Annotated in this window: 45 protein-coding genes and 1 pseudogene; 18 read left to right on the forward strand and 28 right to left on the reverse strand. The window is 65.2% G+C overall.

Going from position 1 to position 57,671, the window contains the following annotated elements:
- Positions 1–121: 121 nt before the first annotated feature.
- Genes QMG52_RS15135 through QMG52_RS15145 form a run of 3 tightly spaced genes read left to right on the forward strand, consistent with a single transcriptional unit; the run spans position 122 to position 2,719 of the window.
- Positions 122–745, forward strand: coding sequence for an ABC transporter ATP-binding protein (locus QMG52_RS15135; protein ID WP_283561236.1), 624 nt, complete (start codon positions 122–124; stop codon positions 743–745).
- 10 nt (positions 746–755) lie between these two features.
- The gene (locus QMG52_RS15140) at positions 756–1,661 is read left to right on the forward strand and encodes an ABC transporter permease (protein ID WP_283561237.1); all 906 of its coding nucleotides are present in this window, start codon (positions 756–758) and stop codon (positions 1,659–1,661) included.
- Positions 1,661–2,719 (forward strand): ABC transporter substrate-binding protein, encoded by a 1,059-nt coding sequence (locus tag QMG52_RS15145; protein ID WP_283561238.1) that lies wholly within the window; start codon positions 1,661–1,663, stop codon positions 2,717–2,719. Before QMG52_RS15140 ends, QMG52_RS15145 begins: the two co-directional genes overlap by 1 nt.
- A gap of 154 nt (positions 2,720–2,873) precedes the next feature.
- Here QMG52_RS15145 and QMG52_RS15150 read toward each other — a convergent pair whose 3' ends face one another.
- The 12 genes from QMG52_RS15150 to QMG52_RS15205 form a co-directional block, all read right to left on the reverse strand.
- Entirely contained in the window at positions 2,874–4,487 is a 1,614-nt protein-coding gene (locus tag QMG52_RS15150; RefSeq protein ID WP_283561283.1) for an ABC transporter ATP-binding protein, read from the reverse strand.
- Positions 4,487–5,269, reverse strand: coding sequence for an energy-coupling factor transporter transmembrane component T (locus QMG52_RS15155; RefSeq protein ID WP_283561239.1), 783 nt, complete (start codon positions 5,267–5,269; stop codon positions 4,487–4,489). Before QMG52_RS15155 ends, QMG52_RS15150 begins: the two co-directional genes overlap by 1 nt.
- Positions 5,270–5,274: 5 nt before the next feature.
- A complete protein-coding gene (locus QMG52_RS15160; RefSeq protein ID WP_283561240.1) occupies positions 5,275–6,084 on the reverse strand; it encodes an ECF transporter S component in 810 nt (269 codons plus the stop codon).
- A gap of 144 nt (positions 6,085–6,228) precedes the next feature.
- Positions 6,229–7,275: a nucleoside hydrolase gene (locus QMG52_RS15165; RefSeq protein ID WP_283561241.1), complete on the reverse strand. Its 1,047-nt coding sequence runs from the start codon at positions 7,273–7,275 to the stop codon at positions 6,229–6,231.
- Positions 7,275–8,252: an aldo/keto reductase gene (locus tag QMG52_RS15170; protein WP_283561242.1), complete on the reverse strand. Its 978-nt coding sequence runs from the start codon at positions 8,250–8,252 to the stop codon at positions 7,275–7,277. The genes QMG52_RS15165 and QMG52_RS15170 overlap by 1 nt, the downstream gene beginning before the upstream one ends.
- Before the next feature lie 144 nt (positions 8,253–8,396).
- Positions 8,397–8,954, reverse strand: coding sequence for a hypothetical protein (locus QMG52_RS15175; RefSeq protein WP_283561243.1), 558 nt, complete (start codon positions 8,952–8,954; stop codon positions 8,397–8,399).
- Positions 8,951–9,496, reverse strand: coding sequence for a DUF402 domain-containing protein (locus QMG52_RS15180; RefSeq protein WP_283561244.1), 546 nt, complete (start codon positions 9,494–9,496; stop codon positions 8,951–8,953). Before QMG52_RS15180 ends, QMG52_RS15175 begins: the two co-directional genes overlap by 4 nt.
- Entirely contained in the window at positions 9,493–11,466 is a 1,974-nt protein-coding gene (gene dxs / locus QMG52_RS15185) for a 1-deoxy-D-xylulose-5-phosphate synthase (protein WP_283561245.1), read from the reverse strand. Before dxs ends, QMG52_RS15180 begins: the two co-directional genes overlap by 4 nt.
- 175 nt (positions 11,467–11,641) lie before the next feature.
- On the reverse strand, positions 11,642–14,500 hold the full coding sequence (locus QMG52_RS15190) for an aconitate hydratase (protein WP_283561246.1): 2,859 nt from the start codon (positions 14,498–14,500) through the stop codon (positions 11,642–11,644).
- A 68-nt stretch (positions 14,501–14,568) separates the two neighbouring features.
- Positions 14,569–17,211 (reverse strand): HAD-IC family P-type ATPase, encoded by a 2,643-nt coding sequence (locus QMG52_RS15195; RefSeq protein ID WP_349361733.1) that lies wholly within the window; start codon positions 17,209–17,211, stop codon positions 14,569–14,571.
- Entirely contained in the window at positions 17,208–19,016 is a 1,809-nt protein-coding gene (locus tag QMG52_RS15200; RefSeq protein ID WP_283561247.1) for a class I SAM-dependent RNA methyltransferase, read from the reverse strand. The genes QMG52_RS15195 and QMG52_RS15200 overlap by 4 nt, the downstream gene beginning before the upstream one ends.
- A gap of 17 nt (positions 19,017–19,033) precedes the next feature.
- Positions 19,034–21,031, reverse strand: coding sequence for an APC family permease (locus QMG52_RS15205; protein WP_502920545.1), 1,998 nt, complete (start codon positions 21,029–21,031; stop codon positions 19,034–19,036).
- Between the two features lie 209 nt (positions 21,032–21,240).
- Between QMG52_RS15205 and QMG52_RS15210 the strand changes: the two genes are divergently transcribed.
- Positions 21,241–21,915 carry a potassium channel family protein gene (locus QMG52_RS15210; RefSeq protein ID WP_283561249.1) on the forward strand — a complete coding sequence of 225 codons (675 nt, stop codon included), beginning with the start codon at positions 21,241–21,243 and terminating at the stop codon, positions 21,913–21,915.
- Positions 21,912–22,586 (forward strand): potassium channel family protein, encoded by a 675-nt coding sequence (locus tag QMG52_RS15215; RefSeq protein ID WP_283561250.1) that lies wholly within the window; start codon positions 21,912–21,914, stop codon positions 22,584–22,586. Before QMG52_RS15210 ends, QMG52_RS15215 begins: the two co-directional genes overlap by 4 nt.
- Here the strand turns inward: QMG52_RS15215 and QMG52_RS15220 are convergent.
- The 4 genes from QMG52_RS15220 to dut form a co-directional block, all read right to left on the reverse strand.
- Complete coding sequence (locus QMG52_RS15220; RefSeq protein WP_283561251.1) at positions 22,546–23,238, reverse strand: DUF3159 domain-containing protein; 693 nt, start codon at positions 23,236–23,238, stop codon at positions 22,546–22,548. The genes QMG52_RS15215 and QMG52_RS15220 overlap by 41 nt on opposite strands.
- Positions 23,239–23,445: 207 nt before the next feature.
- Positions 23,446–23,820: a single stranded DNA-binding domain-containing protein gene (locus QMG52_RS15225; RefSeq protein WP_283561252.1), complete on the reverse strand. Its 375-nt coding sequence runs from the start codon at positions 23,818–23,820 to the stop codon at positions 23,446–23,448.
- 5 nt (positions 23,821–23,825) lie between these two features.
- Positions 23,826–24,593, reverse strand: coding sequence for a DUF3710 domain-containing protein (locus QMG52_RS15230; RefSeq protein WP_283561253.1), 768 nt, complete (start codon positions 24,591–24,593; stop codon positions 23,826–23,828).
- Positions 24,594–24,699: 106 nt separating this feature from the next.
- Positions 24,700–25,215, reverse strand: coding sequence for a dUTP diphosphatase (gene dut, locus QMG52_RS15235; RefSeq protein WP_502920546.1), 516 nt, complete (start codon positions 25,213–25,215; stop codon positions 24,700–24,702).
- 101 nt (positions 25,216–25,316) lie between these two features.
- On the opposite strand from dut, the gene QMG52_RS15240 reads away from it, so the two are divergent.
- Positions 25,317–25,793 (forward strand): DUF3093 domain-containing protein, encoded by a 477-nt coding sequence (locus tag QMG52_RS15240; protein WP_283561254.1) that lies wholly within the window; start codon positions 25,317–25,319, stop codon positions 25,791–25,793.
- A gap of 122 nt (positions 25,794–25,915) precedes the next feature.
- Here the strand turns inward: QMG52_RS15240 and QMG52_RS15245 are convergent, their stop codons facing one another.
- Complete coding sequence (locus QMG52_RS15245) at positions 25,916–26,215, reverse strand: DUF4193 domain-containing protein (protein WP_283561255.1); 300 nt, start codon at positions 26,213–26,215, stop codon at positions 25,916–25,918.
- A gap of 357 nt (positions 26,216–26,572) precedes the next feature.
- Between QMG52_RS15245 and sepH the strand changes: the two genes are divergently transcribed.
- Entirely contained in the window at positions 26,573–27,961 is a 1,389-nt protein-coding gene (sepH, locus tag QMG52_RS15250) for a septation protein SepH (protein ID WP_283561256.1), read from the forward strand.
- 293 nt (positions 27,962–28,254) lie between these two features.
- Here sepH and QMG52_RS15255 read toward each other — a convergent pair whose 3' ends face one another.
- The 5 genes and pseudogenes from QMG52_RS15255 to QMG52_RS15275 form a co-directional block, all read right to left on the reverse strand.
- Positions 28,255–29,376: an IS110 family RNA-guided transposase gene (locus QMG52_RS15255; RefSeq protein WP_283561257.1), complete on the reverse strand. Its 1,122-nt coding sequence runs from the start codon at positions 29,374–29,376 to the stop codon at positions 28,255–28,257.
- 380 nt (positions 29,377–29,756) lie between these two features.
- Positions 29,757–30,169 (reverse strand): annotated as a pseudogene (locus QMG52_RS15260) (thymidine kinase); the annotation flags it as partial.
- Positions 30,162–31,406: an alkaline phosphatase family protein gene (locus tag QMG52_RS15265; RefSeq protein ID WP_283561258.1), complete on the reverse strand. Its 1,245-nt coding sequence runs from the start codon at positions 31,404–31,406 to the stop codon at positions 30,162–30,164. The pseudogene QMG52_RS15260 and the gene QMG52_RS15265, both read right to left, overlap by 8 nt.
- Before the next feature lie 3 nt (positions 31,407–31,409).
- Positions 31,410–32,099 carry a DUF5998 family protein gene (locus tag QMG52_RS15270; RefSeq protein WP_283561259.1) on the reverse strand — a complete coding sequence of 230 codons (690 nt, stop codon included), beginning with the start codon at positions 32,097–32,099 and terminating at the stop codon, positions 31,410–31,412.
- A 40-nt stretch (positions 32,100–32,139) separates the two neighbouring features.
- Positions 32,140–34,815, reverse strand: coding sequence for a bifunctional acetate--CoA ligase family protein/GNAT family N-acetyltransferase (locus QMG52_RS15275; protein ID WP_283561260.1), 2,676 nt, complete (start codon positions 34,813–34,815; stop codon positions 32,140–32,142).
- 98 nt (positions 34,816–34,913) lie between these two features.
- On the opposite strand from QMG52_RS15275, the gene QMG52_RS15280 reads away from it, so the two are divergent.
- Together QMG52_RS15280 and QMG52_RS15285 are read left to right on the forward strand one after the other, a co-directional pair.
- Positions 34,914–37,448 carry a DNA gyrase/topoisomerase IV subunit A gene (locus tag QMG52_RS15280; protein ID WP_283561261.1) on the forward strand — a complete coding sequence of 845 codons (2,535 nt, stop codon included), beginning with the start codon at positions 34,914–34,916 and terminating at the stop codon, positions 37,446–37,448.
- Between the two features lie 51 nt (positions 37,449–37,499).
- Positions 37,500–38,018 (forward strand): DinB family protein, encoded by a 519-nt coding sequence (locus QMG52_RS15285; protein ID WP_283561262.1) that lies wholly within the window; start codon positions 37,500–37,502, stop codon positions 38,016–38,018.
- Positions 38,019–38,736: 718 nt separating this feature from the next.
- On the opposite strand, the gene cydC is transcribed toward QMG52_RS15285, so the two are convergent.
- From cydC to QMG52_RS15300, 3 genes are all read right to left on the reverse strand, one after another.
- Positions 38,737–42,618: a thiol reductant ABC exporter subunit CydC gene (gene cydC, locus QMG52_RS15290; RefSeq protein ID WP_283561263.1), complete on the reverse strand. Its 3,882-nt coding sequence runs from the start codon at positions 42,616–42,618 to the stop codon at positions 38,737–38,739.
- Position 42,619: 1 nt separating this feature from the next.
- On the reverse strand, positions 42,620–43,651 hold the full coding sequence (cydB, locus tag QMG52_RS15295) for a cytochrome d ubiquinol oxidase subunit II (RefSeq protein ID WP_283561264.1): 1,032 nt from the start codon (positions 43,649–43,651) through the stop codon (positions 42,620–42,622).
- 123 nt (positions 43,652–43,774) lie between these two features.
- Positions 43,775–45,421: a cytochrome ubiquinol oxidase subunit I gene (locus QMG52_RS15300; protein WP_283561265.1), complete on the reverse strand. Its 1,647-nt coding sequence runs from the start codon at positions 45,419–45,421 to the stop codon at positions 43,775–43,777.
- Positions 45,422–45,557: 136 nt separating this feature from the next.
- Here QMG52_RS15300 and QMG52_RS15305 point away from each other — a divergent pair, with 136 nt between their 5' ends.
- The 3 genes from QMG52_RS15305 to QMG52_RS15315 are packed head-to-tail and all read left to right on the forward strand — an operon-like array spanning position 45,558 to position 47,633.
- Positions 45,558–45,938 (forward strand): BlaI/MecI/CopY family transcriptional regulator, encoded by a 381-nt coding sequence (locus QMG52_RS15305; protein WP_283561266.1) that lies wholly within the window; start codon positions 45,558–45,560, stop codon positions 45,936–45,938.
- A gap of 35 nt (positions 45,939–45,973) precedes the next feature.
- A complete protein-coding gene (locus tag QMG52_RS15310) occupies positions 45,974–46,924 on the forward strand; it encodes a M56 family metallopeptidase (protein WP_283561267.1) in 951 nt (316 codons plus the stop codon).
- A 1-nt stretch (position 46,925) separates the two neighbouring features.
- Entirely contained in the window at positions 46,926–47,633 is a 708-nt protein-coding gene (locus QMG52_RS15315) for a tyrosine-type recombinase/integrase (RefSeq protein ID WP_283561268.1), read from the forward strand.
- Between the two features lie 1,047 nt (positions 47,634–48,680).
- Here QMG52_RS15315 and QMG52_RS15320 read toward each other — a convergent pair.
- Together QMG52_RS15320 and QMG52_RS15325 are read right to left on the reverse strand one after the other, a co-directional pair.
- On the reverse strand, positions 48,681–49,409 hold the full coding sequence (locus tag QMG52_RS15320) for a phosphatase PAP2 family protein (RefSeq protein WP_283561269.1): 729 nt from the start codon (positions 49,407–49,409) through the stop codon (positions 48,681–48,683).
- Positions 49,410–49,419: 10 nt separating this feature from the next.
- Positions 49,420–49,968, reverse strand: coding sequence for a Chromate resistance protein ChrB (locus QMG52_RS15325; RefSeq protein ID WP_283561270.1), 549 nt, complete (start codon positions 49,966–49,968; stop codon positions 49,420–49,422).
- A gap of 139 nt (positions 49,969–50,107) precedes the next feature.
- Here QMG52_RS15325 and QMG52_RS15330 point away from each other — a divergent pair, with 139 nt between their 5' ends.
- The 5 genes from QMG52_RS15330 (at position 50,108) to QMG52_RS15350 (ending at position 54,596) form a co-directional block, all read left to right on the forward strand.
- Entirely contained in the window at positions 50,108–50,746 is a 639-nt protein-coding gene (locus QMG52_RS15330) for a DedA family protein (protein WP_283561271.1), read from the forward strand.
- Entirely contained in the window at positions 50,743–51,969 is a 1,227-nt protein-coding gene (locus tag QMG52_RS15335) for an MFS transporter (protein ID WP_283561272.1), read from the forward strand. Before QMG52_RS15330 ends, QMG52_RS15335 begins: the two co-directional genes overlap by 4 nt.
- The gene (locus tag QMG52_RS15340) at positions 51,966–52,460 is read left to right on the forward strand and encodes a hypothetical protein (protein ID WP_283561273.1); all 495 of its coding nucleotides are present in this window, start codon (positions 51,966–51,968) and stop codon (positions 52,458–52,460) included. Before QMG52_RS15335 ends, QMG52_RS15340 begins: the two co-directional genes overlap by 4 nt.
- A gap of 127 nt (positions 52,461–52,587) precedes the next feature.
- Complete coding sequence (locus QMG52_RS15345; protein WP_283561274.1) at positions 52,588–53,697, forward strand: LssY C-terminal domain-containing protein; 1,110 nt, start codon at positions 52,588–52,590, stop codon at positions 53,695–53,697.
- 224 nt (positions 53,698–53,921) lie between these two features.
- The gene (locus tag QMG52_RS15350; protein ID WP_283561275.1) at positions 53,922–54,596 is read left to right on the forward strand and encodes a recombinase family protein; all 675 of its coding nucleotides are present in this window, start codon (positions 53,922–53,924) and stop codon (positions 54,594–54,596) included.
- 234 nt (positions 54,597–54,830) lie between these two features.
- Here the strand turns inward: QMG52_RS15350 and QMG52_RS15355 are convergent, their stop codons facing one another.
- On the reverse strand, positions 54,831–56,942 hold the full coding sequence (locus QMG52_RS15355) for a DNA gyrase/topoisomerase IV subunit B (RefSeq protein ID WP_283561276.1): 2,112 nt from the start codon (positions 56,940–56,942) through the stop codon (positions 54,831–54,833).
- A 338-nt stretch (positions 56,943–57,280) separates the two neighbouring features.
- Here QMG52_RS15355 and QMG52_RS15360 point away from each other — a divergent pair, with 338 nt between their 5' ends.
- A complete protein-coding gene (locus tag QMG52_RS15360; protein ID WP_283561277.1) occupies positions 57,281–57,505 on the forward strand; it encodes a DUF7455 domain-containing protein in 225 nt (74 codons plus the stop codon).
- Positions 57,506–57,671: the final 166 nt, after the last annotated feature.

The raw sequence follows: 57,671 nt of genomic DNA on the forward strand, positions 1-57,671 counted from the left end.
CGCGGCCGCACCGAATATGCCGCCCATTTCCCAAGAGGACCACAGCCCCACCTCCAGCGGTACCCCCTAGCCGAAACGAGCAGTACCACCTACCCGGACTAGCCGTACCATCACGCCGTATTTGCCATCCGACGGCGAAACGTACGTCCGCGGCGAGCTGGTCACTGGCATTCCCAAGCGGGTGGGTTATATGTTCCAGTCCGACGCGACGCTGCCATGGCAGACCGTGCTGGATAACGTAGCCTCCGGCCCCCGGTATCAGGGCATGTCGCGCAGCGAGGCCAGGGACAAGGCCCGGGTCTGGGTGGACCGGGTGGGGCTGGCCAAGTTCGAAAAGTATTACCCGCACCAGCTCTCCGGCGGCATGCGCAAACGCGTCTCGCTGGCCCAGACGCTGGTGAATGAGCCGGAAATCATGCTGATGGATGAACCGTTCAGCGCCCTGGATGTGCAGACCCGGCAGCTGATGCAGACCGAGTTGCTCCGGCTCTGGTCAGGCACGGGCGCCGCCATAGTCTTCGTCACCCACGACCTCGAAGAGGCCATTGCACTGGCTGACCGAGTGGTGGTGATGACGGCCAGCCCGGCCACCATCAAGGCGGAATTCACCGTCACTCTCCCCAGGCCGCGCGATGTGGAAGAGGTGCGGCTGACTCCCGAGTTCCTCGCCATTTACCGGCAGGTCTGGAATTCCCTGCGCGAAGAAGTGGATCAGGCCCGCGCTGCTGCGAGCCTGGCCGGATAGGACCATGACCATGACAGCTCCATCATCTGCCCCCTCCAATAAGGCTCAAAAGCCGCTGGCCGCCTACCAACTCTCCCGGGAACGCGAGGCACAGCTTCTGGCCGGTGCGCGGAAATCCGTGCGCGTCACCACCGGCAAAATCTGGGCCCTCCGGGTGCTGATCATTGCCCTCTGGCTGGGCAGCTGGGAGGCCACAGCCACCTATCTGATCGACCCGTTCTTCTACTCCAAGCCGTCCCTGATCTGGGACCGCCTGGTGCAGTGGTTCAGTACCGGAACGCAATTCGGCTCGGTCTGGGAAAACCTGGGATACACCGTCCTCGAGGCGTTGCTCGGATTCATCATCGGCACCGTGGCCGGAATTGTCCTCGGCGTCCTGCTGGGCCGCAGCCGCTTCCTGGCCGAGGTGTTCTCGCCGTTCATCAAGGCCGCCAATGCCGTGCCGCGCATCGTGCTGGCCGCGCTGTTCATTCTGTGGTTCGGTTTCGACATCAGCTCCAAGGTCGCCACCGTCGTCGTGCTGGTGTTCTTCGCCGTGTTCTTCAATGCCTTCACCGGGGCACGGGAAGTGGACGGCAACGTGGTCAACAACGCCCGGATCCTGGGTGCCAGCAAGGCCAAGATCCTGACCTCGATCGTGCTGCCTAGCGCCACCACCTGGATCCTCTCCTCCCTGCACACCGCCTTCGGCTTCGCGCTAATCGGCGCCATCGTCGGTGAATACGCCGGAGCCAAGAAGGGCATGGGCATGTTGATCGCCAACGCCCAGGGTACTTTCGATGCCGCAGGAATCTACGCCGGCATGATCATCGTCACCATCGTGGCTCTGCTGGCGGAAATGCTCATCACCACCGCAGAAAACAAACTCCTCAAATGGCGGCCCTCCGAGGCCAAAACGCAAGCACAAGGAATCTGATGAAAAACCCGAAAATGCAACGACGCACCCTGCAGGCCGCAACACTTCTAGTCACCGCCGCCATGGCCGTCGGGATGAGCGGTTGCCGCAGCAGCAGCACGGCCAACGCCGATGCCGCCGCGAAACCGGAAGTCACCATTATTGTGGGTGGCCTGGAAAAGGTCATATATATGCCCGCCAAGCTGGCCGAAGGTCTGGGATTGTTCGAGAAGGAAGGCGTCAAGGTCAATCTGCTCGGCGAGCAGTCCGGCGCCAGTGCGGAGAACTCGCTGCTGACCGGCGCGTCTCAGGCCGTCGTCGGCTTCTACGACCACACCGTGGACCTGCAGGCGAAGGGCCAGTGCATCACCTCGGTGGCGCAGCTGGCCAATATCCCCGGCGAGGCGGAAGTGGTCTCCACCGCGAAGGCCGATTCGATCACCAGTGCCAAGGACTTCGAGGGCAAGAACCTGGGCATCACCTCGCTGGGCTCGTCCACGGATTTCCTCACCCAGGCCCTCGCCGGGCAGGCGGGCGTGCAGAAATATACGCCGGCAAAGGTCGGAGCCGGGCAGACCTTCATCGCTTCGATGAACAATGGCGGCATTGACGCCGGGATGACCACCGACCCCACCATCGCGCAGCTGGTGCAAAGCGGCCAGGGCAAGGTCCTGATCGATATGCGGACCGAGGAAGGCACCCGCCAGGCCCTTGGCGGCCTCTACCCCGCAGCCTCGGTGTACATGTCCTGCGATTATGTGCAGAAGAACCCGAAGACCGTCCAGAAGGTTGTCAACGCGTTCGTCGGTGCGCTGGACTTCATCACGACGCATACTGCGGCGGAAATCGCGGCCAAAATGCCTTCCGATTATGCCAACTCCGGTGCGGGCCTGTATGAGAAGTCCATCAATGACACCAAGACCATGTTCAACAAGGACGGCAAGATGGACGCGGACGGCGCCAAGAACGTGGTGAAGATCCTCGACCAGTACTCCACGAACGTCTTGGGCAAGGGCTCCACGATCGATCTGTCCAAGACCTACACCACGGAGTTTGTGGACCAGGTTCCGGCCAAGTAGGCAGGCTTTAACAACCTGCGGCTTCACAACCTAGGACGACGGCGGTTCCCCGGTCGGCTGGATCGGGGAACCGCCGTTCGGGGTTCTTCCCGGTGCTGCCCGCAGCTTGTGCGGGACGGGATCACGTTGGCGGTGAAAGCAGCAAGCCGTTGGGCTACGGTTCCCGCCGGCGCAGCCAGGCTGCGGGGGCCTGCACGCCGAAGGCTTCACCGCCGGCGAAGTGGCGCTCCAAGACCCGGGCAAAGGGCCCGTCCGCAACGATCCGCCCGCCGCTGAGCAGCACCAGCCGATTACAGTGCCGGTAGGCGAAGTCCAGGTCGTGGGTGACGAGGGCCACCGCCGCTCCGCGCGCCGATTCTTGGGAAATCGCCTCCGCCAGCCGGTCCAGACCGTCCCGGTCCGTCGCCACCGTCGGCTCGTCCATCACCAGCACAGCCGGACGCCGTGCCAGCACGGTGGCCAGTGCCACCAGCCTCTGCGCCGAGGCCGGCAGCTCGTAGGGGTGCGCCCCGGCCAGTTCGGCCAAGCCGCAGCGCCGCAATGCCTCCTTGATTGCGGCCTCCCGTGCGGCCGGATCGAGTTCCGGCAGTCCGTAGCCGACTTCGCGGGCTACGGTCCGTTCAAAGAGCTGGTCCTGCGGGTCTTGGAACAGATAGGAAACATCCGCGGAAACATTGCCGACAGACTGCCCTGCAATGTCACGGTCCAGGATCCGAACGGTGCCTGACTCGGGCCGGGCCAAGCCGTTGAGGTGGCGCAGCAGGGTGGTTTTGCCGGCGCCGTTCGCCCCCGCGATCGCAACCCGCTCGCCGGCACCAAGGGCCAGATCTACGCCGTCGAGCACGGTCTGTGTCGGCGTCTTGGCGCGCTTCCGGGAGGGAAGGAAAGGCCGACGGCGTTCCGTACCATAGCGGTAAACGACGCCACCCAGCGCGGCCGCGGGGGTCCGGGCGGACGACGTGGGGCATGGCGGCTGAAGTATATTTTCCGCACGATCCGGCGCATCCAGCGGATCGGGGATTACCGGAAGGCGAGCGGCCCAGGCGGACTTCAGCACCGCAGGCCGTGGTCCGGACGCTACCATTTTTCCGCCGTCGAGCAGCAGCATCCGTCCGGCCAGACGCCCGGCACCGCCCAGCTCCGGTGAGAGCAGCACCACGCCAGCCCCACGGTCCAACAGCGATCCGATCACGTTTTCCACGGCGCGCCGGGCGTCCGCGTCCAGGCCGGCCATCGGCTCATCCAGGACCAGCGTCGCGGGGTTCAGCGCAGCCGCAGATGCAATGATCATCCGCCGCTGCTCGCCGCCGGAGAGCTCGGACGGTTTGCGCTCAAGCAGTTCCGTCAGCCCCAGCGCGCTGGCCGTTGTCCGGACCCGCTGTTTCATCAGGCCGTGCTCCATCCCGGCGTTCTCCAGCGCGAAGGCGATCTCCTCCGCGACGGTGGCCGCAACGGTGGACAGCTGGGCGGACGGTATCTGGCCCACATAGGCAATATGCCGGTTCCAGACTGCCGGGTTGATCCGCGGGTTCACTGAGCTTGCGCCGGAAAACACCAGGCTCTCCCCCGCCACCTCAAAGCGGGCCGTCAGCGCCCCGTTATGCCGCCCCGGCAGCACACCGGCCAGGATCCGCGCCAGCGTGGACTTCCCGGAGCCGGACCCACCGGCCACGAGCACACATTCGCTGGCGCCCACGTCCAGCTCGATACCCTGCAGGGTGGGCCGATCCTCGCCCGGGTAATAAAAAGTCTCCAGACTGAGCCGCATCACCGGACACCGCCGGGCGTGAACCAGCCCGGCCCGAACCAAAGCATTAGGAACACCGCCAGGGCTGCCACGGCGAGCCAGCGGATGATTCTCTGCGCTGGAGAATCAGGCACCTCCCGGTAACTGGTACGCGGGCCGCGGCCGCCGAAGCCCCGCGCTTCCAGGGAATCCGCCCTGCTGCCGGCCTCATGCAGCAGGGCCATCACCAGGGGCACCGCCTGCTGCTGGACCGCGCGCAGCCGGCCGCCGGCTCCCTGGCCGGTGACCAGCCCCCGCGACTGCTGCGCCTGGGCAATCCGGCGGGCGCGCCCGCTGACGGCCGGGGCAATGGTGAGGGTGGAACATAGGACAAATCCAAGCTGCGGCGGGAACCGGTACTTGGTGAGCAAGGCCATCAGATCCGCCGGCCGCACACTGAAGGAAAATGCCAGGCACACCACTACGAAAACGGCCGTGCGCAGCCCCATGCCGGCGGCGAATTGAAGTCCCTCCGCCGTCACGCGGACCGGGCCGGCCGTCCAGAGAATGGTCCGGCCCTCGTGGAAGAACAGGCCGTGCGTGAGCAGCAGGGACAACCAGAACGGAACCATGATCACGGCCGCCGCGGGCAGCACCTTGCGCCCCAGCCCGTTAAGGGCCAGCAGTGTAGCCAGCAGCAACAGAACCGCTGCTGAAACCGCCCAGCTGTTGATCGCCGTCGTCGTGACCGCTATGACGACGGCGGCGCTCAGCAGGGTGAGCGGGTTCAGTCCGCCGGGGCCTGCCGGAGAGTCGGGAAGCAAAGACGCTAGGAGGTCTTGGCGCCGGCCAGCACCCGGTGGCGCCGGATGAACGGGAACTGCAAAGTGGTGCGGCGTGGCAGGGCGTAAACCAGCAGCGCCACGACGCTGAAGACGATCGCCTTGTCCATCGGATCCGACAGCAGCGCCTGCTTGGTGATGGCGCTCAGAAGCGAGTCCCCCATCGCCCGGAACGCGCTCACAACGGCCCCCGTCGCAATGCCGGAGGTCCCCCCATACACGAACGCCGCGATCGGCGCCGAGAACACGCCGGCAAAGATTCCGGTGACGAAGCCGGCAACCGGGGCAAGGTAGAACCGCCGGAACAGGCCGTAGCGTGCCGCAAGTCCGGCCAGGAATCCGATCAGCGCGGCACCGGCCGCGAACGGCAGGACGGTGGGGTTGAACAGGGACCAGACGATGCCGCTGAGCGCACCCGTTGCCGCGCCGGCCGCTGGACCGGCGAGCACCGCGATCAGCACTGTGCCGACGGAATCGAGGTAAAACGGCACCAGCGTGCTCCCGATGAACTGACCAAGGACGATGTTCAGCACCAGGGCAACAGGGATCAGCACCAGCGTCGAGGTGGGAACGGTGGGGAGAACGCCGGCAATCAGCAGCACGGCGCCAAGCAGGAAGCCGGACAGCGCCAGCAATGTGGAGCCGCTGGAGAGGCCGTTAGTAAGGTCCGTCGGCTGGGCCAGCACTAAGTAGACGTAGGTTGCGGCGATGGAGGCACCGCCCAGGATTTCCAGCAGGCGGCGGTTACGGCCGGCCGCCTGTCCAGAGGCGGGCAGGGTCAATGAGGAGGAGGACATCAGGAATCCTTGAGAGTACGGAAACGGTCCGCCTATGTCACCTTGGCGCAGTTAACCATTCTAGCCGCTCGGGCTCGCCCCCGACCCCACCATCCCGGCCGTCCGTCCCCGCTGACGGCCAGGCGGTCCGACAGGTTGTCATGGTCAGTGATTGGTCTCCGTGGCCGGCCCGTAGAGGTCCCGGGCCAGACCGCCGAGCGACCTGATCAGCTCCCCAAAACACTGCTCCGGGTCATTGTCCACCACAATCCGGGCGTTGGGCGCCTTACCCCAGAGCCCGCGGAAGTCCGCGACCGTGGTGCCCACCAGCAGCGGCGAGGAGGTTTCGACGTCGACCGTCGCCAGCCGTGTCCGATACGGGGTGCGGTCAGCGGCCACCGCAGCGGCAAACGCGTCGTGCACGTGCGCAATATACCCCTGGTCGTAGAGCCGGTGGAACTCCATATAGAACCGGATGGCGTCCGAGAGGCAGGCCACCAGCGGGTTGTCCGAGCTGCTGCGCTGCCCTTCCGGCTGCCCCGGCAACACCAGCTCCGGGTGTGCTCCAGCAACCTCCGCCAGCCGTGCCAGGTGCTCTGGCCGCATTTCGATCCGTTCCGTGGTTTCCAGCGCACAGACAATCGGCAGCCTGTCCTCCGGCAGCCCCGTGTAGGCCTCGAAGACCTCCCGGGCGGCGTGCGGATCCACCGAAACATTCCATTCGGCGGTGGGCGTGGTGTTGCCCTGGTAATAGAAGCAGCCGCCCATGATCACCAGCCCCTTGAGCAGACGCGGGAGCTCCGGTTCACGCCGCAGCGCCAACGCGAAGTTGGTCAGCGGGCCGGTGATCAGGCCGGTGATCTCCCCCGGATGCGCCCTGACCTGATCCACCCACACGTCGACGGCGTGGCGCTGCGAAATTTGCTGCGCCGGCTGCGGCAGGGCCGCGTATCCGATGCCCTGCGGGCCGTGGGTCTCCTCCGTGGTGACCAGCGGGATCTCCAGCGGCACCTCGGCACCGATCGCTACCTCGATTCCGGCCCGGCCGCAGAGTTCCAGCAGCGAGAGGTTGTTCAGGGCCACCTGGCGGGCACCGACATTGCCGGCCGTACAGGTGACCGCCTGCACCTGCACTTCTGGTCGGGACAGCAGGTACACCAGCGCCATGGCGTCGTCGATGCCGGTATCCATGTCGGCCAAAATCCGATTCATTAGAACAGAGCCACCTTGGGCACCTGCGGGAAAATTACGTCCAGCTCGGCCAGCTCCTGGGCCGACGGCGTCCAGCAGACCGCCGCCGCATTGGCCCGGACCTGCTCGATCTTCGTTGCTCCGGCAATAACGCTGCTGACGGATGGCTGCGCCGCAAGCCAGGAAAACGCCACCTGCACCTCGGTCAGTTCCCGCGCCGCGGCGAACGTGCCGAACTTCCCCAGCTGGTCCCAGTCGGCCTGCGCCAGCAGGTTGGTCCGGGAATGGGTCAGCCTGCTGCCCTCCGGCGCGTTGCCCTTGCTGTACTTGCCGGTGAGCAGCCCGTTGGCGAGCGGGAAGTAGGGCAGCAGGCCGAGCCCGTAGGCCTCCGCCGCGGGAGTGACCTCGAGCTCCGCGCGCCGGTCCAGCAGGTTGTAGTGGTTCTGCGCGGAGATGAACGGCGTGCAGCCGCGGACCCGTGCCGTGAACTCTGCCTCCGCGATCTGCCAGCCGGCGCGGTTGGAATGGCCGATGTAGCGGACCTTCCCGGCGGTGACCAGCTGGTCCAGGGCGGCGAGCGTTTCATCGATGGGAGTGAGCGGATCCGGCGTGTGGAACTGGTAGAGGTCGATCCAGTCGGTCCCGAGCCGGCGCAGCGACGCTTCGGCGGCCTTGACGATGTAGCGGCGCGATCCCCTGCGGCCCCAATCGGCCCCGTTTGCCCCCTCCGTGTCCATTCCGAACTTGGTGGCAACAATGACGTCCCCGCGCCTGCCGGCGAGGGCCTTGCCGAGCATTTCCTCGCTCAGGCCCGGTGTCATGCCGTACGTATCGGCGACGTCAAAGAGCGTGATGCCTTCGTCAATAGCGGCGCCGATCACCGCGTTGGTCCCTTCCTGCCTCTGGGTCGCAGTCCCGGTGCGGCCCAGGTTATTGCAGCCGAGGCCGACGACGGAAACGGTGAGTCCGGAGGTGCCAAGTTGTCGATATTGAGTCATTCGTCCAGCCTACCTGCGCAGAGTCCGGGGCAGACTCCCGGGCAGAGTCTGCGTGCCGGCGCCATGTGCCGGTGAAGTGGACGGATGCCTTGGAATTTTCTAAGGCATCCGTCCAGACAACCGGCAATCCTCCCGAGGCACCGGCTACAGGGTGAAGGTGGCACCCTTCTTCAGCCCGTGTTTGCCCCTGATCTCGTCGAGGTGACCGTAGGGGGCCACTCCGATGCTCAGCTTGGTGACATCCAGATCGGACTCGCGCGCGCAAATTTTGATGCCCGCGACGGCTTTGGCAGCATCCGGAGCCACCGTGAAGATATTGAGCTTCCCTGCCCCGAACTCGCTGCGGTCGACGACGCCGATGCCCCGCCAGGCGAAGAATGACGTAATGCTGCTGGTGGCCTTGCGCTCGAGATACCGGTCCCGTTCCGTCCCCTCCACGGACTTCAAGGCGAACTGGGCGATGACCCAGTACTGCTCCTCCAGCGGAATGACCCGGAACCCGTCCTCGATCGCATGGGTCTCGAAGGCTGCCAGCAGCGCCGCACCGGCGTCGGACGTCTCCGCGGGCGATTCCTTGGTCACGCTTTGATGCCCGACGGCTCCTGCGTTGACCACGAAGACCCCGTCCTCGGCGTCGCGCCATGCTTCACGGAATTCCAGCACGCCGCCGTCGGTCTTTTTGTACATTCTGATAATGCTCATGCCCGCCCGTTCTCAAACCATTTGGTGTCCGTGCCGTCAAACGGCCCCTGCCGCGCCGTCACGGCCGCAAGGATGCGGTCGCATTCGGACCGTATTCCGGTAATAACCTCCGCCGGGTAGCCCATGGCCACCTGGTGTTCGGCAAATTCATCCTCGTCATCGACAAACGCTCCGTGTGCCCGCCTCCGGATGACGTCGAGGTCCATATCGATCAGATGGAACTCAAACACGTGCGGCCGGATCAGGTTCCAGCCGGGGTCCACGGCAAGATCGACATACAGCTCGGTGCCGTCCGGATGCCGTTCATCAAAGAACGTGGCCACGTAACTGCCGCTGCGCGGAATGAGCAGGACCGCGTCGGACGCGGTATAGAGCGCGGCCCCGGGCCGGGAAATGAATTCGTTGCTGCCCTGGAAAATCCACCAGCCATACTGGTCCTCACCCAAATACCGGCCGGGCACCACCCAGTGCGGCTTCGCATTCCATTTCCGGTTCCGCGCCACCACCAGATCCCCGGGTTCGATGCCTTCCGGCCGACTCACAGCTGTGGAAGCTGCCCGGTGTGCGGGGCCTCCTGGCCGGGCATCGGACGGGCAAACGGAACCTTGGTACCCAGCACTTGGGCGACGACGTCCTGTGCCACGCGCTGAGCGGTCAGCCCGACGCGCTTCAGCACCTGCGACCGGCTGCCGTGATCGAGGAATTCGACCGGCAGGCCCACCTCGTTCAGTGCGGTGTCAACGCCAGCCGCGCGCAGTTCCTGGCGGATGCGCGAGCCAATGCCGCCAGCCCGGACGCCGTCTTCAATCACGATGACGATGCGGTGCTGTGCCGCCAACGAGACGACGGAGGGCGGTACCGGCAGCACCCAGCGGGGATCGATAACCGTGGAGCTGATTCCCTGCGCGCCGAGCCGGTTGCAGACGTTCAAAGCCATTTCACTCATCGCCCCGACGCTGACGATCAGCACGTCGTTGTCCGTCGATCCGGCCGGGCGCCGCGCCAGTACGTCCACACCGTCGTCGAGCCTTTCGATGGCCTCGCTCTCGGCGCCGACATTACCCTTGGAATACCGGATGACTGTCGGGGCATCGGAAACGGCCACGGCTTCGCGCAGTTCTTCCCGCAGCCGGGAGGCATCGCGGGGGGCGGCGAGGTGCAGTCCCGGGACGATCTGCAGCATGGACAGGTCCCACATGCCATGGTGGCTGGCGCCGTCCGGGCCGGTCACTCCGGCGCGGTCCAGCACAACGGTGACGCCGGCTTTGTGCAGCGCAACGTCCATCAGCAGCTGGTCAAAGGCGCGGTTCAGGAACGTGGCGTACATCGCGACGATGGGGTGCAGGCCACCGAACGCCATGCCCGCGGCGCTGGTGAGGGCATGCTGTTCGGCGATGCCGACGTCGAAAACCCGGTCCGGATGCCGCTCGGCGAACTTGTGCAGGCCGACGGGGATCAGCATGGCGCCGGTGATGCCAACAATGTCCGGGCGTTCATCGGCGATGTCGGCGATTTCGTCCGCGAAAACGCCTGTCCAGGACCTGCCGCTGGTCCCGCCGACGGGCTCGCCCGTTTCGGGATCAATGACTCCGACGGCATGGAACTGATCCGCTTCGTGTGCCCGGGCGGGGGCGAAGCCGTGGCCCTTTTCAGTAATCGCGTGGACAATGACGGGACCGCCGAAGTTCTTCGCCGCGGTCAGCGCCGCTTCCATGGCTTTTTCATCATGTCCGTTGACGGGCCCGATGTATTTGAGCCCCAGGTTATCGAACAGCCCCTGCGGCGCCCACCAGTCCTTGATGCCGGTTTTCGCCGCGTGCAGGCTCTTGTACACGAACTGTCCGGCCAGGTTTCCGCTTTGCAGCTTCTGCTTGGCCCAGGACATGGTGTCCTCGTACTTGGGATGTGTGCGGACATGGTCGATGGCCGGGCGCATGGAGGCCAAATAGTCGGCGAGGCCGCCGACGGTGGGTGCGTAGGAGCGGCCGTTGTCATTAACGACGACGACGACGCGGCGTCGTTTGTCCGCGGCAATGTTGTTCAGGGCTTCCCAGGTCATTCCGCCGGTCAGCGCGCCGTCGCCAACGACGGCGACGACGTAGCGCTCTCCTTCTCCGGTGAGCTGGCGGGCACGGGAGATGCCGTCCGCCCAGGAGAGCGAGGACGACGCGTGGGAGCTTTCCACGATGTCGTGGACCGATTCCGCTCGGGACGGGTACCCGGAGAGCCCGCCTTGCTGTCGGAGCGTGGAGAAGTCCTGCCGGCCGGTGACCAGCTTATGCACATAGGACTGGTGCCCGGTGTCAAAAACGATGCTGTCCCGAGGAGAATCGAATACCCGGTGGATGGCGAGCGTCAGTTCGACGACGCCGAGATTGGGCCCGAGGTGGCCGCCGGTTGCGGACACATTAGTGATCAGGAAGCTGCGGATCTCCTCCGCCAACTGATCCATTTGCGCGCCGTTGAGTTTGCTCAGGTCAGCCGGGTGCCGGATCGTCTCTAAAAGTCCCATAGGTCCTCTCCTAGGATCGACCATTTGTCGACTCATTCTAGCGCCTGTATGCGGCCGGTCATGCCCCGGCGCACGGCGCGGGCCCCGGCCCGGACGGCAATCCGTCCGGACCGGGGCCCGCGCTCGACCGGCATATTCAGCCCGACAAGCTTCATCGGCGCCGCATAGGGCAGGATCAGTTCGTGGCTGAGATCTGACGCAGCACGTACTGCAGGATGCCGCCGTTACGGTAGTAATCGGCTTCGCCTGGCGTGTCGATGCGCAGCACGGCGTCAAAGGACGTATCCGTGCCGTCTTCTGCCGTGGCCGTGACCTTGAGCGTCTTCGGTGTGCTGCCTTCGTTCAGGGCGGTGACCCCTGAAACGGAGAATACCTCGGTGCCGGTCAATCCCAGCGACTGGGCATTTTGGCCGGCCGGATACTGCAGCGGCAGGACCCCCATGCCGATTAGATTGGAGCGGTGGATGCGCTCGTAGCTCTCGGCGACGACCGCCCTGACCCCCAGCAGCGCGGTGCCCTTGGCGGCCCAGTCGCGTGAGGAACCGGAGCCGTATTCCTTGCCGGCCAGGACCACCAGCGGGATCCCGGCAGCCTGGTAGTTGACCGAGGCATCGTACACGCGGGCCTGCGGCGCATCGGCTTGGCTGAAGTCGCGGGTGAAACCGCCCTCGACGCCGGCGCCGTTGTTTTCGGCCGCGAGCAGTTGGTTCCTGATCCGGATGTTGGCGAACGTTCCGCGGATCATGACCTCGTGGTTTCCGCGGCGGGAACCATAGGAGTTGAAGTCCTTCCGCTCCACCCCATGGGCCAGCAGATACTGGCCCGCCGGCGTGTCCGACTTGAAGGAACCGGCCGGGGAGATGTGGTCCGTGGTGACGGAATCCCCCAACATCAGCAGGACGCGTGCACCGGCAATGTCCTCGACCGGGTCCGGCTGGGCCTTCATGCCCTCGAAGTAGGGGGGCTTGCGGACATAGGTGGAGTCCTCCGCCCAGGCGAAGGTGTCACCCTTGGGCGTGTCGAGGGACTGCCAGCGCTCGTCGCCCTCGAAGATCGTGGCGTAGGACTTCGTGAACATGTCCTTGTCGATCGACGCGTCCATGACCTGCTGGACCTCCGTCGGGTTCGGCCAGATGTCCTTCAGAAAGACGTCGTTGCCGTTCTCATCCTGGCCCAACGGGTCCTCGTCGAAGTCGAAGTCCATCGACCCGGCCAGGGCATAGGCTATCACCAGCGGCGGCGACGCCAGGTAGTTCATCTTCACGTCCGGATTGATGCGGCCTTCGAAGTTGCGGTTACCGGAGAGGACGGCCGTGACGGCCAGGTCGTGCTCGGCGATCGCGGCGGAGATTTCTTCCTCCAGCGGGCCGGAGTTACCGATGCAGGTGGCGCAGCCGTAGCCGACGGTGTAGAAGCCCAGCTTTTCCAGGTACGGGATCAGGCCGGACTTTTCGTAGTAGTCGGTGACGACCTTGGACCCTGGGGCCACGGAGGTCTTCACCCACGGCTTCGAAGCCAGGCCCTTGTTGACGGCGTTGCGGGCCAGCACTGCGGCGGCCAGCATGACCGATGGGTTGGAGGTGTTGGTGCAGGAGGTGATGGAGGCGATGCTCACGGCCCCGTGGTCGAGCTCGAATTCGCGGCCATCGGCCATCCGCACCTGGACCGGTTCACTGACGCGTCCGGCTGCGCCATGGGCCGCCGAGTACTTCGGCGGCTCGCGGTCCGTGTCGGTGACCTTGGTGTCCGGCTGCGTGAACGACGGCGGATCCGAGGCCGGGAAGCTCTCCTCCAGCGACTCGTCGACCGTCCCCGCGTCGGCCTCGTGGGCGACGTAGTTCAGGATGTCGTTGCGGAACTCGTCCTTGGCGTTGGTCAGTTCGATGCGGTCCTGCGGGCGCTTTGGTCCGGCAATGGAGGAAACCACCGTGGACAGGTCCAATTCGAGGTATTCGGAGAACTTAATGTCGATGGACGGATCGTGCCACAGACCTTGTTCCTTAGCATAGGCCTCGACCAGCGCCAGCTGATCGTCGCTGCGACCGGTCAGGCGCAGGTAGTCCATGGTGACCTGATCAATCGGGAACATTGCCGCAGTGGAGCCGAATTCCGGGCTCATATTGCCAATCGTGGCACGGTTGGCCAGCGGCACCGCGGCAACGCCTTCGCCGTAGAATTCGACAAACTTTCCGACCACGCCGTGGTTACGGAGCATCTCGGTGATGGTCAGCACCACATCGGTCGCGGTGGCACCGGCGGGGATCAAACCGGTCAGTTTCAACCCGACGACGCGGGGAATCAGCATGGAGACGGACTGGCCGAGCATGGCGGCCTCCGCCTCGATGCCGCCGACGCCCCAACCGAGCACGCCCAGGCCGTTGACCATGGTGGTGTGCGAGTCCGTGCCGACGCAGGTGTCCGGGTAGGCGCGCAACGTCTTTACGCCGTCGACCTCCACCGTGCGGGTCATGACGGTGCGGGCCAGGTACTCGATGTTGACCTGGTGGACGATGCCCATGCCCGGGGGGACAACCTTGAAGTCATCAAAAGCCGTCTGGCCCCAGCGCAGGAACTGGTAACGCTCACCGTTGCGCTGGTACTCGATGTCCATATTGCGTTCGACGGCGTCAGCGCTACCAAACACATCGATCTGCACCGAGTGGTCAATCACCATTTCAGCCGGAGCGAGCGGGTTGACCCGGGTGGGATCCCCACCGAGTTCCTTGACGGCCTCGCGCATGGTGGCCAGGTCAACGATGCAGGGAACCCCGGTGAAGTCCTGCATGATGACGCGGGCCGGCGTGAACTGAATCTCCGTATCGGGCTGCGCGTCCGGGTTCCAGCCGGCGAGGGCGCGCACGTGGTCCGCGGTGATATTGGCACCGTCCTCGGTGCGCAGCAAATTCTCCAGCAATATTTTAAGGCTGTACGGAAGGCGTTGTGCCCCTTCTACCGAATTCAACCGGAAAATCTCGTATTCGGTCCCGGCTACGTCTAGTACGCCTTTGGAACCAAAACTGTCCACATTCGTCATCGTTGGACTCCTCTCGCCACAGCTTTTATCTTTGCCACGCGGCGCCTGACCCGCTAGTTAGGAGGTCCTTACTCGCGCTCGGACACGGCTCCCCGTTTTTTCAGGAACCGGTACAAGAATTCGATCGCCGTGCAGCCCAGTACTACTACTCCTATCGTAGCCGCCAGCAGCCGGCCGCCCGGAATCTGCAGGGCGAAGAAGGCCCGCCCGAAGGGAACTGCAAGGATCAGGGCCAGCACCAGGATCAGGGCCACCAGCAGCAGCGCCCGCCACTTATCGAACGGCCGGGCCAGTGCCGAGAGCACCCACAGGGCCACCAGCAGGACCGTGACCGTTGTCGCCGTCTGGCCGGCCTGGACCTGGGCCCCGGGATCAAGCGCCGGGTCCGCGAAGGCGCGTGAGTAGCCGTACACCGACAGGATGCACGCACTGATGATCACTCCCGCGGGGACGGAAAACATCAGGCAGCGCCGCAGGAACCCTGGTTGGTAGCGGCGCTTATTGGGCAGCAGCGCCAGGAAGAACGCCGGGATGCCGATCGTGAGCGAACTGACGATGGAAAGCTGACGGGGCAGGAAGGGGTACTGCCACAGCAGCAGTCCGATCACCAGCGAAATGATCACCGCGTAGGCGGTCTTGGTGAGGAACAGATTAGCGACCCGTTCGACGTTCGCAATCACCCGCCGGCCTTCGGCCACCACCGACGGCATCCGGGAAAACTGGCCATCCAGCAGCACCAACCGGGACACTGCCTTCGTCGCGGCGGCACCGGAACCCATGGCGATGCCGATGTCGGCGCTCTTGAGCGCCAGGGCGTCATTGACGCCGTCGCCGGTCATCGCGACCACATACCCCCGCCCCTGCAGGGCCAGCACAATGGATTTTTTCTGTTCCGGGGACACCCGTCCCAGCACGTGCTCGCGCTCCAGCACCTCCCCCATGGCCGCCACATCATCGGGAAGCCCGCGGGCGTCGTACCCGTGCTGCGCATCCGAAAAGCCCACGGCACGGGCCACCGCCGCAACGGTGCGGGGATTGTCGCCGGAGATAATGCGCAACGCAACGCCCTGTTCGCGGAAGTAGGACAGCGTTTGAGCAGCGTCGGAGCGGATCTTCTCCCGAAAGGTGAGCAGCGCCACCGGGGTGAGGGTACCCGGCAACACGCCCGCGGAGACCTGTTCGACGGCGAAAGGTGACGGGGTGTGCGCCAGCAGCAGAGCGCGCAGACCCTGGGCGGATAGCTGCGCCGCGTGCTCCAGCGTCTGCGCGTGGCCAGGAGCCTGCGCGTCCAACAGCATCTCCGGTGCGCCGAAGAACCAGCCGGCGCCCGAACCGACCGGCCTCCCGTCGTCGGGAGCGCTGACACCGCCGGGAGAACCATCGAATCCCACGGCACTGTACTTGCGGACGCTGTTGAACGGGACCACCCGGGCGGGCGATCCGGCGGGCGTGCGGACAAATTCGGGCCGCAGCGCGGCGGCGGTGGCATTGGCGTTGTCATCCGAGCCGAAATAGCCGAGGGCCTCTTCCCAGCCCGGCGGCGGGGCATCGCCGAGCAAATGCCGGCCCTCGAGGACAATCAGGCCCTCCGTCAGCGTTCCGGTTTTGTCCAGGCAAACCATGTCCACCCGGGCCAGACCCTCAACCGCGGGCAGTTCCTGCACCAGCACTTGCCGCCGGGCCAGCGTCACCGCCGCCAGCGCGAAGGAAATACTCGTCAGCAGCACCAGCCCTTCCGGAATCATGGCCACAATGCTGGCCACCGCACCGACCACCGCACCTTTCCATCCTCCGGAGGCCAGCGCCGGGCCCCAGCCGCCGCGGGCCTGGATCTGGCCGTTGATCACCAGCAGTACAATCGGAATCAACGCCCAGCTGATGTACACAATAATGCGGTTGATCGCGTTGCGGATTTCCGAGTTGACCAGCGAAAAACGCTTCGCCTCCGCCGTCAGCTTGCTGGCATAAGACTCCGCTCCGGCCCGGATCACCCGCGCCGTCCCGGACCCGGCCACGACGGACGAGCCGGAGAGGACCTCGTCCCCGGCGTTCTTGACGACTGCATCCGATTCCCCGCTGAGCAGGGATTCATCGACGTCAAGACCCTCCGCAGTGAGCACGAGCGCATCGGCCGGGACCTGATCCCCTGCCCGCAGCACCAGCACGTCGTCGTGCAGCACGGCACCCACGCTAAGCTCCAGCACCGTATCGGCCCGCAGCACATGGGCCTTGGGCGCGTGCAGGACCGCCAGCCGGTCCAGCGTGCGTTTGGCCCGGAATTCCTGGACCACACCGATGGCTGTGTTGGCGACGACGATGAAACCGAAGAGCGCGTCGCGCGGGTCCCCCACCAGTAGGACGATCACCAGGCACGCACCCAGCACACCGTTAAAGAGGGTGAAAAGGTTCGCCCGCAGAATCTGCCAGATGCTCCTGCTGCCCTCGTGCGGCACGGCATTGGTCAGCCCGGCGGCGGTCCGCTCCTGGATCTGAGCGGCATCCAGCCCGTGCTCCGCCAGCGCGGCCTCGTTCAGCGGCCGCAGTGCTCCGCGGGCCAGCGCCAGGGCGGCCAGATGTGCAGCGGCGCGCGCCGACGGGCCCGCCGTGAGAGGGGTGGATTTCGTCGCCCCCGTTTTCCTCCACGGCCTGGTCTTACCCGACGCCCCCGGCTTCACCGACTGACCCGGCTTCGCCGCGGGCGCTGGCGTCAAGAACCGGCTCCCGGCGTGAGCAGGGCAACTGTCTCCAGATGATGCGTGTGCGGGTACAGGTCGAAGGCCCGCAGCTTCGACAGGTTCCAGCCGGCCGCCCGGAAGTAGCCGACGTCCCGGGCGAATGACGCCGGGTCACAAGAAACGTAGACGACGGCGCGGGGAGCCAAAGCGATCAGCTGGCGCACCACCGTTTTACCGGCTCCGGCCCGCGGCGGATCCAGTACGACGGCGTCAAACCGGCTGTTGGGCTGACCACGCCTCGCCTGCAGCACCCGCTCCACCCGGCCGCGCTGGATCTCCACGTGGGCCGCCGCATGCAGGTTTTTGCGGGCGTCCTTGCTGGTGCCCACTGATCCTTCCACGGACAGTACCGAGCCGGAAGGGCCTACTGCGTCGGCCAGTGAGGCGGTAAACAGCCCCGCGCCGGCGTACAGATCGGCCACGGCGGCGCCGGGGAATAGATACCCCGTCTTACCTCGCCCGTCCGGCCTGCCTGACGCGTCCGCACCGTCCGTTCCGCCGCGGCCCCCCGCGCTGCCGGCCCCGTCTGCCTCGCCCGTGAGGAAGTCCATCGCCGCCCCGGTAAGCACCTCCGGCGCACGTCTGTGGATCTGCCAGAAGCCGCCGCCGCTGACGCGGAATTCATGCCCGGCAGCAGATTCCGAGACCCAGCCTCGGCCGTTGACGGGTGTGAGCGCTCCGCTCTCCGGTTCCCAGCCCGCGACGGAGACGGCCGAGCCGGTGGCCGCTGCAGGTCCAGCCACGGAGTCCGGCGCATCCGCAGCTCGCGCTGCTGCTCCCGCTCCTGTTCCCTGTGTTCCCTGTGTTCCCTGTGTTCCCTGTGTTCCCGCTGTGCCCGGCGATCCCGCCGCATGGTGCTGAAGCTGCGCTGCGATGCGCTTCAGGGCCAGTCCCCTGGCCTTGGCGGAGAGCTGCGGATCAGTGGCCAACAGCACCAGCGGCGCCGAGCCATTGGCCGGTGCCGATACCTCGATGCGGACAATGCCTGACAGATCGATTTCCCACAGGCGCAGGGCATTGATGTCCACAGAGGCCAGCGGCATTTCACGGATCGGCAGGACAGCCTCCGAGCGGTGGGCGTGCATGCCGAGCCGGCCGGGAGCCACGGGGACGGCAGAGCCAGCGACCGCAGGGCCCGACACGGCAGAGCCAGCGACCGCAGGGCCCGACACGGCAGAGCCGCTGTCAGTGGTCCCTGTCACAGCAAAGCCGGCGCGCGTCCGCCAGCCCAGGGCAGCACCATGGGCGTCAGCACCGCCAGAGGCAGGCCTGTCGGAATCAACATCCTCGACACCCGCGGCCAGCAGCGCCGACCCGGAACTTTCGCTGCCCGCGGCCCGCTCCCCGTCTGCACCACCGGTTCCGCCGGTTCCGCCGCCAGCTCTCCCGCCGGTTCGGTCGCCCGTTCCAATGCCGAGGTCAATGCCAGCAAGCCGCCGCAGCTGCTCGGCCAACACGTCCGCCTTGAGCCGGCGCTGACGTTCACGGCTGATGTGCCCGAACTCGGCCCCGCCGACGGGCAACCGCCCGGCGGCCGCCGCCTTGAGGGCGTCGGCTTCGGCCCAGAAGTGCGGAACCCGGTCCGCGGACGCTTCCAGCACGTCGGTGACATCCGCGCGCCAAAAGGATGCGTCGTCGTCGTGCTCGGTCAACGCAACCCGCACCACTTCGCCCGGAATGCCGTGCCGGACAAATATCACCCGACCCTCGTGCCGGGCCACGCAATGGCCACCGTGCGCCACCGGACCCAAGGTGAGGGTCAGCGTCTGCAGGTTATTCACCGGTCGTGCTCCTGGCATCAGTGTAAGTCCTGAAATTTCTGTGCGTCTTCGGAGGATTTCAGCTGCCACGGCACGCTGGCCACCATCACGCCCGGCTGGAAATGCAGCCGCGTCTTGATCCGCAGCGCCGTCTGGTTATGCACCAGCTGCTCCCACCATTTACCCACCACATATTCCGGGATGTACACCACGATCAGATCACGCGGGGAATCCCGGCGCATGGTGGTGATGTAGTCCATGATCGGCGTAATGGTTTCACGGTATGGGCTGGCCAGCACCGTCAGCGGTACCGGAATGGCCAACTTTTCCCAGTCCTGGATCGTCTGCTCGGTCTCCACCGGGTCCAGATCCACCGTGATGGCGTCGAGCCGGGAGGGACGCGACGCCCGCGCATACGCCAGCGCCCGCAGCACCGGTTTGCGCACATGCGACACCAACAGCACCGCGTGCACCCGAGACGGCAGGGCCCGGGGCGAGGAATCCTCGTCCACGGCCAGCTCCTTGGCCACTCTCTCGTAGTGCATCCGTATGCTCAGCATGATCATGAACAGGAAGAACATGGCCAGCAGTGCGATCCACGCGCCCTGCTCAAATTTGGTGATCAGCACAATGATCAGCACCGTCAGCGTCATCAGGAAGCCGACGCCGTTGATCACCCTCGACCTCAGCATCCGCACTCGTGAGACTTTGTCATTGACCGTGCGCAACAGTCTCGTCCAGTGCCGGACCATGCCTATCTGGCTGGCGGTAAAGGAGATGAACACTCCTACGATGTAGAGCTGAATAAGTTTGGTCACGTCGGCGTCGAAGGCGATGATCAGCACCAGCGCGCCCACGGCCAGGGCGATGACGCCGTTGCTGAACGCGAGCCTGTCACCGCGGGTGCGCAGCTGCCGAGGCAGATAACCGTCCTGGGCCAGGATCGAGGCCAGCACCGGAAAGCCATTGAACGCGGTATTGGACGCAAAGACCAGGATGACGCCGGTGGCGGCCACAATGATGAAGAACAGAATGGAACCTGTGCCAAAGACCGTGCCGGCGATCTGGCTGATGACGGGGTTCTGCACGTAACCGTCCGGCAGAGCCTGGCCATTGAGCCTGAATTCACTCACCGGATCCTGCGCCATCTGGACTCCGGTTGTCCTAGCGAGGTACAGGATGCCGGCGATCATTGCGGCGGCGATCGCTCCCAGCAGCAACAGCGTGGTAGCAGCATTCTTGCTCTTAGGCTTCTGAAAATTTGGCACACCGTTGCTTATGGCCTCCACACCCGTCAATGCAGCGGCGCCCGACGAGAACGCCCGCAACAGCAGGAATCCCCCGGCCAGTCCCACCAGTCCGTTTTCGAAATCCGACTGCGGAACAATATCGAAAGCGGCCGACGGCGCCCGTCCCAGGTTTCCGGTCACCGCCTCGATCAGCCCCGTCACCGTCATCCCGAGAATACAGAAGATGAAGATATAGGTGGGGACGGCAAAAACGCTGCCGGCTTCCTTGATTCCACGCAGATTCACCAGAGCCAGCAGCACCACTCCGATCGTCGCCACCAAGGCCTGGGTCCCGTGCATCCCGGGAACCGCCGTGGCCAGGTAATTGGCTGCGGAAGACATGGATACCGCGACGGTCAGGACGTAGTCCACGAGCAGCGCGGAAGCGACCGTCAGGCCCGCGGTCTTGCCGAGATTAACATTGGCGATCTCATAGTCCCCGCCGCCGGAGGGATACGCATGCACATTCTGCCGGTAGGACGCGACGACGGTCAGCAGCACTATCATCACCGCAATGCCCACCCACGGCGCCAAGGTGACAGCCGCTGCGCCGGCCAGAGCTAGGGTCAACAGGATTTCGTCCGGGGCATAGGCCACGGAGGAGAGCGCGTCAGAGGCATAAACCGGCAGCGCGATCCGCTTCGGCAGGAGCGTGTGGGCAAGACTGTCGTTCCGGAAGGGACGACCGACCAGCACCCGCTTAAATGCGTTGAAAAAAGTCAGCACGGTTCTACCTTTGAGGCTCATATGCGGCCAAGGCAGGGACCAGCCTTGGCGTCAGTATCAACGCCACTTTACGGCACGGCCAGCGCGAAGGCTCCGGCAGGACTGACAAGTTACCCGCGCCGGTGGGCACGAGTTGGTCAGCGTGTATCGGGCAGCGGATAATGTCCACGAACGAGTTCACCATCCGCGTGGCAAAGAACGTCACGGAACAAGCACCTTGAGGAGGGCCAATGGCGCATTTCGTGATCATGGGCTGTGGCCGGGTCGGCGCCACGTTGGCGCATACGCTGGAGGACGCCGGACATTCGGTGGCCATTATCGATCAGGACGACCGTGCCTTCCGCCGGTTAAGGACGGGCTTTGCCGGCCGCAAGGTCACCGGCGTCGGCTTTGACCGGGAAACACTCAAGCAGGCGGACATCGAAAACGCTTACGCCTTCGCCGCTGTTTCCAGTGGTGATAATTCCAATGTGCTGGCCACACGCGTGGCACGGGAGACCTTCCACGTGGAGCACGTCGTCGCCCGCATCTATGATCCGGGCCGCGCGGAGATCTACCAGCGTCTTGGCATTCCCACCGTCGCAGCCGTGCGCTGGAGCGCGGACCAGGTGCTCCGAAGGATTCTGCCGGAGGCCACCATCAGCGGGGACTTCCGCGAGCCGTCCGGCCGGCTGATCCTCACCGAGGTCAATCTGCACGCGGGCTGGATCGGCCGACATGTGCTGGACATCGAAAAGGCCGCCGGCTGCAAGGTGGCCTATCTGACCCGATTCGGCGAGGGCATGCTGCCCCGCGCGGACACCAGCTACCAGCAGGGCGACACCGTCCATGTGATGCTGCCGGTGGCAGAAAATTCCGAGATCAGCCGCATTCTTGCCAGCGCCCCAGCCAAGGAGTCCGAGTGAAAGTCGTCATAGTGGGATCCGGCAGCGTCGGATCCTCGATCGCCCGGGAGCTGCTTTTGCACGGGCACGAGATTCTGCTGATCGATCCGAAACCGGAGGTGATCGGCCGCAGCGGCCTGCGCGGTGCGCGCTGGCTGGTTGGGGACGCCTGCGAAATCAGCACGCTCAGGGAAGCCAGACTCGAAGAGGCGGATGTCGTGGTCTCGGCAACCGGTGACGACAAGGTCAACCTGGTGGTCTCGCTGCTGGCCAAGACGGAGTTCGGTGTCCGACGCACGGTCGGTAGGGTCAATAACCCGAAAAACGACTGGATGTTCGACGATTCCTGGGGGGTTGATGTCGCGGTGAACACGCCGCGGCTGATGACAGCCCTGGTGGAGGAAGCGGTGGAAATCGGCGATCTGGTGCGTCTGCTGACGCTGCAGTCCGGGGTCTCCGCACTGGTGGAGTTCACCGTGCCCGGGGACGCGGAGGTGATCGGCAGCACCGTCGGTTCCATTACGTGGCCGGCGGATTCCACCCTGGTGGCCATTCTTCGCGACGAAGCACCGATCACCCCGAGCATCGACGACGTAATCGACAGCGGCGATGAGCTGTTCTTCCTGACCACCATCGCGGCCGAAGACGAGCTCAGGGCGTTGTTGTCCCCGCGGAAGCCGGCCCGGCAGTAGAAGATCCGCTGGCGGGTTCCGCAGCGGGGTCTTCCGCGGCCACCGGACGGCTGATCAGCCAGGCCAACCACAGGCCGAGCGCGTACAGCGGCAACCCCATGATCAGCCGGGTGGCGCCCAGGGCACCCACCTGGTCCGCGAGATACAGCGGAAGCTGCACGGCCAGCCGAAGCCCCATCACGGCGATCAACATCCAGGTGGCGGCCCGGTAGGCTCGCATCCGTCCGGCGTCCTGACGCCAGCGCAGCCCCTCGTTGCGCACATAGCCGAAGATCACCCCCATCACGGGCCATTTCACCAGGATCGAGATCAGCATCGCCGCCATGTAGGCCGCGTTGGTGAAGAATCCGGGGACGTAATAATCCTTGGCCTCGCCGGTGGTGCGGCTGATGAAAACCGAAATGACCACCCCCGCCAGGCCGGCGAGAGCCTGCGTCAGCGTCTCCCGCTTCAGGAGCCGTGCCACGGTGAACACGACAGCGACGGCCAGCGAGACAATGAGCGAGACATTCAACGCACCCGTGATGGTGAACAGCACCACGAAAACCAGCCCCGGGCAAACGCTCTCGGCGATGCCGCGCCAACCCCCGGCGGCTTTCAGCAGATCAATCTGCCCGTTGTCCTTGCGCTCCAGACCAGAATTCGTGGCCACCTCCCGCGCCAGTCCAGCCAGCGTCGGAGCATCGGGAGCCGCGCCGCTCCCTAGGCCCGGCCGGGCCGCGGGCAGCCGGGATCCCAGCACTTGACCCCGCGGCGGTTGAGAGGGGGGCTGTTGAGACGGCGGCTGTTGAGACGGCGGCTGCTGAGACGGCGGCTGCTGAGACGGGGGCTGCCGGGTACGGTCTTCGGGGTTATTCAACTAGATCTCCTGTTTGCCGATAATTTCATACCGCGGGTTGAACATTGTCGGCAGACCATCCCTCAGGGCGACCATGCCCTCGAACCACAGCCGGGTTCCCGGCGCAATGCCGGGCACCCGCCGTCGTCCGAGCCAGATCACCCGGATGCGGTGGTTCTGTTTTCCGTTCGCCGTCACGCCCGGCCTGACGGCGCCGCCCGGTACAGGCAGCAGATATTTATCCACGTCGGTGATGATGGCGGAAAACTCCGGTGCCCGGCCGGGTGGAAGGATCGTCACCGAGTCGACAAAACCGCTGCAGCGGACACGTCCGCGCGCGGGCAGGGCACAGATGGGCGTCCCCTCCTGCACTTCGACGGGCTGACGGTCAGGCACGGAAACTAACCAATTTGGGTGATTTCCGGCCCGCGTCGGTACGGCTCGCCGCCCTGGCCCTCCGCGGGCTGTTCCGCGGGAACATGTCCGGTGCCATCCGCTATAGCATCCTTGGGGAGCCGCAGGGCCAGCAGGTCACGCGGCGGAAGCGGGCTGTCACCGCGGACGACGACGACGGCGCGGAAGAGCGTTTCCAGCGGCGCCGCCGCATCCCGGTCCAGGGCCGCGTCGCCGCCGAGCACGCCGCGAAGAAACCACCGCGGGCCGTCCACGCCGATAAAACGGGCCACCCGTAATCCGCGGCTGCCATCGGCCGCCACGGCGGGCAGCTTGGCCAGGAGTTCCGGGCCAAACATACCGTCAAGTTCCTCGATGCTGCCGCTTTGCGAGCCAACGGACAGGCCGATCTGCTCCCGGATTTCCGGCCACAGGCCTTCCGAGCGCGGGGCCGCGAAGGCCTGTAGCTGAAGGCTCGAACCAGCCAGGTCCAGCGTCACGGCAATGACGCGTTGGGTCCGCTCTTCCACTTCCAGACGCAGTTGGAGTCCGTCGTACGGGGTGATGAGCAGGGCACCGAGATCAAGGTAACCGTCGCGGGTGGAAATTTCATCCGCATCGAAGGGTCCGTGAACCGCGCGATCATAGGCGACGTCGGTGGGGTCACTCACGCTCAAGTGCCGATCCTCAGCGGGGGCCACGGTGTTCGCGTCGTCCTGCGTCCCATCGGCCCGGCCCGGGCCTTTGGAGTTTTTCTTGCCTAACCCAAAAACCATCGTGAGGTATCTCCTTTGACTATGTTCGCAATATTCATTCCCGTGGCGATTCCACGTCTTGGTCCGGACGTCCCGCGACCCTGGCGGCAATTGCGGTGGACGGCCCTCAGCTGAATCCGCCGGTGGAGCCGAAGCCCCCGGTTCCACGAACGGAGTCCGGCAGTTCGACAACCGGGATAAAGACTGCATGCTCCACGCGCTGAATGACCATCTGTGCAATTCTATCTCCGCGGGAAAGGCTGATGCTGTGGGAAGCGTCGGTATTGAGCAGAGTCACGGCAATTTCCCCGCGGTAGCCGGCGTCGACCGTGCCGGGAGCGTTGACGATGGTCAGTCCGTGCTTTGTGGCCAGCCCGGAACGCGGGTGGATCAGCGCCACATACCCCGCCGGCAGGGCGACCGCGACTCCGGTGGGCACCAGCACCCGTTCGCCGGGTGCAATAAGGAGGTCCAGCCTGGTCCGCAGGTCCGCACCTGCATCACCGGGATGGGCGTAGCCGGGTGCTTCGATCCCAGCATCAAGCATTTTCAGCTGCACCTGGAGCCGTGCCGCCCCGGTGCCGCCCGCAGGTGCGGGTGCGGCGGCCGGCCCGGGAGTTACCTCAAAATTATCTTCGCTCACAGCAGATCACTCTAGCGGTTACCAACGGCACGGTCCGTGCGCGGCCGGCGCACCGTGCCGGCCAAGATGAAAACATCCGGGAAAGGTGAAAAACTGTCGCTATGTCCCAAAATTCCGCGATGAACACCGCGCCGGCCGCCGCCGTCATCTACTCCGAGAAGCTCTGGCCTAACCCGTGGATCTGGATTGTCGTCGTCGGGCTCTCCGGTGCCGGCATTCTGGTCCTTGCTCCGATCAGCATGCTGGCCGGTTATCTGGCCGCTGCCGCCCTTTTCCTGATCATGGCAATTCTCCTGCTCACCTCAACACCGCGCATCGAGGTGACCGAGGATACGGTGCAGGTGGGGCGCGCCAACATCGAACGCCGCTTCGTTGGCACCGTCGAAGGTTTCCGCGGCGAGGACGCCACCGCCCAGCGCGGTACGCAGCTGAACGGACTGGCATACCTGTGCATCCGCGGCTGGATCGGCCCCGTGGTCAAAATAGCCATAACCGACGAAGCGGACCGCACTCCGTACTGGCTGGCATCAACGAGGCACCCAGAAAAGCTTGTCGCCGCCCTGACCGCCCCGGCCTAAACGTCCCTCCGCGGACGAACGTCCCGCTACTACAGCTCCGCCGGCCGGGCATCGGGCACTCCGCCGTCGCCGGCTAGACGTCGGGCCCTCCGCAGTCGCCGGCCGGGCAGAACGGCAGGTACTCAGCTTTCGCAGTCCCGGCAGAAGAGCATTCCGTTGTTTTCCCGGGCAATCTGCGACCGGTGCCGGACCAGGAAACAGGATGAACAGGTGAATTCATCGGGCTGCGGCGGCACCACTGTCACCAGCAGCTCTTCGCCGGAGGGGTCTGCTCCGGGCAGTTCAAAGGCCTCGGCCGCTTCCGCCTCGTCTTCGTCCACCACGGCCGATTTCGTATCGGTGCGGTGGTTTTTCAGCTCGTCAATAGAGTCTGCACGGAGTTCATCGTCGGACGTCCGAGGCGCATCGTAGTCAGTCGCCATAATTTCTTATCTCACGCTCCGGTAGGTGTTGCTCGGTTACTGATTTTCCCCTGCACCGCCGACGTTGCCGGACCGGCGGGTGTTGAAGGATCCGGGATTGAGGATCCTGGTCCAGGGACCGGGCGACCCGCTTTCGGCTCACCCGAATCAGGCATCCTTGGATGCACGTCTGGTCAAACGCCAGGGACCTTGGATTTGTGCCCGCAACGGCGGCATTTCTCCCACGGCGGATCCGCCGGTCCTCAGTTCCACCGGCCGATGATCCGGATGTCTTCACGCCACGCCTGCACCGGTAGTAGGAAAAGGGTGCGTTCAGTGGCAAAGTTTTCCATGATGTAGTGAGAGGCTGGAGGGCTTATGCAGGATTTGCGGTTGGTGGGTGTCCATGATGGCGGCGAACATCTGCTTCTCAGTGGTGCCGGTGGCGACATATACCGTCTGCGTATCGACGAGGCGCTGCGCGTAGCGGCCTCGCGTTCCGCCAAGGCCATTCGTCAGACTCCCCGGGACACCGGTGAGGCGAAGCCGCGCCTGTCTCCGCGCGACATCCAGATGCAGATCCGTGCCGGCGCCACCGTGGAATCGATCGCCGAGTCCTCCGGACTGGACCTCGCGCACATCCGCCGGTACGAAGGACCGGTGCAGGCCGAGCGCGACTTCATTGCCCGTCAGGCCCGGGCCGTCGAAGTGTCCGCGGCCGTTCCGGCCCATGACGGGTACCGTTCCGCCTTTGGCGACAATGCAGCTACCCTTGACGAGATGGTGGCCTACCGGCTGGCCGCGTTCGGCATCGATCCTGCCAGCGTCGAGTGGGATGCCTGGCGTCGCCCGGATGGGACCTGGACCGTTACCGCCGATTTCAACACCGCCGCTTTCAACACCGCCGCTTCCAACACCGCCGCTGCCAACGCTGCCGCTTCCAACGCCGCTGCTGCCAACGCCGCTGATGCCGAAACCGGCAGCGCGGGGGCGGTCGCCAGCATCGGGGAGCCTGCACCGGCCCAGTGGACCTTCAGCCCAGGCCGCAAGACCATCCACAACGCCAACCGCTGGGCGCAGCAGCTTAGTGAACTTGAGCCGCTTGACAGCCCGCTCCCCGGCCGCCGGCTCACCGCCGTCGCCGACAGGCCCTTTGATTTTGAGGCCCAGGCAGCGCTGGAGTCCGAGACCGCAGACGACGACGGCGAAGCGGCCGATCCCTCCAACGCCGACAGTGACGCCGACGGTCTGCTGGATATGCTCCGCTCCCGGCGTGGACAGCGGCTCGGGGTGGACGAGGACGAAGACGATGCCTTGGCGGCGCTGCTCACAAGCGGCGTTCCGGCAGCCCATCCGCGTCAGTTGGCCCCCCCAACGGATGCGGCGGAGCCCGCCGCGGACAGCGCGGATTCCGCGGATGGTGGCTCGGCAACCGGGTCGGATGCCCCCCGCCGGCCGGAAAGCCGGTCCCGCGCCTTCCCACTCCTCAGTCTGGCACCGCGGCCCGCGGAGCCTGCTCCGGACAGCATCGCGTTGCACAATGTCAGCACGCAGACCCGCGAAATCAGGATGTCGGCCGCACCCAGAACCCCTCCGGCAGCAGCCGGCTCCGCTCCGGCAGCCCGGGACCTGCCGGCACAACCGCTGGCCGCACCGACGTCGTCCTCCGACACCCCAGACCGCGCGGACCGCAAGGCCGCTGTGAAACCCAAGCGCTCCAGTGTTCCAAGCTGGGACGAAATCGTGTTCGGCACGAAGGGCGACTGATATGTAGGATGGTTTGTCAAGAGGCATAGGTGAGCGGCTCCTAACTTTGTTGTTGGGGGCCGCTCCCTTTGGTGCCTTCCGGGGGTGATGGTCGTTCTGGCGAGTCTTGATTTCGACTGCAGTGTCAGACTGATATTCGCGGGTTGGCTACCGCATGACGATTATTCGGCTGGGGCGTATCGGTGTCTAGCATCGAGCATCAACGGTGGCGTGCCGTCTGCTCATAGTCGCGTCTCGAGTTAGCCCCAAAGTGCTGCCACGTCACGGCCGCCACAGCCCGGAAGGCACGTTCTTTACGCCGCGTTCATGCGGTGTCCTTGCTTTTGTTCCCCTTGCTGGAGGGGCGCGGCCAGGGACCAGCACCAGCCTGCAAGTTCCCTGGCGATCGCGGTGTTTGCCGTGACGGATCTTTTCTTGCGGGCATCGAATGCGCACCACTTGCGGTAGAGTCGGTGGTTGCCCTCCAACGCCCGTATCCGGGTGGCCGGGGCCACGAGGTCCATTTGCCGCAGCAGTCGGATCCCGGGCCTGGAGTAGGAGCGCCGATGTTGCCAGGCTGCCTCGACCAGGAGTTTGCGGGCATATTTGCTGCCGGCCTTCGTGATCGGACCTTGGTGCCGGGACTCGCCGGAAGACTGCTCGCTGGGCACGAGCCCGACGTAGGAGCCGATGGATGATCCTGTGAACCGGGTCCAGTCACCAATCTCCACCGCCAGCCCGAACCCGGTAGTGACCTGGACCCCGCGCAGGCACATCAACGCGTCGATCACCGCCTTGTACTCGCAGTCGCGGGCGACCGTGGCAACGCGTTGGTCAATGCGTTTGAGTTGGGCTGCCAGCAGCTCCGCCTGTTCGACGTCGGCCTCGTAGGTGAACTGCAGCACCGGGGAGTCAAAACGCTGCCGGTGCAGCCACCCCTGGTGCTCCTGCGTCCATTTCGTCTCGTTCGGGTACCTGATCCCGTGCCGGAGCAGGATCGCGTTCACGTGCTGGCGGGCATGAGCGAGATTCTTCGCCGCCGTGGCCCGCAACCGCGACAGATCGCGCAGGTCCTCCTGCTCCCGCGTTGGGACCCGGACCTCTGTCACCTGCCCCAGGGCAAGCATTTCAGCCAAAAGCCGGGCATCTCGCTTATCGGTTTTGACCTTGTCTCCCGGTGCCCGCAGCAGTTTCGAGGACGCCGCGACCACACAGTCAACGCCGGCCTCCCGCAAGAACCTCGCCAACACGTACCCGGTCGGCCCGGACTCGTACACGGCCTTCACCGGTGCTTCGAAGCGGCGGATCCAATCCAACACGACTGCCGGATCCGAATCCATCTGCATTCTCACCAGCTCCCCGGTATCCGGGACCAACGCGCAGCCAACAACGTTGGCCGCGTGAACATCCAACCCAATAAACGTATACTGATACATGACCGGGACCACCCAAAATTCACATGTGGCACTACCAATGCAACTCTCACCAAGGCCCTAAGCCAAGAGGTTGTTCACTGGCAACCCACGGACGCTGTGACACAGAAGGCCCCGGCCCTCACTACCTCCGGCCGGTCCCTGCCCCGCCGGATACAAGGCCGTTCCCGCCGGGCAATAGGCCCCGCGGCGCCGCCTTCAAAGCGAAGGCCACACACCAGCATCAAGCCGGCGCCACGGGCCCGCCCGGCGACAATGGCCGCCCCGGACGGGCAGCAAACCCAACCACCCCCACCTCATATTGGCTAGCCGGCGCGGTGCAGCATCGCCGCGATGAGTGCAACCAGCACGAACGCCCGCTAGGCTCCTATCCTTGGCCGGCTCCGCACCAGGTCTGCGAGCTCAATCAATCGGTGGGAGCCGGGAAAGCCCCTGGTGCGGAAGTCAGTGGCGATGCCAAAGGCAAACACATCCACGTCCATCTCGTCCACCGTGCGCGCCAACTGTTCGACCTGCCCGGACGGTTAGAACTGCACCTCGTCGCAGATCAGGTAGCCGATCCTCTCCCCCAGCGTGCGCCGTCGGACGTTTTCCGCCCACAGGTCGGTCTGCGGGATCACCTCAACGACGTCCCTGTGCAGCCCCAGCCGACTGGAGATCATCGAGTCCCCGGCGCGGTCGTTACTACTGAAGCGCAGCCCGCTGCGGCCCGGGGCGCGGTGGTTGTAGTCCATCTGCAGTGCCAAGGTTGATTCCCGCTGTCCATGGTGCCGGAAAAGAAGATCAGCTCAGCCACGCCGGCCTTTCCTGCCCTGGCTCCCGCTCCTGCCCTGCATGCTGATGCGCAGCAACGGCACCTCACGTTCGGCCTTGGTCAGGGAGCCATGCTGGCCCACTACGTCCGTGGCGGAGCTGCGGACGCGCCGCAGGTCAAAGAACGCCACGGGTTCCCTTGCCGCGATCAGCACATCGCCGATCCGTCCGCTTACCTCGGGCCGCACCGGGCCGAAGTAGCCCGCCTGGACCGCCTGCTCGCGGGTGAGGACCCACGCCTGCTTGCCGTAACGCTTCAGCCAGGCAGCCACCAGCCGCTCGAGCGCGCCCTCCCCTGCATCCGGTTCGAGGTACAGATGCACCATTCGCGGCTCCCCCGCGGTATGCCGAACCTGCTCAACCAGTTCCGGTTCCGCGGAATAATCGATCCGCGCCTGCGGTGGGACGTCCACCATGCCGTGGTCGGCCGTGAGCAGCAGAACCGTGTCCGCCGGAAGCTGGGCCGCCAGCCGCTTCATCGCGGCGTCGAGTTCCTCCAACTGGTGTTCCCACGCCTCGGACTGACAGCCGTGTCCGTGGCCGGCCTTGTCCAATTCGCTCCAGTAAAAGTACATCAGCATGCTCTCATTTGCCGCCATCAGTTCCGCCGCGGCCGCCGTGCGGGCGTGTGGGGAAGCGGCGGCGACAAATTCGCTGCCCCGCAGCGCCGCGCGGGTCATCGGCGAATCGGCGAACTTGGGCAGGCTGACGGTGCTCACCGGCACCTGGCCGCAAAGCCGTTCGAAGACGGTCGGGTGCGGCTGCCAGGCGAGCGGATCCACGCCGGCATCCCAGTTCCCCAGCAGATTGACCACCTTGTCCTGCGCGGGGTCCAGCACGTCGTACCCGACCATCCCGTGCTGACCCGGTACGACGCCGGTCCCCAGGCTGGTCAGCGAGCTCACCGTGGTGGAGGGGAAGGAGGCGTTGAGCGTGGGCAGCTGGTGGTGCGCCGCGGCGTCGCTCATGACCGACCGCAGGAAGGGCGCGTGCGCGGCCCGCTGGCTCAACAGGGCCCTACCCAGCCCGTCCACCAGCACCACGCAGATCCGCCGGGCACGCGGAATATTGAGCGCATTGGCGAACCCCGGCACGCCAAGTGCCGCCGCGCTGCTGGTGAACACTTCGCCGATGGTGTTCCGCCCGTAGCCGGGCGGCTGCGGCAGCGGAGCCTGCCTGTAGGGGGGTGGTGCCGCTGCTGTCCCGGCGGTCGACGTCACCGCTTAGCGCCGGTGATGTCCACGGCTGGACTTCGGACTCAGGGACGGAAATCTGCCGCGCTCAAGCGAATGCGGCTCGGTGTCCGTCGGGGCGGCGCTGCTGGTATTGACCGCCCGCACCGCCCGCGCGAAGGATTTGGCATCCTGGACGGCCTGCAGCCCGTCCGCCTCCGCGCTGATCCGCAGCGCAATGTCCTCCTGGGCGATGGTGCCGGTGTAGCCGTGATCCGCATCGCACTGCGGGTCCCCGCAGGCCGCCGGGCCGACATCGACCCGCTGGCCGCCGGACCACGCGATCGAGAGCGTGAGTTCACGGACCGGGTCGGAGGGCTTGTAGTTCTGCGGCTGCGAATACACGTAGCTAAGCACCACGGATCTGATCTGGCTCACCGGGACGGATTCTGTGGAGACCTGCGCCACCATCTGCTCGCCCTCGTCGTCGAGCTGCTGGTCATCAACATGGGTGATCACCAGCATGTCCTCGGTCAGCACCAGCACGGTGATGTGCCGATGCACCTCGGTCCGGTCGAAATGGGTTTCCAGATGCACCAGATGGGACAGGCATGCCCGGCCATCCAAAGCGTCATCCACCACGTCCGAGACCAGCAGCGGATAAAAGCCGGCCCGCTGCAGAGCGGCCTGGAGGTTATGACCCTGCGTGCCCTGATGTGCCGTCGTTCCGAACGAATTCATAGCTCTATTTTCACAGATCCGCAGCACGCAAGCTAACCGATCAGGAAATCATGGCCCGACGTGCGCTGTCCGTGCGCTGCGCGGGATTTCCGATCCGCACATCCGCGGCCAGGATCCGGAACCCGTCCCGGCCGACCAGCACCGGACTAAACTCCACCAGTGCGATTTCCGGATGCTCGTCCTTAAGTACCGCAAGCCTGGCCGCAAGATCCTCCAGCGCGGCAATATCGACGGCGGGGAGCCCCTCGTAGCCGAAGAGCTTGCGCGCCGCCTGCGGCGAGCGCACCAAGTCGGCCACATCCGCGCTGGTCAGCGGCGGAATCCGATGCGCCCAATCGCCCAGCAGATTAACAGCGTCGCCGGCCAGCCCGAACGAAACCACCGGGCCCAGCAACGGGTCCTCGATCGCCCGCAGCGTGCACGACTGTCCCACCGCGGCCATGCTTTGGACTTCCATGGCGAACCTACCGAAGGGTTCAAGCACCTTGGTCATCTGCGAAATGTTGCGCCGCAGCGACGCCGCATCCTCAATATTGAGCCGGACACCGCCCAGATCCAACCGGTGCCGCAGGGTGGCGTCCATCGTCTTCAGCGCCACCGGCCAGCCGAGCCGATCCGCACCGGCCACCGCTTCGTCAGCGGTGCTGAACGGCACCGACTCCAACACCGTGATCCCATAATGTGCCAGCAGTTCCGCGGCGGTGGGCTGATCGAGGCGGACCAGCCCGTCCCCATCGACGCCGTGCAGCAGATCGTCCAGCCGCGCCGCCACCGCATCGGTATCGATTCCGGCGGGCTCGGCGAAGGCCACCTGTTCGCGCTGTTGCCACTGCGCATAACGGACGACGGCGGCGAGGGCGGCGACGGCGGCCGCCGGGTTGGAGTAGCACGGGAGACCGGGTTCGATCAATCCCTCCACATAAATCGATGGGTCCAAAATTCCGGTGAACGCGGCGACCACCGGCTTGCCCGACTCCCGGGAGCAGTCGAAGAGCACCTGTGCAATCGCCTCGACGGTAAGCCCCCGCGCGGGCAGCAGCGTCACGACGGCGGCGTGCACGGTGTCCTGCAGCAGCGCGCCGAGCAGCCGGCGCCGCAGTTCCGGCAGCGCCACGGACTGCCCGCTGTCCAGCCGCAGGTCCGCAGAGACGGGTCCGGGATTGAGCCCGTACGCTACCGCGGAATCCGCGACCACCTTGCCCAGCGCCAGCGAGTTGCTGAAAACGGCCAGGCCGGGCCCGCCGGGAAGTGGTTGGCTGTCCACTATCTGCGCGACGTCCAGCAGCTCCTCAATCGTTTCGACCCGGATCACGCCCGCCTGCCGGAGCATCGCGTCCAGCGCACCGCCCGGCGCCGCCGTGGTCCGGACCGCGTGTCCGGGCGGCAGGCGCAGCCCCATCACATCCGATTTCGCCACGATGACGGGCTTGCTGCGGGCCAGCCGGCGGCAGATCCGGGAAAACTTCCGCGGATTGCCGATAGATTCCAGGTACAGCCCACAGGCGCGGGTCTGCTCGTCGTCTTCCCAGTACTGCATCAGGTCATTGCCGGAAACATCCGCCCGGTTGCCGGCCGAAAGCATGCTCGAGAGCCCCACCCGGCGGCGGCTGGACGCGGCATAGAGCGACACGCCGATGGCCGCCGACTGGCTGAACAGGCCAAGGCCGCCGCGTCGCGGCATGGCCGGTGCCATCGAAGCATTCAGGGAAATTTCGGGCCGGGTGTTCGCCACGCCCAGCGAGGCCGGACCCACCACCCGCATACCGCTCGCTCTGGCCCGCCGCACCAGGTCCCGCTGCCGCGCAAGCCCGCGGGCGCCGTCGTCGGCAAATCCGGCGGTAGCGACCAGCAGCCCCTTCACCCCCGCGTCGCCGCATTCGGCCACCACCTTGGGAACCTCCGCGTAGGGAACGGCAATGATGGCCAGATCCACCGGCCCGGGAACCGCCCCGATGCTGCCATAGGTCATCAGCCCGGAGAGCTCCAATGCCTCCTGGTTGACCGCATAGACCGGCCCGTTGAACCGCCCCTCCACAATGTGCTCCAGCAGTTGGTTGCCGATGCTCCCCCACTGCCGGCTTGCCCCGATCACCGCCACCGAGCGCGGCGCCAGCAAACCCGCCACGCTGCGGGCCTCGGCACGGTGTTCCCGCGACTCCATCACAGCGCGCGATTTTTCCGTCGGATCGATGGCGAAGCCCAGCGAAATCACGCCGTCGTCGAAATGCCGGTGCACCTCGTATCCGGCCTCGGAAAAGACCGTGAGCATCTTCCGGTTCTCCGGCAGGATCTCGGCGGTGAACCTGCGGATCCCGTTTTCCCGCGCGGCGGCAGCGAGGTGTTCGAGCAGGATCGAGCCGAGCCCCCGGCCCTGATGACGGTCGGCAATATTGAAGGCAACCTCCGCTTCGGTGGGGTCATCGAGCCGGTCGTAGCGGCCGATTCCGATGATCTCCCCGGGCCTGGTGATCACCAGGGCCACCCTGTCGCGGTAGTCAAGTTCGGTGAAGCGGCGCAGCTCCCGATCGCTGAGCCGGGCCTTGTAGGTGAAGAAGCGCAGGTAGGTCGAGTTCTGCGACTGGGCCAGATGAAAGGCCTGCAACGCGTCCGCATCGGCGGCCGACATGGGCCGCAGATGCGCAGTGCCGCCGTCGCGCAGCACGACATCGGCCTCCCAGTGTTCCGGATATTCGGGCTCAACGGGCTGTTCCACCATAGACTCACTGTACCCAGTTGAACCGTGCCTGACGGCTGAGTGCCATAACTTCACGTCCGGTCATCGAGCACCCGCAGCAGTTAGGAACCCCTTTTCGCATGGCCAAGCGCCAACCTCCCGCAGCAGAAGATTTCACCGAGAAGATCATTGATATTGATGTTTCCAGTGAGATGGAAGGGTCCTTTCTCGAGTACGCCTATTCGGTGATTTACTCGCGCGCCCTGCCCGATGCGCGGGACGGGCTCAAGCCGGTGCAGCGGCGCATCCTGTACATGATGAGCGAGATGGGCCTGCGGCCGGACCGGGGCCATGTCAAGAGCGCCCGCGTGGTCGGCGAGGTGATGGGCAAGCTGCACCCGCACGGCGATACCGCCATCTACGACGCCATGGTGCGGATGGCGCAGGACTTCTCCCTGCGGCTGCCGCTGATTGACGGGCACGGAAACTTCGGCTCGCTCGATGACGGCCCCGCCGCTCCGCGCTACACCGAGGCACGGTTGGCGGCCGCGGCGCTGGCGCTGACGGACAACTTGGACGAGGACGTCGTCGACTTCATCCCCAATTACGACAATCAGCTGACGCAGCCGGAGGTGCTCCCCGCGGCGTTCCCCAACCTCCTGGTCAACGGCGCCAGCGGCATCGCCGTCGGCATGGCCACCAACATGGCCCCGCACAACCTCGGCGAGGTCATCGCGGCGGCCCGGCATCTGATTGCGCACCCGGATGCGACCCTCGAGGACATGATGGGCTTTATCCCCGGGCCCGATCTGCCCAACGGCGGCCGGATCGTGGGCCTGGACGGCATTCGGGATGCCTATGCCACCGGCCGGGGATCCTTCAAAACCCGCGCCAAGATCGGGATCGAGCAGCTCTCCGCCCGCCGGACCGGGCTGGTGGTGACGGAGCTGCCGTATCTGGTGGGGCCGGAAAAGGTGATTGAAAAGATCAAGGACGCGGTCACCTCCAAGAAGCTGCAGGGCATCAGCGACGTTAACGACCTAACGGACCGCAACCACGGGCTGCGGCTGGTGATCGAGATCAAGAACGGTTTCAACCCGAACGCCGTGATCGCCCAGCTGTATCGCTACTCCCCGATGGAAGATTCCTTCGGGATCAACAACGTCACCTTGGTCGACGGGCAGCCGCAAACCCTGGGGCTGCTGGACCTGCTGCGGGTCTACGTTGCGCACCGGCTGCAGGTGGTCCAGCGCCGGACGTCCTACCGGCTGGGGAAAAAGAAGGACCGGCTGCACCTGGTGGAGGGCCTGCTGATTGCCATCGTCGACATCGACGAGGTCATTCAGATCATCCGCTCCTCCGATGAGGTCGCCGCCGCGCGGGAGCGCCTGATGGCGATCTACGATCTCAGCGAGATCCAGGCGAACTACATTCTGGAGCTGCGCCTGCGCCAATTGACCAAGTATTCGCGGATCGAGTTGGAAAAGGAACAGGACGAGCTGCGCCGCGAAATCGCCGAGCTGGAAGCAATCCTGGCCTCCGAACAGCGGCTGCGGGACCTGGTTTCCGGCGAGCTCGGCGCCATCTCCGACAAATACGCCACCCCCCGGCGCACGGTCCTGCTGGAATCCGAGGCCGTGGCCCCCGGCGTTGCCAAAGCCCTCGCAGCGGCTGACGGGGCCGGCGTTGGCGTCAAAGGAAAGGCCGCCCCACTGGCGCTGGAAATCGCCGACGACCCCTGCTGGGTGATCCTCAGTGCCTCCGGCCAGATCGCCCGGACCTCCCATCAGGAACCGCTCAATGATGGGGGGCCGCGCAACAAACACGATGTCTTCCGGTCTGTGCTGCGCACCAGCGCCCGTTCAGAGATTGCGGCGCTGACCTCCGCCGGGCGGATGCTGCGGCTGCAGGTGGTGGACATGCCGGTGCTCCCGCCGACAACGGCCATGCCAAACCTGGCCGGCGGCGTCCCCGCCAAGGAATTCCTCACGCTGACACGCGGCGAAACACTAGTCGCGTTCACGGCGCTGAACGAGATCATCGCCATCGGTACCGCCCAGGGCGTGGTTAAACGCGTATCCCCGGACTACCCGCTGAACCGCGATGACTGGGATGTCGTCGCGCTCAAAGACAAGGACAGCGTGGTAGGCGCCGCCTCCGCCGGCGAGGACGACGAGCTGGTCTTCATCACCGAGCAGGCGCAGCTGCTGCACTTCCCCGGCTCCAGCGTCCGCCCGCAGGGCCGTACCGCCGGCGGGATGGCCGGCATCAAGCTCTTGCCCGGGGATTCCGTGATCAGCTTTACCGTCGTCAAAACGGCCGACGACGGCGCACCCGATCCGGCCGCTGTCGTCGTCACCATCTCCGGCACCTCCGATGCCCTGCCGGGCACCGTGCCGGGCTCCGCCAAGGTGACCGCGTTCACCGAGTACCCCGCCAAGGGCCGGGCCACCTGCGGCGTCCGGGCACACCGCTTCCTCAAGGGCGAGGACCAGCTGCTGCTGGCCTGGGCGGGCCACGGTCCCGCCAGAGCCGGTTCCGAGGCCGGCGTTGCCAGGGCTCTACCCGCCGAACACGGTCGCCGCGACGGTTCAGGCATCATGCTGTCCCAGGCGGTCGAGGCGATCGGTCCCAGCTACGCGGCTACATCCGCTGCGGCCGGCACCGGGGACTGACGCAGCGCCGATCGTCGCACAGACGTCGTGGCATATGCCTAAACTACTGTCATGGTCATCACCCCGGATAGCAAGGACTGGACTTGGGTACTCACCAGGCCCTGTCCCGACTGCGGTTTCGAAGCCGCCACCACAACCCCGGCGATGGCGGCCAGCGCGCTGCCCGAACTGCTGCCCCGCTGGCACGCCGTGCTGCGCCGGCAGTACGCGGCGGAGCGCCCGGATGGGCACACCTGGTCGGTACTGGAATATGCCTGCCACGTCCGCGATGTCTTTGGCCTTTTCGACCAGCGTCTGCACCTGATGCTGGAGAGCGACGACCCGGAGTTCGCCAACTGGGACCAGGACCAAGCCTGCCTGGATGAGGATTACGGCAGTTCGGATCCGGCAGCCGTGAGCGCCGCTCTGCTGGAGGCCGGCGCCGAAATCGCCGCGTCTTTCGCCGCCGTTTCGCAGGACCAATGGTCCCGGACCGGACGGCGCAGCGACGGCAAGGTTTTTACGATCAGGACCTTCTCCGGGTATTTCATGCACGACATCGTGCATCATCTGCACGACGTCGACGGCTGAGCGGAATAGTCCCAGGCTGCTGAGCGGTGCGTGGGCCGGAAGCCCATCCGATCGTAATTGGCTAACTGGTGTCCCACCACCTCACCAGTACCGGCATCCAACGCGACCGCAGCGACAGTCGCCGCCTACCTCTAGCGAGTGAGTGGTCGCTTAGTGGCCAACGACGGCCGCTTTGAACCTGTCCTGATGAAACTAAGGTGGTAATCCCGATATGGCGGTAGTCTCCATAGTGTTTCTCATAGTTGGTACGAACTTGTGCACCATTCCCGCGGCGATGCAAGTCGCGAAGGCATATCCTGAACCGATTAGCTACTTCAAGGGACCTGTAGGAAAGGTCGCCTGGCTGTGGCTTTTGGGAATTGTCTCTTTTGTTGTCGGCACCTGGACTCTTCCTCCCACTGATGGTCTGGACCAACGCTGGACCTTCGCCATTCCGCTGATTGCAACCGTCGCTCCCGGGGCCGTTCTCCGCATATTTCATAACGCTGTAGCGCGACTCTAGGAGAACCATAAGCAGGGGTGAGTCGATAGTATTATGGTCCTCGGCCTCACCTGGATTGTGCTAAGAAACCCAATAGCGTATTTCCTAAATTTTATCGTGCGGTCTTTGGGCATAATGCGCCCAGCCGGAAAAGGCGAAAGCCCTGGCCGCCATCGCGATGCTTTTCGCTATTTTGCTGCTGGTTGCAGGAGCCATAATTCTTGGTCCCAACCTTGTCTACCACCAGCTCAGAACGGCTTGGTACTCGGCGGATGCCTGGGTGGCCTGCACATCCATGGGAGCACTCCCCGTGGAGACTCTCGGCGCCCCGAGCTCCAGGGTGAGGTCCGCCGGATGGCGAGCCGCCAGGTCGTGGGTGACCAGCACCACCGCTTTGTCCCGTAGCGCCCGGCGCAGGTCCGCCAGCAGCGAGGCCGCCGATTCGGTGTCAAGATGGGCCGTGGGCTCGTCCAGCAGGAGCACATCGGCGCCGGTGAGCAGGGTTCGTGCGACCGCGGCCCGCTGGCGCTGTCCACCGGAGAGATGACTGCCCTCCGGGCCGAGCCGGGTGTCCAGCCCGTTCGGCAGCTCCCGAAGCAGCGGACCGAGCCCGACGTCGTTGAGCACCTTAACCAGCTCGGCCTCCACAGGCGCGTCTGACCGCGGGCGCGCCAGCAGCAGGTTCGCCCGGAGGGAGGAGTCGAAGAGGTGCCCCTGCTGCGGACACCACGCGATCCGGCCCGTCGAGGTGCAGGTTCCCTCGAGGGGTGCCAGGAAGTCGAGCATCACGGCCAGCAGAGTTGATTTCCCAGACCCTGACTCCCCCGTCACCGTCAGCCATTCGCCGCTGCGCACGGTCGCATCGAGCCCGCTGAAAACGGGCGCGGCCGAATCCGGCCAGTGCGCCGTGACGCCCTTTAGCCTCAGACCGGGCGTTGCGGAACTCTGCCGTGAATCCGCAGGCAGCGCCGAAAGCGGCTCCGGGCGGACGCGCCCGGAGCCGGCGTTCTCCCCGCCGGCGTTCTCCCCGCCTGCGCCCGCGGGCGCAAAGTCATCACTGAAGCGTGCCAGCACCGTTCGCAGCGCGGGCCAGAGCTGGACGGCGGCACTGACCGGGGCAAAGGCGTCCACCAGGGAGAGATTCAGCAGCACCAGCGCGGCCAATGCCTCGACGGGGAGCGTCCCGGACGCGACCTGACCTGCACCTGTGCCAAGAATGCCAAAAGCGCCCAGGGCAGAAAACAGGACCAAGAGGCCCTGCGCTGTGCCTTGTGCCCGGGCCGCCCTCTGTACTGCCGTCGTCGCGGCGCGATCATCCCGGCGGAGCCGTTCCAGCAGTGGCCCGTCCGCGCGGTTGACGCGTAAATCGGCGGCCGCGCCGAGCAGTACGCTCACGGTGCGGATGACGGCGGAGCGGTGCCGGTGTTCGGCAATGCCTGCTCTATTGTCGGCCCACAGGGCGGTGGCCGGAGCCAGCAGCAAAGCACCTGTGAGCACCACGAGCTGGAGCGGGGCGGCGGCAGGCAGCAGCAGCGCCGTCGTCGTCACCACGGCCGCTGCGGCCAGCAGGCCGGCGGCCGGCGGGAGCACCACCCGCGGCGCCAAGTCACGCACGGCGTCGAAATCCCCGATCAAGTGGTCCACCGCGCCGTCACCGCGCAGCAGGGACCGCCGGGAGAGCACCCGCCGCGTCAGGGATTCCCAGACGTGCACACGCAAACGGGTGAGCGAAGCGAAGACTGCGTCGTGCAGCCAGAGCCGCTCGCAGTATCGCGAGACCGCCCGGAGCAGACCGAAGAACCTGACGCCCACAATGGCGACCAATAGATACAGGATGGCCGGTTGCTGGCTGGCACGCACGATCAGCCATCCGGAGAGAGCGGTCAGCGCGAGGGCGGCGAGCGTTGCCACCGCACCGGCGACGACGGCGAGCAGGAACCGCGGGCGCCATGGTTCCAGCACGGCGACCAGCAGTCTGAACAGCCGTGCGGTGGGGACGGATTTGCCAGACCGGGCGGAATGGCCGGACCGGGCGGACCGGGCGGAAGAAGGACGGTCCGCCCGGACTGAAGACGTACAGGGCGCTCGTGCGGCAGAAGGGAGGAGACCGTTTGAAGAGGGACCGGCCGCACCGTCGGAGGCCACAACGTCCTTGACGCTGAGCGTGCTCGGGTCAACGTCCCCGGAGACAGTGATCGGCAGGCTCCGCGCGTCCCTGGCTCCGCCGGCATCGGAACTTTCGGCCGTTCGAATGCCGCCGGCATCGAGGCGGACCACATGATCCGCCAGTGCGAGCGTGGATTCATTGTGCGCGACGAGGATGATAGTGACAGTTCCACAGAGAGCGATAATGGTCTGCTCGATGCTGCGGGCTGTGAGACCGTCCAAATGGGCCGTCGGTTCGTCCAGCAGCAGCACGGTTGCTCCGGCCTCGATGCGGGCCAGAGCACGGGCAAGTGCAAGGCGCCGCAGCTCTCCCGGGCTGAGCTCCGCCGGATGGCGCGCGGCGGCATAGCCAAGCCCCACTCGGTTCAGCAGCTCGTCAGCCGTTCCGCGAGGCGCCGTTCCGACGCCTGCACCGTAAAGTTCCACTTCGGCACGGGCAGTCTGTGCAACGGTGGCTGGATGCTGCGGCACCCACGCCAGGTGTTCGGGATCTACCCCCGTGATCTGGCCGCTGACCTGCACCGCCGGTGCCGCAGTCCTGCCGTCCGGTCCGGCGTCCGCGTCAGCCTCTGCCACGGTGGCTGTCGCGGCCTGCGGCGCAGTCTCGGACGGACCAAGCAGCCCAGTCTCAGTCACGGAAAGCGGGGTGACGATGCCGGCCAGTACGTGCAGCAGGGTGGATTTTCCGCAGCCGCTTGGCCCGGAAATTGCGGTGATCTGCCCAGCCGGGGCCGTGAAACTCAGTCCGGAAACCGCGTCGCCGCTCCGATCCGGATAACTGACGCGTAGCCCGGACACCCGGACCTCCGGGACGTGCCGGTCCTCCGGGGCGTGCCGGTCCGCCCGCGGCCGCCCGCCGCCGTCATCCCCGGCGCCGCCGTAATCCCCGGCGCCGCCGTAATCCCCGGCGCCGCCGTTGTCCGGAGCGCCGTCGTCGGCCTGCGGGGAATGCAACTGAGCCGCAGGCACCCGAACCGTCAGGGGCACCGCAACCGGAGCGGCAAGGATTTTCTCCGCCCGCTCCAGCGCCTCCCGGCCGTCCTCGCTGGCGTGGTGCGCAGTGCCCAGCTCACGCAGCGGCAGGTAACACTCCGGCGCCAGGATGAGCACCAACAGGCCCGTTTCCAGATCCATGGAGCCCTGCACCAGCCGCACGCCGATGAAAACGGCGACGACGGCGACCGAGAGGGTGGCGACCAGTTCCAGTGCCAGCGCGGACAGGAACGCCACGCGCAACGTACCCATGGTGGTCCGGCGGTAGTCCTCCGAGACCCTCCGCAGTGCCTCGGTCTGCGCCTTCGCCCGGCCCAGGCCCACCAACACGGGCAGTCCCTTTGCCAGCTCCAGCAGGTGATTGGACAGCCGGGACAGCGAATCCGCCGCCCGTTCCACCTGCTCGCGCGTGTGCATGCCGATCAGCACCATGAACAGCGGCACCAGCGGCACTGTCAGGACGACAATCAGGGCGCTGACCCAGTCCGCCAGCAGAATCCGGGCACCGATCAGCAGCGGCATCGTGGCGCAGCCGACCACGGCCGGCAGAAACGCGGTGTAATAGTTATCCAGCGCGTCCAGTCCGCGGGTGGCCAGCACGGTGCCGGCACCCTGTCCACCGGCACCACCACCGGCACCCTGTCCTCCGGCACCACTACCGGCGTCGAGGACCATCCGTCCGGCAAGTTTCAGGCGAAGGTCCTCCTTGGCGCCGAGTGCCGTCTGCCGGGCCACAACGGCGATGGCCCAAACCACGGCTGCCCGGGCCAGCGCGGCGGCGGCACCGGTCAACAGAGCCGCCGTCAGGCCGCCGTCGTCGGATATCACGCTGACTATCCCTGTGACCACCGCCTGGGCCAGCAGCAGCCAGATCAGCGACTTCAGCGCGATCAGCAGACCGAGCAGATACAGGCTGCGCCTGGCCCCGGCGGGCAGCCGCGGGCCGTTGCCGAGAGCCATCTCAGACCGTCCCCACGGCAGGCACCACGTCGTGCGCCTGCGGCAACTGGCTGGCGCTGACGCGCTTGCGGAAAACCCAGTAGGTCCAGCCCTGGTAGGCCAACACCAGCGGCACACCGACACAGGCCACAATGCTCATCAACCCGAGGGTGTACGGCGAGGAGGAGGCGTTGCTGATGGTCAGGTCCCACTCATGGTTGAGCGTGGAGGGGAGAACCGTGGGGAAGACGGATCCGAAGATCGCGGCACTGCCGGTCAGCAGGAACACGCCCAGCCCCAGAAAACTCCAGCCCTCCCGGCCTCGGCCGGCCATCCGCCAGGCGGTGAAGGCGGCTACCGCGGACACGGCGACCAGCAGCCAGCTGATCCCCTTACCGTGCTGATAGGTCAGCAGCACCATCCAGAGGACCAGCGGCAGCAGACCCACCGGGAGCCAGCGCGTCACCAGGCGCCGGGCGCGTTCGCGGATCGCACCGTCCGTTTTCAGGGCAAGGAAGGCTGCGGCGTGCACCAGCGAGAAGCCGACGACGGCGAAGCCGCCCAGCACGGCGTACCAGCTGAACCAGGCGAACGGGCCGCCCACGCGGTCACCGTTGGCGTCGAGCGGGAGACCCGTTGTGGTCAGGGCCAGGGCGGCCCCGATTCCGAATGCCGAGACGAAGGAACCCAGGGCAATGGCCCAGTCCCAGCGGTCGCGCCAGCGCCTGGAATCGATTTTGCCGCGGTACTCGAAGGCGACAGCACGGAAAATCAACCCCAGCAGGACAAAGACCAGCGGAATATAGAGGGCTGAAAACAGCGACGCATACCAGAGTGGGAAGGCCGCAAACATGGCCCCGGCGGCGGTGATCAGCCAGACCTCATTGCCGTCCCAGACTGGCCCGACCGTGTTCAGCAGCACCCGGCGTTCGGTGTTGTTGCGGGCGAAGAGCTTCATCAGCATGCCGACGCCCAGATCGAAGCCTTCCAGGAAGAGGTAGCCGGTCCAGAGCACGGCAATCAGCACAAACCAGATAGTCGGCAGGGTCTCCATGACGGTGTCCTTTATCGTTAGGGGAAAATCAATGCGCTGGGCGGCGGCCGGACCGCAACTTTGCGGGGGTCGACCCGCGCAGGGCCGACCCCTGCACGACAGGCCCTGCCGGCGTGGCGGATCTCAGTAGGCGAAGGCGAGGACATCATCGGAATCCCCCGGGCTGCCGCCGGAGCCGCCCGCACCGCTGCCCTCGTCGTCGTCGGACTTCGACGCGCCGTCGGACTTACGCAGGTTCACGGGACCCTCCTTCGCGGCGTGCGCGAGCTCGGGCATCGCCGCGGCGACACCGCCCCGGACGTAGCGGAAGAGCAGTCTCACCTCCACCACCAGCAGCACCGCGTAGACGCTCGCCAGCATCACCAGCGAGAAGATCAGCTCCCCCGCGGAGACGCCGGGCGAGACGGCCGCGGCGGTGAACATGAAGACCTGGTCAATGCCGCTGAGCTGCGGGTTGGGCGCCACGACAAATGGCTGCCGGCCCATTTCCGTGAAGATCCAGCCCGCCGCGTTGGCCCCGAACGGCGCCAGAATGCTGAAGAGGGCCAACCGCATCAGCCATCGTGACGACGGCACGGTGCCCTTGCGAACCAGTACCAGTGCCACCAGGGCGGCCAGCGCCGCCAGTCCTCCGAAGCCGATCATGATCCGAAAGCCCCAATATGTTACCGCCATGACGGGTACGTACTGGATCTCCTGGCCGGCCCGATCACCGTAGATCGGATTGGCAGGCAGTGTGGTGCCGTATTTGGCCTGATACTCGGGGACCAGCGTATTGACACCTTTGATGTCGGTGGTGAAATCGTTGTGCGCCAGGAAGGAAAGAATTCCGGGCACCTCAATCACGGCAGTGACGTCGCTGCAGTTCTTGCTGCCCGGGTCCCCGATCGAGAGAATAGAGAAACTGGTGCCGTCGTGGCAGGCGGCCTCAGCAGCGGCCATTTTCATCGGCTGCTGCTCAAACATCAGTTTGCCCTGCATGTCGCCGGTGATCGCGGTGCCGGCGAAGGCAATCATGGCCACCACAGCGCCAATGCGCAGGGAGCGGATCCAGACGGCGTGGTCGGTCCGGTCCCGGCCGGGGATGGTGGCCGACTCCCCCACCACCACGCGGCCGTCCGCATCGATGGTGTCGACGCCGTCGCGCCGGCGACGCCACAGGTGATACCAGGAAATACCCAGCAGAAACCCGCCGGCGACGGCGACGGCCCCGGTGAGCGTGTGCGGGAATGCCACCAGCGCGGTGTTGTTGGTGAAGACGGCCCAGGCATCGACCATCCGCGGACGTCCGTCCACCATTTCGACACCCACCGGATGCTGCATCCATGAATTCGCCACCAGGATGAAGTACGCCGACACCGCCGAACCAAGCACCGCAATCCACAGGCACGCCAGGTGGATCCGGGCGGGGAGTTTTTTCCAGCCGAAGATCCACAGTCCCAGGAAGGTCGATTCGATAAAGAAAGCCAGCAGGGACTCCATCGCCAGCGGAGCGCCGAACACGTCGCCGACGAAGCGGCTGTACTCGCTCCAGGCCATGCCGAACTGGAACTCCTGCACCAAGCCGGTGGCGACACCCATGATGAAGTTGATCAGGAAGAGCTTGCCCCAAAATTTGGTCATCCGAAGGTACTCTTCCTTGCCGCTCCGCTGCCACAGCGTCTGCAGCAAGGCCACCAGCAGGCCAAGGCCAATGGTCAGAGGGACCATCAGGAAGTGGTAGACGGTGGTTATTCCGAACTGCCACCGTGCGATATCCAGCGCTTCCATCGATTCACCTTAGGGACGGGAATAGGACTCTTCTACGATACGTAGAAAATCAATTTCTACCAATTGTAGAATATTTCGGCCGGACCCTGTAGATTTAAGCCAAGGCATCTGCCGCACCCACTTTAAAAGGATCACGATGGCCACTTTGGGGGAGCTCGAACGAGCCGTTATGGATCTGCTGTGGGAACACCCGGAAGCGATTACCGCGAACACCCTGCGGGACCTGCTCTCCCAGCGTCCGCCCGCCGTCGCCGGCGGAACCGACAGCAGGGAACTGGCGGTCACCACCGTTTTGACCGTACTGTCACGGCTGGAAAAGAAGGGCCTGGTGGAACGCGAAAGATCCATCCGCCCGCACCGGTACCGCTCGGTCACCAGCCGAGCCGAGCACACGGCCGAGCTGATGCTCGAGGTCCTCGGATCCGCTCCGGACCGTGAGGCCGTTTTGGCGCGCTTTATCGGAACCGTGAGCGACGGTGAGGCCACCACGCTGCGTAAACTGCTCGGCCAGGGCTAGGGCCGCCAGGCACACCGGTTGGACGCATAAAGCTGATGTTCTGGACATCCTGGTTCCTTGCACTCCTTGCCGTCATCCTGGCATGGCCGGTTCCCCTGTTGCTGGCCCGCGCCGGTTGGACCGCACGCTCCCCCTTCACCGCCATGGTCCTCTGGCAGGCAATCGCCCTCGCTGGCGGGTTGTCCATGATCGGGGCAATGCTGGCGTTTGGGCTCGTGCCACTGGGCGGAAACCTGATCTCCGGGCTGAAGAATCTGCTCGGCATTCTGCTGGGCGGCAGCACCGGTGAGCGGCTCGAGTTCTGGCATGCCTTCGCGCTCAGCGCCGCGGCCCTGCTGCTTGCCCACCTGCTGTTCACTCTGCTGTTGACCTACGCACGGATCCGCAAACAACGCCGTCGGCACCGCGAGCTGTTGGATCTGCTCAGCTCACCGGCTACCGGCAGGCCGGGAACGGTGGTCATCAATCACGACGCACCCGTAGCATATTGCCTGCCCGGCGGCTCCCGTTCCGTCACGGTGCTCTCCGACGGACTCATGAACATGCTGGAGCCGGACGAACTGCGGGCGGTCCTGATTCATGAAAACGCCCATCTTGCCCAACGCCACCATCTGCTGCTTTGGGCCTTCGCAGCCTGGCGTTCCGCACTGCCTTGGCTGCCCACGTCACGGCTGGCGCAGCGCTCGGTCAACTCGCTGATAGAGATGTTGGCCGACGACGTCGCACTGGAATCAGTGGACCGCTCCACCCTGGTGAAGGCGATCGCTCTGGTGGCCAGCGGCTCGGCCCTGCTGCCCGCCAGCGAGCTGGTGAACGGTGGCGCAGACCGCATCGATACTCCGGAGACGACGTCGGCACGGCTGGGCCGGCTGCTGAAGCCGGCTCCGGTACTAAGCCGGAACGCGCAGCTCCTGGTGCTGGCCGGCTCCGTCCTGCTGCTCGCGGTGCCCACGGCGCTGCTGATCGTGCCGGGGCTGCTCGGCTGAGATGATCAGCCCACGTTCCGCCGGTAAGGTCCCGACACTGGAAGGGCCGGTCAAAGACCTCCATGGTGTCCCGGTCGACTTTAGTTTCGGTGGCACCCGCCCCCACGATTTCAGACACTCCTATGCCCAGCGGCACGTCGACAACGGCACCGCACCGGACGAACTCCGGGACCTGCTCGATCACGAAGACGTCCGCACCACGATGGGCTACTACCAGGTCAACGACACCCGCAAACGTGCCGCCGCAAACCTGCTCGCACCCCTGACCTATGACCGGACTGGCAACAAAATAGGCCTCTCAGCCGGGCGCCGCGGCCTTGCCTCCATCGCCGTGCCCTACGGCGGGTGCACCGAGCCATCCAATGTTAAGGCCGGAGGAAACGCCTGCCCCGTCCGCTTTCAATGCTCCGGGTGCACCTTCTACCGCCCAGATCCTTCCTACCTTCCCGACATTGAACGGCACCTCGTGGAGTTGAAAACCAACGCAGCCCAAGCCCGCCGCCTCAATGCCCCGCCCTACGCCATCGCGAACTTTGACGGTCAGGTAGAGGACTTCAAGCAAATCGTTGACCGCATGCGCACAGACCTTGCACTCCTACCAGAGCCCGACAGGCAGGCTATCACCGAGGCGGCAACACTCCTGCGGACCTCCCGGCTCACAGCACGACCGGGCCAACAGCTCCCCATAACCGTCAAGGAACTACCATGACAAATGTGAAGAGCGCCCCGTTCGCAGGCATGGTCGCCGCCCGCCAGCGGGAAGCCGATCGAAAGCAGGCCGCCACGGCCTCCATGATCAACAGATTTCTTTTGGACGGGTCACTCATCAGCATCACAGCTGTCGCGGGCGCCGCAGGCGTCAGCCGCAACTTCATCTACTCCCACGAAACCCTCCTGCACCAGCTTGTCAGCTGCCCGCCAAACCCAGGCCGCCGCCCACACCCCAAGACAAAGACCCCCGACGAACGGCGCAGCCGGGCGAACAGCGCTTCAGGCGGAAATAGCGCTAGCGCATCAGAGCATCAAACGGCTTCGCCAGGAACTCGCCGAACTGAAGAGACGGCATGAGCACTGCCTTGGGGAACAGATCCGCACGGCGGATCCAACAGAAGAAGCCCTCTCAGCAGCTGCCAAAAACCTCGAAAACGAACGACTTAGCGAGAAGAACCGACTCCTAAACCAACAAGTCCGCACACTCAGCCACCGCATTGACGACCTGCTCGACGACCTCACCGCCGAACGCCGCGGGACGATCAACTAGTCGGCGGCTCCTCAAGGCTTAAGGAAGGGGAACAGGATACGCCTGAAAGGGGCAGTGCTGGGGGTCCGGACTGCCGGGGAACGGTGGTCGGCGATAGGCCTGCGATGTTGGTTTGGGAATTTATTAGAACAGTGTGCCGTAAACGGCCCCTTCACCGGATGGGTGTTACGAGACAGTCGCCGACCAGTCCCCACGGTGATGCATGTCAGTGCACCATGTGTCCGGTGGCGGACCCTCCTATGCACACTACCGATCGTTTATCCGAACAGTCCCCTTGCGGGACGTTTCGACAGAATAACGGGTAACAAGCCTCCCCCACTAGACACTATCTAGTGGGGCGGAATCGCTATCCGCTGACTGTCGAGATGGGAGTCGCTGCGTCTTCGGCGGACGGGTCACTAATTTCCCACGATGAAATGCCCGTCTGTGCCTGAAGCAAGCCGCCTGATCGGCTACCGGGGACTAGGGCAATCTGTGCGGCCGTCCGGGGTCTATTCATGGGGATGAGTGGGCGGAGGTATGCGCGGACCTTTTGTTGATCCGGGAGATCCGACTAAGACGTGGTTCGATGAGGTTGTTCCATAGGGGAAGCCAGAACAGTATTCCCGCGGTGCTGATGAGCAGGGAACCGGCTACGTCGGTTGGGTAGTGGACGCCCAGATACAGCCGTGACAAAGCCACCATGACAGCGAAAATACCACCGACAACGGCGGTAACGGTCCGCTGCCTTGGGGTGCGGGCAAGGACCAGCACCGCACCCCAGACCAGGGCTACTGCGAATGCGGTGTGGCCGCTGGGAAAGCTGTCATGGCCGTTTTCCAGGATCAAAGCGTGCGTGACGGATCCGGGGGGCCGCAGGCGGGATACCGTGATCTTTCCGATTTCCGAGGACAGCCAGCCGGCAGCGACCGTGGACCCGAACGCCAGGGCGGTCAGTGGTCTGCGCAGGAGGAACATCAGGATCAGGCACACAACGGCGAGGATGACCACGTTCCCTGCCGGGGAGAGCACACCGTTGATGATCGTGGCGATGGTCGTCAGGGCCGGACTGCGGTCGTGGCTGAGGCCGACGTCGGCATCAAGGTCCGGGCCAGGTGAGCCGAAGCTTTTCGCCAGTACCCCCAGGGACAGGGTGAGTACGAGCAGGATCACGGAGCCGGGCAGCAGCCACCAGGAGCGCCCTGGCAGGCGCAGGGCAGGGATGCGGGAGGTGAGGTGTTTCAAGCGGTGTTCCTTACGGGAGTACGGTCTCGTAGACCTGGTGGGCGTAGCCTTCCAGTGCGCCGGTGCACCGGGAGAGGTGCTCCTGGGCCGTGTCGGCTTGGGGCAGACGCAGGACGTCGCGGGATTTGAGGTCCCGGTACCAGCGGCGCAGCCGTTCCAGGCTTTGTTCCTCTTCTTCAAGTTCTGCGAACGTGAACTTGGACGTGGCGATCTCACGGACTATTTCGTCTTCGAATTTCCCGCAGTCGGCGATGAACTCGGTCCATTCCTCGGCCCTCGCGGCCGCGAACGCGGCACGGAAAAGCGCGGTACCGGCATCGTTGCGGGGGGCGGCATCGATCACGGTGAGCGTCCCGGATCCGCGCTCGGCGAGTTCCCCGGCCCTTGCCAATGCGGTTTCGAAGGCCGGCAACGCGGGAAGCACCCAGGTGCCGTGGGAGACGGGAACGGCCCCGGCCCGGCGCAGCTCCCGCCACACGGCAACCCGGTGCCGGGACGGCTGTGCCGGGACTTGCACCAAAACCAGCACCCACCCGAAATCCTCCGTCGTCACATCCATAAGTGTATCATTTGTTACATAGCCTTGGGCGACTGCCCGTGGCCGTGACATGCGAGGAGCAGACCGTGAAGCAGGAACCGGTGCCCGTGCACTTCTTCGGGCAGGACCGAGGGTTTCACGGTCCCGGAAGGGGTGCCCTGTGAGCGGGTTCGTGGACAGCATCCTGAACGTTAGCCCGCTCTTGGCGTTGACCTTGGTGGGTTTGCTGGTGTTCGCCGAGGATGCCCTGTTCATCGGGTTCGTGATCCCCGGGGAGACGGCTGCGGTCCTTGGAGGGGTCGTTGCCAGCCGCGGTCACGTGCAGCTGTGGATGATGATGGTCCTGGTCGTGGTGGCCGCCGTTGTCGGGGACACGGTCGGCTACGAGATCGGCAAACACTTCGGTCCGCGGGTGCTGGACCTGAAGGTCATGAATAAACGCCGGGGGAAATTGGATAAGGCGCAGGATTTCCTGCGCCGCCGGGGCGGATCAGCGGTTTTTCTGGGCCGCTTCGTAGCGTTTTTCCGTGCAGTCATGCCGGCCCTGGCTGGAACATCTAAGATGCCCTACCCGCATTTCCTGGCCTTCAACGCCGCTGGCGGCCTGGTCTGGGGATCCGGATTCGTGCTGCTCGGTTTTTTGGCCGGTAATTCCTATGAGGTTGTTGCCAAGGCTGCCGGGCGTGACATCACCACCGCCGTCGTTATCGCGGCCGTAGTCGCGGTGATCGTTTGGCGGGTGCGCAAGGCGCGCCGGGAATACCGCCGGAATCAACCGGCGGCTGAGCCGGATCAATGACCGCCGAGCGGCAGAGTACCGTTTTTTCACCCCGCCGCCGGCACTTGTTTCCCTTGTACGCAGCAGGGTTCACCACGGCGTTCGGTGCCCATGCCGTGGCGGCGAATCTCGGTGCCTACAGTGCCGGCCATGGCCAGTCCCTGCTGCTGCTCGGACTCATGCTGGCCCTGTACGACGGGGCTGAGGTGCTGCTTAAACCCGTCTTCGGGACGCTCTCGGACCGGATCGGGGCCCGTCCGGTCCTGCTCGGCGGCCTGGTGGCCTTCGCCCTCTTTTCGGCCGCGTTCGTCCTGGCCCGGGATGCTGCCTGGCTGTGGCTGGCACGGTTAGGTCAGGGGGCAGCGGCATCGGCGTTTTCTCCGGCAGCCTCTTCCCTGGTGTCGCGGCTGAACCCGGCAGGGCGGCAGGGCAGGGCGTTCGGCACTTACGGGTTTTACAAGAGCGTCGGATACACGGCCGGCCCGCTGATCGGCGGAGCACTGGTCGCCGCGGGCGGGCTGGACCTGTTGTTTACCCTCACGGCATTGCTGGCACTGGCTGTCGGCCTATGGGCCTTCCTGGCCGTGCCCGTGGTGGCGCCGCTTCCCCGGGCGCGGCAGAGCGTCGCTGACCTGGCTCGGCGGCTGGGCGATCGGGGCTTCCTGGCCCCGACCGCCGCCTTGGCAGCCGCGACAGCGGCACTGTCCGTCGGCGTCGGCTTCCTGCCCCTCTCGGGGGCAGCCGCGGGTCTCGGGCCTGTCGCCACCGGAGCCGCTGTCTCGCTTCTGGCCGTCTGCGCCGCCGTTGCCCAGCCGCTGGCCGGGCGGGCATCGGACACACCAGCCGGTCCGGGCCGCCTCGTGGGCTTGGGTTTGGCACTCACGGCCGCCGGCCTGGCCGCCGCGATGCTACCCGGGATCCCCGGACTCCTCGCGGCCGCTGTCGGCATCGGTGCCGGAACGGGGATCATCACCCCGGTCGCGTTTGCGGCCCTGGCCGCCGCCACACCGCCGGAGCGGCTGGGCCAGACGATGGGCACGGCCGAAATCGGCCGTGAACTCGGCGACGCGGGAGGCCCGCTGCTGGTAGGGGTGGTCGCCGCCGCTGTGAGCCTCACGGCCGGCTACGGTGCCCTCGCCCTCCTGACCGCCGTCGCCGCAGTATCCTTCCGACGTCGTCCCCGCACCGGAGGCATGTCACCGGCAGCGGTGAAAACCAGCCCGACCCGAACGGAACCAGGATGAACCAAACCGCAACTCAGCAGGACACCGGAAGGAAAAAGCGGCCGGGGATGATGAGCGTAAAGACGCTCAAGTATGGGGCGGTCCTGCTGGCGGTGGTTGTTTTGACCGCCCTGAACGCCTACCTGCTCAATACGCTCGATGTCGTCGGGACCCCGTTGATTTTCGCGGCCGCTTTACTCGTCCAGATGCTGTTGATCATCATGTTCGTCTTCAGTCTCATCATGGTGTGGCGCACGCCGCTGAAAATCGCCTGGTCAATACTGCTCTCCGCCGGGGAAGGGGTACGGGGCAACACCTACATCGTCAGGCTCCGGCAACGCTACCCGCAACTCATCCGCTGGGCCGGGCGCCGGTTCTCCATGAAACAACCGACGGGGCTGGTCCTGACCATAGGCGCCGCGGCCGCGGTCGCGGCTCTGCTGCTCTTCACAGCATCACCCGGGCCGTCATCTTGGAAACCTCGTACGCAGGCATCGACCAGCGCATCGTGAACCTTGTGCCGAATATCCGCACGGACGGGCAAAACGCGTTCTTCAGTGTTGTCGCTTTTGCCGCCAGTTCGACGTCGGTCATCCTTTCCCTCATCGTCCTGGGCATAGTCTCTTGGCGGCTGCGGAAATGGTGGCTGCCGGTCCTGCTGGCCACGCTTTTGGCCTGGAAACCCTCAGTTCCGCGGTGATCAAGCAGATCCTGGCACGGCCCCGGCCGGACCGGTCCCGGGGCCTGCTGACCGAAAACAGCTTCAGTTTTCCCAGCGGCAACACGCTGACAGCGACCGTCATAGGCGACCTGACAGCCTACCTGCTGTGCTGTACCATTAAGTCCTCCATCGGCAGGCTGATGGTCGTCCTAGCCGCGCTGACCGCGATAATACTCGTCGAAATCAGCCGGATATATCTGGGCGTCCACTACCCCAGCGACATCCTGGGCAGTCTCGCCTTGGGCATGTTTCTTCTCGCCGTCATCATCACACCCTTGGAAATCAACCACAGATTCCACCTCTTAGAGCCGGTGAAGCTCACCGGCGCGGTCAAACGGCCGCTCCTGATCGCCGTTGCCGCTGCCGTCCTGTTCGCCGGGATATTCGGCGCACAACTCACGCCCCTCACCGTCGTCGAACCTCAGGAAGCTTCCGAGGTACTGCCCGCGCTGGATGAAGCCGCCACTAAGCGGTTGCCTGTCTACAGCGAAACGCTGACCGGGGCCAGGATGGAACCCGTCAATTTCATCTACCTCGGCAGCCAGGAGCAGATTGACGGCCTCTTCAAGCGAGCCGGATGGTACAAAGCCGACCCCTCGACCCTAAGCAACACCCTGCGATCCATCCTGGTGGCAGTACGCAACGAGCAATACCTCACGGCCCCGGTCACGCCCTCATACCTGGCCGCCAAGCCCGAGACCATGGCGTTCGAAAAACCCACCGACGCCAACACCCTGGTCCAGCGGCACCACACAAGGATCTGGAAAACCAACTACATGGTCGCAGGCCAGCCCGTCTGGGTCGCCACGGCCAGCTTCGACCGGGGCATCGGAATCGGCACGCAATCCGGGCTGCCGACCCACCACATCGACCCCGATGTGGACGCGGAAAGGGCCTACATCCTGCAATCACTCAAGGTCACCCAACCACACCTGCTCCACGCACGGACGCCCAGCTCGGACACCACGCAACCGGCGACGGATTTTTTACCGATGGCCAGGCGGCAGTACTCAATCTCGAAAACCTGAACCAATAGTTACGTGGCACCCACCCACCGCACGGCACCGACAAACGGACTTCCTTCCCCGCCAGCCATTCATTCGCATCCGAAGCAGCCGACTCCGTCAACTAACGGCCGGTTCTGAGACAGTCCCGGACCAAGCAACGCGCCGAGATAAAACCGTCCACAACCCGTCTCACAACAGGTCTGCGAATACCGATGTTATGAGATGGGTTGTGCGACAGTAGACGAATGGCGACCCAACATTTCGATCTCATCGGTTACGCCCGATATGTGGGCACGAGACACATCCAGCCTGGTCTCTGTCTCATACCGAGCATCGATTCTTCAGGTGCCGTCTCCACCAATGGACAAGACGCCCAACCGCAACGAGACGCCCTCAAAAGAGCCGGCTGCGGCCGGATCTTCGAAGACAAAATCTCCAGCCGCGCCATCGCCCGCCCAGGGCTCGCCGAAGCCCTCGACCATCTCCGTCCGACAGACACCCTTTGCGTGTGGAAAATGGACCGCCTCGGCCGGTCGGTGAAAGAAGTCCTCGCCATCGCCGATAGCCTCCACGACCAAGGAGTCGGGCTGCGGATTCTCACCGGCACCCTAACCGGAACCTACAACCCGACCGGAGAAGGGAAATTCTTCTTCATTATGATGGCCGCGTTCGCCGAACTCGAGCGCGACATGATCTACGAACGAACCATGGCCGACCTCGCAGCCGCCCGGACCCAAGGAGGCACCGGCGGATGCACAACGGTCATGGATACCGACACCCTCGCAGCCGCCCGGGCCAGACAGGCCAATGGGGAAAGTCCCACACAGATCGCTAAAGCGCTTGGCATCTCCCGCGCGTCGATCTACCGCCACCTCCCAATCAGCAACACCCGAACCCTGCCACCGGGACTGGAGCCTTAGCGCCAACCACTGTTCCGCTGCAGGTCAGACCCCATGCCTTACCGTACGATTTTTTCCGTTTTCTGCGGCGACCCCTTCATGCCTCGATGACATCAAGGACGGCGCGCATCACGAGACTAATAGATGCACAGAGTTTTCCTCAGATAATGACGGAATCCGTCCGGTCCTATATATCGGGACCGCGTTCACCAAATCGCGTTCACGGGTCGCAGCCGTGGAACCCGCCTTCGGGCTTCAGGCGTCGATGCGTTCGCGGTCCAGCGAGGAGCTGCCGGCGATGATGAAGTCCTTGCGCGGCGCAACGTCGGACCCCATCAGCAGTTCAAAGGTTTTCTCCGCCAATTCCGCATTGGCCGCTGTCACCCGCCGCAGAGTCCGGTGCCTCGGGTCCATCGTGGTTTCCGCCAGCTGTCCGGCATCCATCTCGCCCAGGCCCTTGTAACGCTGAATCGGTTCCTTGTACCGCTTTCCGGTCTGCTCCAACGAGGCCAGCAGCGTGTGCAGCTCCTGCTCGGAATAGGTGTAGATCATCTCGTTCGGCTTCGTGCCGTGATTGATGACCTCCACCCGGTGCAGCGGCGGGACGGCCGCGAACACCCGACCGGCATCGATCATGGGCCTCATGTAACGGAAGAACAGCGTCAGCAGCAAGGTCCGGATGTGGGCACCGTCGACGTCGGCATCGGTCATCAGAATCACCTTGCCGTAGCGGGCCGCTTCCAAGGCAAAGCTCCGTCCCGAGCCCGCACCCACCACTTGGATCAGGGCCGCGCACTCAGCATTGGAAAGCATGTCGCCCACCGAGGCCTTCTGGACATTAAGGATCTTGCCGCGGATCGGCAGCAACGCCTGGAAATCCGAGGATCGCGCGAGCTTTGCCGTACCTAGGGCGCTGTCCCCTTCGACAATAAACAACTCGCTGCGGGCAACCTCATCTGTCCGGCAATCCGCAAGCTTGGCCGGCAGCGAGGAGGTTTCCAGCGCGTTCTTGCGCCGCTGCGTTTCCTTGTGCACCCGGGCGGAGATCCGGGATTTCATCTCCGACACCACTTTTTCCAGCAGCTGGGCCGACTGGGCCTTCTCATTGCGCTGTGACGAGTTCAGCTTGGCCGTCAGCTCCCGCTCGACCACCTTGGCGACGATGGTGCGCGCCGCCGGTGTACCGAGGATCTCCTTGGTCTGACCCTCAAACTGCGGCTCGGCCAGACGTACGGTCAGGACCGCCGTCAACCCGGCCAGCACGTCGTCCTTCTCAATCTTGTCATTGCCCGCCTTGAGCTTCCGGGCGTTGGACTCGATGACCTTGCGGAAGGTCTTCAGCAGCGCCTGCTCGAAACCTTCCTGATGCCGTCCGCCCTTGGGCGTAGCGATGATATTTACGTAGCTGCGCATGGCGGTGTCATACCCGATCCCCCAACGCATCGCGATATCCACCTCACAGTCCCGCTCGACCTCGGTGCTCTTCAGATGACCGTTCGAATCCAGCACCGGAACGGTTTCCCGGAAGGTGCTGCTGCCGTGGATACGCCACACATCCGTCACGGCCGGGTCAGCGGCCAGGTAGTCCACAAATTCGGACAGGCCACCGTCGTGTTGAAATACCTCTTCGTGCACCTCCGATTCCCCCGGGGTGCCTGGCAACCGACGCTCGTCACGGATGGAGATGCGCAGCCCCGGAACCAGGAAGGAGGTCTGGCGGGCACGGTCGGACAGCTCCGTGTAGGAAAACTTCGCGTCGGGGGTGAATATCTGCCGGTCCGCCCAGTAACGGATCCGGGTCCCAGTGACACCGCGCTTGGTGGTGCCGACGATGTCCAGGCTTGAATTGTCCACGAACGGCTCAAAGACAGCAGTGGGGCTTAGGCTCCGGCCGCTGTCATTGAAATGTCCGGGCTCGCCACGGCGAAAGCACATCTGGTAGGTCTTGCCGCCGCGGTCCACCTGCACATCAAGACGGGCCGAGAGCGCGTTCACCACGCTGGCGCCGACGCCATGCAGGCCACCGGAGGCGGTGTAGGACCCGCCGCCGAACTTCCCGCCGGCATGAAGCTTTGTCAGGACGACCTCAACACCGGTCAGGCCGGTTTTGGGCTCCAGGTCCACCGGGATGCCTCGACCGTCATCATGGATCTCCACGGAGTTATCGGGGTGCAGGATGACCTTTATGCTTTGACCATGACCGGCCAGAGCCTCATCAACGGAGTTGTCGATGATCTCCCACAGGCAGTGCATAAGACCCCGTGAGTCCGTGGAACCGATGTACATTCCCGGCCGCTTACGGACAGCTTCCAGCCCCTCCAGCACGGAGAGATGGCGGGCCGTGTAATCGGAATTTGGTGGGACCACGTTCGGCAGACTCCTTGGACGGTGCTGATGGCTGGGGGGGCTGATGAGAGATGGGGCTGATGACTGGGGGCTGACAGGGGAAGCGGTGCCGGGGCCCGGAAGTAGGGCCACTGTCTACGATATCTTCCGGCGCGGCCCGGGCGGTACAGGCTTGCCACCGGGTCGCGCTCCGAGTTTCGTGCCTCGCCAATACGGTCTCCGGGTGCTTCCGTCCCCGGCGGCGACGTGGCCCCGCGGTTTAGCTGCCGCTACGCGGTCAGCGAAAGTCGACCCAACCTGCCATGCTTCCGCGACGAATAGTGGTTGTATAGATGTACAGAACTACTAAGGAGGCCATCATGACAACAGCTGTAGCCAGCCGCGAACTGAACGCCCTGGACCGCTGCGACCGCTGCGGAGCTCAAGCATATGTCCGTGTCGTGCTGGAATCCTCCGGCGGTGAACTGCTTTTCTGCGGTCACCATGCCCGGGCCGTGGAGCCCACACTGAAGCCGCTGTCTGCCCAGTGGCAGGACGAGACCGCCCGGTTGCATCAGAAGGAGTCCGTTCTCGTCGAGGACTAAGCGGGAACGGAACACCGCTGAGCGGCGGTGGAAGGCGGTCGGCTCCGCCAGCCGATAACCCGGGCGGGCAGTCGGTAGCGGCAAAAGAGCATAAGACCGACCAGAATTAGAACGAAAGACCAAGAAAGGGCCCCTCCGTCGGAGAGGTCCTTTCTTGGTTCCGGGT

This window comes from Paenarthrobacter sp. PH39-S1, assembly GCF_030063245.1.
Taxonomy (GTDB): Bacteria; Actinomycetota; Actinomycetes; order Actinomycetales; family Micrococcaceae; genus Arthrobacter_M.

Excerpts from the sequence above, each read along its gene's own strand:
- QMG52_RS15170 (WP_283561242.1), bottom strand. The coding sequence starts at position 8,252 with ATGACTCAATATCGACAACTTGGCACCTCCGGACTCACCGTTTCCGTC.
- QMG52_RS15165 (WP_283561241.1), bottom strand. The coding sequence starts at position 7,275 with ATGAATCGGATTTTGGCCGACATGGATACCGGCATCGACGACGCCATG.
- cydC (WP_283561263.1), bottom strand. The coding sequence starts at position 42,618 with ATGGCTCTCGGCAACGGCCCGCGGCTGCCCGCCGGGGCCAGGCGCAGC.
- QMG52_RS15285 (WP_283561262.1), top strand. The coding sequence starts at position 37,500 with ATGGTCATCACCCCGGATAGCAAGGACTGGACTTGGGTACTCACCAGG.
- QMG52_RS15300 (WP_283561265.1), bottom strand. The coding sequence starts at position 45,421 with ATGGAAGCGCTGGATATCGCACGGTGGCAGTTCGGAATAACCACCGTC.
- QMG52_RS15270 (WP_283561259.1), bottom strand. The coding sequence starts at position 32,099 with ATGAATTCGTTCGGAACGACGGCACATCAGGGCACGCAGGGTCATAAC.
- QMG52_RS15340 (WP_283561273.1), top strand. The coding sequence starts at position 51,966 with ATGAACCAAACCGCAACTCAGCAGGACACCGGAAGGAAAAAGCGGCCG.
- QMG52_RS15310 (WP_283561267.1), top strand. The coding sequence starts at position 45,974 with ATGTTCTGGACATCCTGGTTCCTTGCACTCCTTGCCGTCATCCTGGCA.
- QMG52_RS15275 (WP_283561260.1), bottom strand. The coding sequence starts at position 34,815 with ATGGTGGAACAGCCCGTTGAGCCCGAATATCCGGAACACTGGGAGGCC.
- QMG52_RS15150 (WP_283561283.1), bottom strand. The coding sequence starts at position 4,487 with ATGCGGCTCAGTCTGGAGACTTTTTATTACCCGGGCGAGGATCGGCCC.
- sepH (WP_283561256.1), top strand. The coding sequence starts at position 26,573 with ATGCAGGATTTGCGGTTGGTGGGTGTCCATGATGGCGGCGAACATCTG.
- QMG52_RS15240 (WP_283561254.1), top strand. The coding sequence starts at position 25,317 with ATGTCCCAAAATTCCGCGATGAACACCGCGCCGGCCGCCGCCGTCATC.
- QMG52_RS15345 (WP_283561274.1), top strand. The coding sequence starts at position 52,588 with ATGGTGGCTGCCGGTCCTGCTGGCCACGCTTTTGGCCTGGAAACCCTC.
- cydB (WP_283561264.1), bottom strand. The coding sequence starts at position 43,651 with ATGGAGACCCTGCCGACTATCTGGTTTGTGCTGATTGCCGTGCTCTGG.
- QMG52_RS15280 (WP_283561261.1), top strand. The coding sequence starts at position 34,914 with ATGGCCAAGCGCCAACCTCCCGCAGCAGAAGATTTCACCGAGAAGATC.
- dxs (WP_283561245.1), bottom strand. The coding sequence starts at position 11,466 with ATGGGACTTTTAGAGACGATCCGGCACCCGGCTGACCTGAGCAAACTC.
- QMG52_RS15205 (WP_502920545.1), bottom strand. The coding sequence starts at position 21,031 with ATGAGCCTCAAAGGTAGAACCGTGCTGACTTTTTTCAACGCATTTAAG.
- QMG52_RS15335 (WP_283561272.1), top strand. The coding sequence starts at position 50,743 with ATGACCGCCGAGCGGCAGAGTACCGTTTTTTCACCCCGCCGCCGGCAC.
- QMG52_RS15190 (WP_283561246.1), bottom strand. The coding sequence starts at position 14,500 with ATGACGAATGTGGACAGTTTTGGTTCCAAAGGCGTACTAGACGTAGCC.
- QMG52_RS15160 (WP_283561240.1), bottom strand. The coding sequence starts at position 6,084 with ATGTCCTCCTCCTCATTGACCCTGCCCGCCTCTGGACAGGCGGCCGGC.
- QMG52_RS15360 (WP_283561277.1), top strand. The coding sequence starts at position 57,281 with ATGACAACAGCTGTAGCCAGCCGCGAACTGAACGCCCTGGACCGCTGC.
- QMG52_RS15210 (WP_283561249.1), top strand. The coding sequence starts at position 21,241 with ATGGCGCATTTCGTGATCATGGGCTGTGGCCGGGTCGGCGCCACGTTG.
- QMG52_RS15230 (WP_283561253.1), bottom strand. The coding sequence starts at position 24,593 with ATGGTTTTTGGGTTAGGCAAGAAAAACTCCAAAGGCCCGGGCCGGGCC.
- QMG52_RS15255 (WP_283561257.1), bottom strand. The coding sequence starts at position 29,376 with ATGTATCAGTATACGTTTATTGGGTTGGATGTTCACGCGGCCAACGTT.
- QMG52_RS15315 (WP_283561268.1), top strand. The coding sequence starts at position 46,926 with ATGATCAGCCCACGTTCCGCCGGTAAGGTCCCGACACTGGAAGGGCCG.
- QMG52_RS15145 (WP_283561238.1), top strand. The coding sequence starts at position 1,661 with ATGAAAAACCCGAAAATGCAACGACGCACCCTGCAGGCCGCAACACTT.
- QMG52_RS15245 (WP_283561255.1), bottom strand. The coding sequence starts at position 26,215 with ATGGCGACTGACTACGATGCGCCTCGGACGTCCGACGATGAACTCCGT.
- QMG52_RS15175 (WP_283561243.1), bottom strand. The coding sequence starts at position 8,954 with ATGAGCATTATCAGAATGTACAAAAAGACCGACGGCGGCGTGCTGGAA.
- QMG52_RS15325 (WP_283561270.1), bottom strand. The coding sequence starts at position 49,968 with ATGGATGTGACGACGGAGGATTTCGGGTGGGTGCTGGTTTTGGTGCAA.
- QMG52_RS15140 (WP_283561237.1), top strand. The coding sequence starts at position 756 with ATGACAGCTCCATCATCTGCCCCCTCCAATAAGGCTCAAAAGCCGCTG.
- QMG52_RS15350 (WP_283561275.1), top strand. The coding sequence starts at position 53,922 with ATGGCGACCCAACATTTCGATCTCATCGGTTACGCCCGATATGTGGGC.
- QMG52_RS15305 (WP_283561266.1), top strand. The coding sequence starts at position 45,558 with ATGGCCACTTTGGGGGAGCTCGAACGAGCCGTTATGGATCTGCTGTGG.